Annotated in this window: 50 protein-coding genes and 2 pseudogenes (1 of these 52 running past the window's edge); 28 read left to right on the top strand and 24 right to left on the bottom strand. The window is 65.0% G+C overall.

Annotation, left to right across the window (positions count from 1 at the left end):
- Nucleotides 1-402, bottom strand: partial view of an FAD-binding oxidoreductase gene (locus OGL92_RS17825; protein WP_263146155.1) — the beginning only. 927 nt of this gene lie to the left of the window's left edge; only the first 402 of its 1329 coding nucleotides appear in the window; it begins with the start codon at nucleotides 400-402; the stop codon falls past the left edge of the window.
- Between the two features lie 101 nt (nucleotides 403-503).
- Here OGL92_RS17825 and OGL92_RS17820 point away from each other — a divergent pair, with 101 nt between their 5' ends.
- A complete protein-coding gene (locus OGL92_RS17820) occupies nucleotides 504-1424 on the top strand; it encodes a LysR substrate-binding domain-containing protein (RefSeq protein WP_263146152.1) in 921 nt (306 codons plus the stop codon).
- 68 nt (nucleotides 1425-1492) lie between these two features.
- Here OGL92_RS17820 and OGL92_RS17815 read toward each other — a convergent pair whose 3' ends face one another.
- Complete coding sequence (locus tag OGL92_RS17815) at nucleotides 1493-1951, bottom strand: hypothetical protein (protein WP_263146150.1); 459 nt, start codon at nucleotides 1949-1951, stop codon at nucleotides 1493-1495.
- A gap of 301 nt (nucleotides 1952-2252) precedes the next feature.
- On the opposite strand from OGL92_RS17815, the gene OGL92_RS17810 reads away from it, so the two are divergent.
- The 4 genes from OGL92_RS17810 (at nucleotide 2253) to cls (ending at nucleotide 7293) form a co-directional block, all read left to right on the top strand.
- Nucleotides 2253-3497: a 3-hydroxyacyl-CoA dehydrogenase gene (locus OGL92_RS17810; protein WP_263146147.1), complete on the top strand. Its 1245-nt coding sequence runs from the start codon at nucleotides 2253-2255 to the stop codon at nucleotides 3495-3497.
- On the top strand, nucleotides 3494-5284 hold the full coding sequence (locus OGL92_RS17805) for an acyl-CoA dehydrogenase C-terminal domain-containing protein (protein ID WP_263146145.1): 1791 nt from the start codon (nucleotides 3494-3496) through the stop codon (nucleotides 5282-5284). The genes OGL92_RS17810 and OGL92_RS17805 overlap by 4 nt, the downstream gene beginning before the upstream one ends.
- Nucleotides 5285-5354: 70 nt before the next feature.
- On the top strand, nucleotides 5355-5792 hold the full coding sequence (locus OGL92_RS17800; protein WP_263146143.1) for a thioesterase family protein: 438 nt from the start codon (nucleotides 5355-5357) through the stop codon (nucleotides 5790-5792).
- Nucleotides 5793-5847: 55 nt separating this feature from the next.
- Nucleotides 5848-7293 (top strand): cardiolipin synthase, encoded by a 1446-nt coding sequence (cls, locus tag OGL92_RS17795; protein ID WP_263146141.1) that lies wholly within the window; start codon nucleotides 5848-5850, stop codon nucleotides 7291-7293.
- 117 nt (nucleotides 7294-7410) lie between these two features.
- On the opposite strand, the gene OGL92_RS17790 is transcribed toward cls, so the two are convergent.
- Entirely contained in the window at nucleotides 7411-8931 is a 1521-nt protein-coding gene (locus OGL92_RS17790) for an MFS transporter (protein ID WP_263146140.1), read from the bottom strand.
- Between the two features lie 182 nt (nucleotides 8932-9113).
- On the opposite strand from OGL92_RS17790, the gene OGL92_RS17785 reads away from it, so the two are divergent.
- Nucleotides 9114-10322, top strand: a complete 1209-nt coding sequence (locus OGL92_RS17785; protein ID WP_263146136.1) for a carbohydrate porin — start codon at nucleotides 9114-9116, stop codon at nucleotides 10320-10322.
- Nucleotides 10323-10328: 6 nt separating this feature from the next.
- On the opposite strand, the gene OGL92_RS17780 is transcribed toward OGL92_RS17785, so the two are convergent.
- From OGL92_RS17780 to yrfG, 4 genes are all read right to left on the bottom strand, one after another.
- Nucleotides 10329-12650 carry an FdhF/YdeP family oxidoreductase gene (locus tag OGL92_RS17780; protein ID WP_263146131.1) on the bottom strand — a complete coding sequence of 774 codons (2322 nt, stop codon included), beginning with the start codon at nucleotides 12648-12650 and terminating at the stop codon, nucleotides 10329-10331.
- Nucleotides 12647-13489 carry a formate dehydrogenase accessory sulfurtransferase FdhD gene (gene fdhD / locus OGL92_RS17775; protein WP_263146128.1) on the bottom strand — a complete coding sequence of 281 codons (843 nt, stop codon included), beginning with the start codon at nucleotides 13487-13489 and terminating at the stop codon, nucleotides 12647-12649. Before fdhD ends, OGL92_RS17780 begins: the two co-directional genes overlap by 4 nt.
- A 145-nt stretch (nucleotides 13490-13634) precedes the next feature.
- On the bottom strand, nucleotides 13635-14525 hold the full coding sequence (locus OGL92_RS17770; RefSeq protein WP_263146126.1) for a LysR family transcriptional regulator: 891 nt from the start codon (nucleotides 14523-14525) through the stop codon (nucleotides 13635-13637).
- A 51-nt stretch (nucleotides 14526-14576) separates the two neighbouring features.
- A complete protein-coding gene (gene yrfG / locus OGL92_RS17765) occupies nucleotides 14577-15233 on the bottom strand; it encodes a GMP/IMP nucleotidase (protein ID WP_263146123.1) in 657 nt (218 codons plus the stop codon).
- 116 nt (nucleotides 15234-15349) lie between these two features.
- Here yrfG and nudE point away from each other — a divergent pair, with 116 nt between their 5' ends.
- Both nudE and cysQ read left to right on the top strand, forming a co-directional pair.
- Nucleotides 15350-15916 (top strand): ADP compounds hydrolase NudE, encoded by a 567-nt coding sequence (nudE, locus tag OGL92_RS17760; protein WP_263146121.1) that lies wholly within the window; start codon nucleotides 15350-15352, stop codon nucleotides 15914-15916.
- A complete protein-coding gene (gene cysQ, locus OGL92_RS17755; RefSeq protein ID WP_263146119.1) occupies nucleotides 15913-16737 on the top strand; it encodes a 3'(2'),5'-bisphosphate nucleotidase CysQ in 825 nt (274 codons plus the stop codon). The genes nudE and cysQ overlap by 4 nt, the downstream gene beginning before the upstream one ends.
- Nucleotides 16738-16750: 13 nt before the next feature.
- Here cysQ and OGL92_RS17750 read toward each other — a convergent pair whose 3' ends face one another.
- From OGL92_RS17750 to rfbB, 11 genes are all read right to left on the bottom strand, one after another.
- Nucleotides 16751-18655, bottom strand: a complete 1905-nt coding sequence (locus OGL92_RS17750; RefSeq protein WP_263146116.1) for a beta-ketoacyl synthase — start codon at nucleotides 18653-18655, stop codon at nucleotides 16751-16753.
- Nucleotides 18656-18917: 262 nt separating this feature from the next.
- Nucleotides 18918-19853 carry a carbamate kinase gene (arcC, locus tag OGL92_RS17745; protein WP_263146113.1) on the bottom strand — a complete coding sequence of 312 codons (936 nt, stop codon included), beginning with the start codon at nucleotides 19851-19853 and terminating at the stop codon, nucleotides 18918-18920.
- Between the two features lie 59 nt (nucleotides 19854-19912).
- Nucleotides 19913-20923 (bottom strand): ornithine carbamoyltransferase, encoded by a 1011-nt coding sequence (locus OGL92_RS17740; RefSeq protein ID WP_263146110.1) that lies wholly within the window; start codon nucleotides 20921-20923, stop codon nucleotides 19913-19915.
- A gap of 92 nt (nucleotides 20924-21015) precedes the next feature.
- On the bottom strand, nucleotides 21016-22272 hold the full coding sequence (arcA, locus tag OGL92_RS17735; RefSeq protein WP_263146108.1) for an arginine deiminase: 1257 nt from the start codon (nucleotides 22270-22272) through the stop codon (nucleotides 21016-21018).
- A 33-nt stretch (nucleotides 22273-22305) separates the two neighbouring features.
- Entirely contained in the window at nucleotides 22306-23736 is a 1431-nt protein-coding gene (gene arcD / locus OGL92_RS17730) for an arginine-ornithine antiporter (RefSeq protein ID WP_263146106.1), read from the bottom strand.
- A gap of 575 nt (nucleotides 23737-24311) precedes the next feature.
- On the bottom strand, nucleotides 24312-25691 hold the full coding sequence (locus OGL92_RS17725) for a sigma-54 dependent transcriptional regulator (RefSeq protein ID WP_263146104.1): 1380 nt from the start codon (nucleotides 25689-25691) through the stop codon (nucleotides 24312-24314).
- A complete protein-coding gene (locus OGL92_RS17720; RefSeq protein ID WP_263146101.1) occupies nucleotides 25678-27516 on the bottom strand; it encodes an ATP-binding protein in 1839 nt (612 codons plus the stop codon). The genes OGL92_RS17725 and OGL92_RS17720 overlap by 14 nt, the downstream gene beginning before the upstream one ends.
- Before the next feature lie 22 nt (nucleotides 27517-27538).
- Entirely contained in the window at nucleotides 27539-28405 is an 867-nt protein-coding gene (rfbD, locus tag OGL92_RS17715) for a dTDP-4-dehydrorhamnose reductase (protein WP_263146099.1), read from the bottom strand.
- On the bottom strand, nucleotides 28402-28947 hold the full coding sequence (rfbC, locus tag OGL92_RS17710; RefSeq protein WP_263146097.1) for a dTDP-4-dehydrorhamnose 3,5-epimerase: 546 nt from the start codon (nucleotides 28945-28947) through the stop codon (nucleotides 28402-28404). Before rfbC ends, rfbD begins: the two co-directional genes overlap by 4 nt.
- A complete protein-coding gene (gene rfbA, locus OGL92_RS17705) occupies nucleotides 28944-29816 on the bottom strand; it encodes a glucose-1-phosphate thymidylyltransferase RfbA (protein WP_263146096.1) in 873 nt (290 codons plus the stop codon). The genes rfbC and rfbA overlap by 4 nt, the downstream gene beginning before the upstream one ends.
- Nucleotides 29813-30895 carry a dTDP-glucose 4,6-dehydratase gene (rfbB, locus tag OGL92_RS17700; protein ID WP_263146094.1) on the bottom strand — a complete coding sequence of 361 codons (1083 nt, stop codon included), beginning with the start codon at nucleotides 30893-30895 and terminating at the stop codon, nucleotides 29813-29815. Before rfbB ends, rfbA begins: the two co-directional genes overlap by 4 nt.
- Before the next feature lie 448 nt (nucleotides 30896-31343).
- Here rfbB and OGL92_RS17695 point away from each other — a divergent pair, with 448 nt between their 5' ends.
- From OGL92_RS17695 to OGL92_RS17600, 20 genes are all read left to right on the top strand, one after another.
- On the top strand, nucleotides 31344-31574 hold the full coding sequence (locus tag OGL92_RS17695) for a hypothetical protein (RefSeq protein WP_263146092.1): 231 nt from the start codon (nucleotides 31344-31346) through the stop codon (nucleotides 31572-31574).
- On the top strand, nucleotides 31571-32206 hold the full coding sequence (locus OGL92_RS17690; protein WP_263146090.1) for a phage antirepressor KilAC domain-containing protein: 636 nt from the start codon (nucleotides 31571-31573) through the stop codon (nucleotides 32204-32206). The genes OGL92_RS17695 and OGL92_RS17690 overlap by 4 nt, the downstream gene beginning before the upstream one ends.
- A 288-nt stretch (nucleotides 32207-32494) precedes the next feature.
- On the top strand, nucleotides 32495-32866 hold the full coding sequence (locus tag OGL92_RS17685) for an antiterminator Q family protein (protein WP_263146087.1): 372 nt from the start codon (nucleotides 32495-32497) through the stop codon (nucleotides 32864-32866).
- A 378-nt stretch (nucleotides 32867-33244) separates the two neighbouring features.
- Entirely contained in the window at nucleotides 33245-33598 is a 354-nt protein-coding gene (locus OGL92_RS17680; protein ID WP_263146084.1) for a DUF3168 domain-containing protein, read from the top strand.
- 52 nt (nucleotides 33599-33650) lie between these two features.
- Nucleotides 33651-34310 carry a ubiquitin-activating E1 FCCH domain-containing protein gene (locus OGL92_RS17675; protein WP_263146082.1) on the top strand — a complete coding sequence of 220 codons (660 nt, stop codon included), beginning with the start codon at nucleotides 33651-33653 and terminating at the stop codon, nucleotides 34308-34310.
- A complete protein-coding gene (locus OGL92_RS17670) occupies nucleotides 34307-34675 on the top strand; it encodes a hypothetical protein (RefSeq protein WP_263146080.1) in 369 nt (122 codons plus the stop codon). The genes OGL92_RS17675 and OGL92_RS17670 overlap by 4 nt, the downstream gene beginning before the upstream one ends.
- Before the next feature lie 77 nt (nucleotides 34676-34752).
- Entirely contained in the window at nucleotides 34753-34884 is a 132-nt protein-coding gene (locus OGL92_RS17665; RefSeq protein ID WP_263146077.1) for a hypothetical protein, read from the top strand.
- A 9-nt stretch (nucleotides 34885-34893) separates the two neighbouring features.
- Nucleotides 34894-35931 (top strand): hypothetical protein, encoded by a 1038-nt coding sequence (locus tag OGL92_RS17660; protein WP_263146074.1) that lies wholly within the window; start codon nucleotides 34894-34896, stop codon nucleotides 35929-35931.
- Nucleotides 35921-36259, top strand: coding sequence for a phage tail protein (locus tag OGL92_RS17655; RefSeq protein WP_263146072.1), 339 nt, complete (start codon nucleotides 35921-35923; stop codon nucleotides 36257-36259). Before OGL92_RS17660 ends, OGL92_RS17655 begins: the two co-directional genes overlap by 11 nt.
- An 11-nt stretch (nucleotides 36260-36270) precedes the next feature.
- Nucleotides 36271-37020, top strand: a complete 750-nt coding sequence (locus OGL92_RS17650) for a phage minor tail protein L (protein WP_263146070.1) — start codon at nucleotides 36271-36273, stop codon at nucleotides 37018-37020.
- Nucleotides 37021-37022: 2 nt separating this feature from the next.
- On the top strand, nucleotides 37023-37751 hold the full coding sequence (locus tag OGL92_RS17645; RefSeq protein ID WP_263146068.1) for a C40 family peptidase: 729 nt from the start codon (nucleotides 37023-37025) through the stop codon (nucleotides 37749-37751).
- A gap of 162 nt (nucleotides 37752-37913) precedes the next feature.
- Entirely contained in the window at nucleotides 37914-38522 is a 609-nt protein-coding gene (locus tag OGL92_RS17640; RefSeq protein ID WP_263146067.1) for a tail assembly protein, read from the top strand.
- 31 nt (nucleotides 38523-38553) lie between these two features.
- Nucleotides 38554-39162: a tail assembly protein gene (locus tag OGL92_RS17635; RefSeq protein WP_263146066.1), complete on the top strand. Its 609-nt coding sequence runs from the start codon at nucleotides 38554-38556 to the stop codon at nucleotides 39160-39162.
- Between the two features lie 42 nt (nucleotides 39163-39204).
- On the top strand, nucleotides 39205-43002 hold the full coding sequence (locus tag OGL92_RS17630) for a phage tail protein (RefSeq protein ID WP_263146040.1): 3798 nt from the start codon (nucleotides 39205-39207) through the stop codon (nucleotides 43000-43002).
- The gene (locus tag OGL92_RS17625) at nucleotides 43002-43367 is read left to right on the top strand and encodes a hypothetical protein (RefSeq protein ID WP_263146038.1); all 366 of its coding nucleotides are present in this window, start codon (nucleotides 43002-43004) and stop codon (nucleotides 43365-43367) included. The genes OGL92_RS17630 and OGL92_RS17625 overlap by 1 nt, the downstream gene beginning before the upstream one ends.
- A complete protein-coding gene (locus OGL92_RS17620; protein WP_263146036.1) occupies nucleotides 43351-44967 on the top strand; it encodes a hypothetical protein in 1617 nt (538 codons plus the stop codon). The genes OGL92_RS17625 and OGL92_RS17620 overlap by 17 nt, the downstream gene beginning before the upstream one ends.
- Nucleotides 44967-45638, top strand: a complete 672-nt coding sequence (locus OGL92_RS17615; RefSeq protein ID WP_263146035.1) for a hypothetical protein — start codon at nucleotides 44967-44969, stop codon at nucleotides 45636-45638. Before OGL92_RS17620 ends, OGL92_RS17615 begins: the two co-directional genes overlap by 1 nt.
- A 659-nt stretch (nucleotides 45639-46297) precedes the next feature.
- The gene (locus OGL92_RS17610; RefSeq protein ID WP_263146034.1) at nucleotides 46298-46615 is read left to right on the top strand and encodes a phage holin, lambda family; all 318 of its coding nucleotides are present in this window, start codon (nucleotides 46298-46300) and stop codon (nucleotides 46613-46615) included.
- The gene (locus OGL92_RS17605; protein WP_263146032.1) at nucleotides 46612-47049 is read left to right on the top strand and encodes a lysozyme; all 438 of its coding nucleotides are present in this window, start codon (nucleotides 46612-46614) and stop codon (nucleotides 47047-47049) included. The genes OGL92_RS17610 and OGL92_RS17605 overlap by 4 nt, the downstream gene beginning before the upstream one ends.
- The gene (locus OGL92_RS17600) at nucleotides 47046-47510 is read left to right on the top strand and encodes a hypothetical protein (RefSeq protein WP_263146031.1); all 465 of its coding nucleotides are present in this window, start codon (nucleotides 47046-47048) and stop codon (nucleotides 47508-47510) included. The genes OGL92_RS17605 and OGL92_RS17600 overlap by 4 nt, the downstream gene beginning before the upstream one ends.
- A 501-nt stretch (nucleotides 47511-48011) precedes the next feature.
- Here OGL92_RS17600 and OGL92_RS17595 read toward each other — a convergent pair.
- The 6 genes and pseudogenes from OGL92_RS17595 to OGL92_RS17570 all read right to left on the bottom strand — a co-directional run.
- Entirely contained in the window at nucleotides 48012-48572 is a 561-nt protein-coding gene (locus OGL92_RS17595; RefSeq protein WP_263146029.1) for a nucleotidyltransferase family protein, read from the bottom strand.
- 921 nt (nucleotides 48573-49493) lie between these two features.
- Complete coding sequence (locus OGL92_RS17590) at nucleotides 49494-50000, bottom strand: ankyrin repeat domain-containing protein (protein ID WP_263146027.1); 507 nt, start codon at nucleotides 49998-50000, stop codon at nucleotides 49494-49496.
- 13 nt (nucleotides 50001-50013) lie between these two features.
- Nucleotides 50014-50526 carry an ankyrin repeat domain-containing protein gene (locus OGL92_RS17585; RefSeq protein WP_263146026.1) on the bottom strand — a complete coding sequence of 171 codons (513 nt, stop codon included), beginning with the start codon at nucleotides 50524-50526 and terminating at the stop codon, nucleotides 50014-50016.
- Between the two features lie 529 nt (nucleotides 50527-51055).
- Nucleotides 51056-51769 (bottom strand): annotated as a pseudogene (locus OGL92_RS17580) (IS5 family transposase); the annotation flags it as partial.
- Between the two features lie 453 nt (nucleotides 51770-52222).
- Entirely contained in the window at nucleotides 52223-56152 is a 3930-nt protein-coding gene (locus tag OGL92_RS17575; RefSeq protein WP_263146024.1) for an RHS repeat-associated core domain-containing protein, read from the bottom strand.
- Nucleotides 56153-56166: 14 nt separating this feature from the next.
- A pseudogene (locus OGL92_RS17570) lies at nucleotides 56167-56513 on the bottom strand (hypothetical protein); the annotation flags it as partial.

Here is a 56513-nt window from a genome sequence, read left to right as displayed (position 1 = left end):
CAGGCGGGTGTCGAGCCCATGGGCGGCGGCCACCTGCAGCCAGGCGTGGTAATCGGCCATCTGTTGGTCGGTCTCGGCGAGGTAGAGGCAGCCGCCCTGGCGCCACTCCAGCGGCGCCTGGAGCTCCGTCTCCAGGCCTTGCCAGAGGGGGATCGCGGCCTGCATCAACGGCACTTCCGCCGGGTCGCGGGCCTGCTGGCGGACGAACCCCCAGGCGCGGGTCGATTGTTGGCTGGCCAGCCCGGCCTTGTCGCAGACCAGCACGCTGAGCCCGCGTTGGCGCAGGTGGTAGGCGGTGGCGCAGCCCATGATGCCGGCGCCGGCGATCACCACGTCCACTTCCGCGGGCAAGGGCTCCGCGCTGGCGAGGGCGGGGTACAGGGGGTAGCAACCTTGGGGCATGGCGTGTTCCGGGCGGTTCGTGGGCGACGCCGCAGTATGGGAAACTGCCGAGGCCCCGACAAAAGGAAAAAAGCGATGTCCGGTATGAGTTTTAGTCATCCATGAGCCGAACCCTGCCTCCGCTTTACGCCCTGCGCGCCTTTGAGGCCGCGGCGCGGCACCTGTCCTTCACCCGTGCCGCGGAAGAACTGGCGATCACCCAGAGCGCGGTGAGCCGGCACATCCGCACCCTGGAAACCTATTTCGGCTGCCGGCTGTTCGAGCGCCGTGGCCGTACCCTGCAACTCACCGAGCCGGCGCGGCTGATCCTGCCGGGCCTGAGCGGCGGCTTCGACACCCTCGAACGCGCCTGCACGGTGTTGCGCACCGACGATGCCACGCTGCGCCTGAAGGCGCCGTCCACCCTGACCATGCGCTGGCTGCTGGCGCGGCTGTCGCGTTTCCGCCTGTTGAACGGCGACCTCGAAGTGCAACTGACCAGCGCCTGGATGGACGTGGACCGGGTGGATTTCGCCCGCGAACCCTTCGATTGCGCGGTGCTGCTCAGCGACGGAAATTTCCCGCCGGAATGGGAAAGCCGCCTGCTGTTCGACGAATGGTTGATACCGGTCTGCGCGCCGGAGGCACGGGGGGACCGGCCATGGGGCGTAGCCCAGTTACTGGCGGCCGAACGGGTGCATCCGACCCTGGACCGCCGCGACTGGCGGCAATGGCTGGAGGCGATGGGGCTCGAACACCAGGTGCCGCTCAAGGGCGGACCGGTCTTCGACACCCTGGAGGCGGGCATGGTAGCCGCCGCCCGAGGCTACGGCGTCTCCATCGGCGACTTGGTGATGATCGCCGAGGACGTCGATTCGGGGCGGCTGTCGCTACCCTGGCCCAGCGCGGTGCGCAGCGGCTGTGGCTACTACCTGGTATGGCCGCGGGGCACCCGCAACCAGCCGCGCTGCCAGCGGCTCTGGGGGTTTCTCGACGCCGAGGTGCAGGCGATGCACCTCCCTGAGGTGGAGCGAGTGGGCTGACGGGCCTCAGTCACTGACTGGCCCCGTCGTCACCCACGAGGGCTGCTCGTCTGAGTCGATCAAGCGGCTCAGACGACCAGCCCACGGCCGAAGGTGGCCGGTCCGGCCTGGGTCTCTTCATAGGCGCTCACCGCCGTACTGGCGAGACGGGCGGTAATCAGGTTGCCGCTGTTCAGGTAGGTGGACGCGTTGTCCTGCTGTTGAACGTTCTGCCGCGCCAGGCTTTCCCGGCTGAACGGGTCGTTCAGGTCGTTATCGGCTGCCTGGCTGGACTCGTAGAGACGCTCGGCATTCTCGCGACGCTCGGTCTCGAGGGCCTCGCGGGTTTCCTCCGCCTGACGCGCTTCCTCGTCCAAGCGTTCCTGCTCCAGCCGGCGTTCACGCGCCAGTTGCAGGTCTGCGGCGCGCTGCTCGGCGCGGGAGGCGTTCTGTTCGACCAGACTCCGATCGCCGGTGGAGTCCACGACGGGGCGCGTCGTGCCGCTAACGCTGTAGGGGCCGGTCAGGCCGCTGATGGAAATAGCCATGGGGTTCTCCCTGGTTTTTTTAGGTCCTGGGATACTTGAGTCTAGCCATCGGAAAAGGTGCGATTAGAGCGATGTGCAATAAGCCTGGTGACCACATCGTCTAGCACTCCGCGCCGATCCGGTTGTCGCAGCGCTAGGTCCGGCGCCGAAGCCGGGGGTGCGAAGCGCCGGAATCGGGCCGGGGAAATGACCCGGCGCACCCATTCACCGGCTGAATGGCGCGCATCACAGGACTAAATTTCAATTTCCCCCGCGCTTTCTCTAAGGTGGGGCGCCTTCCGTTGGTCATGGAGAGAACGACATGAGCGTCAAGGTTTCCCCTATCGAGCGGGTCGCGGTGATCGGCGCCGGCACCATGGGCCGCGGCATCGCCATGAGCCTGGCCAACGCCGGTCTCGCCGTGCGCTGGCTGGACAAGGACCCCCGGGCGGTGGACGCGGGACGCCAGGCGGTGGCCGAGACCTACGCCCACGGCGTGCGCCAGGGGCGCTTCGATACCGCCGAGGCCAACGCCCGCTACGCGCGCATCGAGCCGGCCGCTGACTACGCGGCCTTGCGGGACATGGACCTGGCCATCGAGGCGGTCTACGAGAACCTCGAACTCAAGCAGGCGATCTTCCGCGAACTGGACGCCCATCTGCGCCCCCAGGCGTTGCTCGCCAGCAACACCTCGGCCCTGGACATCGACGCCCTGGCCGCCGTCACCACGCGGCCGCAGCAGGTGCTCGGCCTGCACTTCTTCAGCCCGGCGCACATCATGAAGCTGCTGGAGATCGTCCGCGGCGCGCAGACCGCCGACGCGGTCCTGGACGCCGCCCGCGCCCTGGGCGAGCGAATCGGCAAGGTCTGCGTGGTCGCCGGCAACTGCGACGGCTTCATCGGCAACCGCATGCTCCACCCCTACGTCCGCGAGGCCCGGCGCCTGCTGCTGGAAGGCGCCTTGCCGCAGCAGGTCGACCAGGCGCTGCAAGGCTTCGGCTTCGCCATGGGGCCGTTCCGCATGTACGACGTGGTCGGCATCGACCTGGAGTGGCGCGCCCGGCAACTGGCCGGCACGGGCCAGGACGAACCCGAGGTGCAGGTGGACAACCGCCTGTGCGAACTCGGCCGCTTCGGCCAGAAGAGCGGCGCCGGCTATTACCGCTACGCGCCGGGCAGCCGGCAGGCGGAGCAGGACCCGGAGGTGGATGCCCTGGTGCTGGAGGTGTCCGCGCGCCTGGACTATCACCGCCGCGCCATCGGCGAGGAGGAAATCCTCGAGCGCTGCCTGCTGGCCCTGGTCAACGAAGGCGCGAAGATTCTCGAGGAAGGCATCGCCGCCAGCAGCGCCGACATCGACCAGGTGTACCGCTACGGCTACGGCTTCCCCGCCGCCAAGGGCGGCCCCATGGCCTGGGCCGACGCGCTCGGCCTGGCCGCCGTGCGCGATCGCCTGCACGGCCTGGCGGCGCGCTTCGGCGGGCACTGGCGACCGGCGCCGTTGATCGAGCGGCTGGCCGATCTCGACCGACATTTCAGCGATTTCCACCGGGAGACATGGGCATGAGCTATCGGGCGCCCTTGCGTGACATGCGATTCGTCCTCCACGAGCTCTTCGAGGCCGAGGCCCACTGCGCGCGGCTCGGCAACGGGCTCGACCGTGCGTTGATCGACGAGGTGCTGGAGGAAGGCGCGCGCTACGCCGGCGAAGTGATCGCCCCACTCAACCGCGAGAGCGACGAGCGGGGCGCACGCCTGGAGCACGGCGCGGTGAGCACGCCGCCGGGGTTCCGCGAGGCCTATCGGCAATACGTGGACAACGGCTGGGCGAGCATGACCGGCCCGGTCGAATACGCCGGCCAGGGCTTCCCGCAACTGGTGGCCTGCATGTTCCACGAGATGCTGATGGGCGCCAGCCTGTCGTTCCGCATCTATTCCGGGCTCACCGAAGGCGCGGTGCTGGCCCTGCATCGGCACGGCAGCGAGGCGCTCAAGGCGATCTACCTGGCCAGGCTGGTGAGCGGCGCCTGGACCGGCACCATGTGCCTGACCGAGGCCCAGGCGGGGACCGACCTGGCCCTGCTGCGGACCCGCGCCGAGCCCCAGGCCGACGGCAGCTACCGGGTCAGCGGCAGCAAGATCTTCATCAGCGGCGGCGAGCACGACCTCAGCGAGAACATCGTCCACCTGGTGCTGGCCCGCCTGCCCGACGCCCCGGCCGGGGTCAGGGGCATCAGCCTGCTGCTGGTGCCGAAGTTCATCGGCCTGCCCGACGGCGGCCTGGGCGAACGCAACGCCCTGAGCTGCGGCGCCCTGGAGCACAAGATGGGCATCAAGGGCGCGGCCACCTGCGTGATGAACTTCGACGGCGCCACCGGCTGGTTGCTCGGCGAACCCCACCAGGGCCTGGCCTGCATGTTCACCATGATGAACGATGCGCGCTTCCAGGTCGGCCTGCAGGGCCTGGGCATCGGCGAGGCAGCGTTCCAGGCGGCCCTCGGCTACGCCCGCGAGCGCCTGCAATCGCGCGCCCTCGGCGGTCCGGCGCAGCCGCAGCAGGCGGCCGACCCGATCATCGTCCACCCCGACGTGCGGCGCATGCTGCTGACCCAGAAGACCCTGGTGGAGGGCAGTCGCCTGCTCGCTGCCTACACCGCGCGCCAGCTCGACCTGGAGCACGGCCATCCCGAGCCGGAGGGCCGTCGCGCGGCGGCGCGGCGCGCGGCGCTGCTGATCCCGCTGGTCAAGGCGTTCCTCACCGACATGGGCCAGGAGGCCGCGAGCCTCGCCGTGCAGGTGTACGGCGGCCATGGCTACATCCGCGAATGGGGCGTGGAACAGTTGATGCGCGACAGCCGCATCACCCAGATCTACGAAGGCACCAACGGCATCCAGGCCCTCGACCTGATCCGCCGCAAGCTGATCGGCGACGGCGGCGCGGAACTGGTCGCCCTGCAGGACGAGCTGACCGCTCTCTGCGAGCGCCAGCGCCGGCGCGCCGATCTCAGCGAGCTGGCCACCCCGGTGCTGGCGCGCCTGCACGAATGGCGCGACCTGGGCGCCGCGGTGATCGCCGCGGCCCAGGACGACCCCGAGGAGATCGGCGCCTGTTCGGTGGACTTCCTGCAGTACTCGGCCTACGTGCTGCTGGCCGCGCTCTGGTTGCAGGCCGCCGCCCGCGCCCAGGACGCCCTGCACGCCGGCAGCGACGAAGCGGCCTTCTACGAGGCCAAGCTGCACAGTGCGCGTTTCTACCTGCGGCGCATCCTGCCCCGCGCCGGCAGCCACCGCGAGGCCCTGCTCGGCGGCGCCGACTGCCTGATGGCGATGCCGGAGACCAGCTTCGCCTTCTAATCCGGGCCCCGGCCGCGCGCGTTCCCGCGCGTGGCCGGCCGCCCGGCCGCATTTTCCCCGAGGACCCGCGATGACCCCACAGCACCCGCACCGCGCGGACTATTCCCACTACGAAACCCTCACCACTCGCTGGCACGACAACGACCTCTACGGGCACGTCAACAACGTCGTCTACTACAGCTACTTCGACAGCGCGGTGAACGCCTACCTGATCGCCCGCGGCGGCCTGGACATCCACGAGGGGCCGGTGGTCGGCTTCGTGGTCAGTTCCTCCTGCGACTATTTCGCCTCGGTGGCCTTCCCCGAGCGGCTCGACGTCGGCCTGCGGGTCGGCAAGCTGGGCAACAGCTCGGTGCAGTACGAACTGGCGATCTTCAAGCAGGGCACCGACGGCGCCTGCGCCGCCGGTCGCTTCGTCCACGTGTTCGTCGATCGCGCGTCGAACCGCCCGGTGCCGATCCCCGCCGAGCTGCGCGCGGCCCTGCAAGCGCTGCTGCCGCCCGGTTGAGCGCGCCGGCGGGCTTTCCGGCTATGCTGGGGCCTTCTCCCGGAATCGACCGCCCATGGTGTACGACGCGCTCCACCTGCTCGGCTATGTGTTCGCCGTGCTGCAAGTGTTCGGCCTGCTGGCGGCCCTGCACGCGATCCTCACCGTGCGCACCGCCCAGGGCGCCATCGCCTGGGGCATGGCGCTGGTGTTCATGCCGACCCTCACGCTGCTGCCCTATCTGATCCTCGGACGCAGCCGTTTCGACGGCTACATCCGCGCGCGGCGCCAGGCCGACCAGGAGATGCGCGTGGCCATGGCGGCCCTGGACTGGCGCCCCTGGCTCGAGGAAATGCTGGCCGCGCGCAGCGTCGCCGACCCGTCCGGGCACCTGCTGGCGATGGCGCGGCTGGCGGAGATGCCCAGCCTGGCGAGCAACCAAGTGCGCCTGCTGATCGACGGCAAGGCCACCTTCGCGGCGATCTTCGCCGCCATCGCCGGCGCCCGCGACGTGGTGCTGGTGCAGTTCTTCATCGTCCACGACGACGCCCTCGGGCGCCGCCTGCAAGCGCTGCTGCTGGACCGCGCGGCCGCCGGGGTGAAGGTCTACCTGCTCTACGACAGCGTCGGCAGCCACGCCCTGCCGCGCCGCTACATCGCCCGGCTGCGCGAGGGCGGGGTGCAGGTCCATGGCTTCTCCGCGCGCAGCGGCTTCATCAATCGCTTCCAGGTCAACTTCCGCAACCACCGCAAGATCGTGGTGGTGGACGGCAACCGCGGCTTCGTCGGCGGACACAACGTCGGCGACGAATACCTGGGCACCCGGCCGCCGCTGTCGCCCTGGCGCGACACCCACATCGAACTCAGCGGCCCGGTGCTCGCCTGCCTTCAGGAGTCCTTCGCCGAGGACTGGTACTGGGCGACCCGCACCCTGCCGCCGCTGCTGTTGCCGACCCACTACGCGGTGGAGGCGGAGATGCTCTGCCAGGTTATCTGCAGCGGCCCGGCCGACGAGGGCGAGACCGCCTCGCTGTTCTTCGTCCAGGCGATCAACGCCGCCACCCAGCGGGTCTGGCTGGCCAGCCCCTACTTCGTCCCCGACGAATCGGTGTTCGCCGCCCTGCGCCTGGCGGTGCTGCGCGGCGTCGACGTGCGCCTGCTGCTGCCCTCGCGCCCCGACCACCGCATGGTCTATGCCGCGTCCAGCCTCTACGCCCTGGAAATGGCGCGCCTGGGAGTGCGGGTGTTCCGCTACCAGCCGGGCTTCACCCACCAGAAGGTGGTGCTGATCGACGACGAGATGGCCGCGGTGGGCAGCGCCAACCTGGACAATCGCTCGTTCCGCCTGAATTTCGAAGTGATGGTGCTGACCGTGCACGCGGGTTTCGCCGCCGACGTGGAGCGCATGCTGGAGGCCGACTTCGCGCAGTCCCGCGAGCTGTCCCCCGACCAGGACCCGAAGCCGCGACGCCTGCAACAACTCGGCATGCGCGTCGCCCGGCTGATCGCGCCGATCCTGTGATCGGGGCTGCACGGGGCATCGGGTCGCCCTCGGCCTGACGTGATGCCCGGCGCGCCCGCCGGCGAGGCCGTGGGTGGATCCCGCCGCCCCGGAGCCTTCCGGGCGCGGCGGGGCGGTTCAGCCCGCCGACAACGCCGGGTGGCCGGGGTGTTCGTCGTCGTCCGCCTGGGACAGCGGGCGGGCGACGGACTCCAGGGACTTGCGCTCGGCGGCGACGCCCCAGATCGCCTGCACCACGCCTGCCAGCAGCATCAGCCCGGCGCCGATCAGGTAGCCGACGAACACGTATTCGCGCTGGTGGGTCTCGATCAACTCGCCGAACAGCAGCGGGCCGACGATGCCGCCCAGGCCGGTGCCGAAGGCGTAGAACACCGCGATGGCCAGGGCGCGGATTTCCAGGGGGAAGCTTTCGCTGACGGTGAGGTAGGCCGAGCTGGCGGCGGCGGAGGCGAAGAAGAAGATCACCATCCAGGCGATGGTCTGGGTGCGCGCATCCAGCAGGCCCTGCTGGAACAGGTAGCCGCTGCCGATCAGCAGCACGCCGGAGATCAAATAGGTGGAGCTGATCATGATCCGCCGGCCGACCACGTCGAACAGGCGGCCGAGCAGCAAGGGGCCGCAGAAGTTGCCCAGGGCGAAGGGCAGCACGTACCAGCCCACCTCGGCCGAGGGCACCTGGTAGAAATCCGCCAGCACCAGGGCGTAGGTGAAGAAGATCGCGTTGTAGAAGAACGCCTGGGCGGTGAGCAGGGTCATGCCCACCATGGCCCGCTGCCGATGCACCACGAACAGACTGTGGAAGACTTCCTTGAGCGGCGTGTGGTCGCGGGCGCGCAGGCGCAACCGCGGGGCATCGGGTAGCGGCGGCAGGTCGTGGCCTTCGGCGCGGAAGCGCGCCTCTATGCCTTCGACGATCCGCTCCGCCTCCTGCGGCTGCCCGTGGATCAACAGCCAGCGCGGGCTTTCCGGCAGCCACAGGCGCATCAGCAGGATGAACAGCCCGAGCAGCGCGCCGATGCCGAAGCACAGCCGCCAGCCGAGTTCGCCGCCCACCCACTGCGGGTCCAGCAGGACGATGGAGCCCGCCGCGCCCAGGGCCGCGCCGACCCAGAAGGTGCCGTTGATGCCCAGATCCACCCAGCCGCGGAAGCGCGCTGGGGTGAATTCCTGGATGGTGGAGTTGATCGCCGTGTATTCGCCGCCGATGCCGGCGCCGGTGAGGAAGCGGAACAGCATGAAGCTCGCCGGGCTCCAGGAGAAGGCCGTGGCGGCGGTGGCGGCCACGTAGAGGAACAGGGTGATGAAGAACAGCTTGCGCCGCCCCAGGCGGTCGGTGAGCCAGCCGAAGAACAGCGCACCGAGCACCGCTCCGGCGATGTAGACCCCGCCGGCCAGGCCGATGTCGGCATTGCTCAGGTGCAGCTTGGGACTGTCGCGCAGCGCGCCGGCCACCGAGCCGGCGAGGGTCACTTCCAGGCCGTCCAGCAGCCAGGTGATGCCCAGGGCGAACACCAGCAGGGTATGGAAGCGGCCCCAGGGCAGACGGTCGAGGCGTGCCGGCAGGTCGGTGGAGAACACGCCGGCGCCCTCGGCGGAGACCGGGGTGGAGGCGCGGGGCGGCAGGTCGGTAGGGGCCATGATTCGATCCTTGAGGTCAGGCCGGCGCCGAAGGGCGCCGCGGGCGAGCGGCGGCTCTATGCGCTATGGAGTTCGCGACGCGCGGCGGAGTTCAGGGAAATGCCGACCCCGGCAGGCGCCGGTTAGCACTCTTGGTGGGGATGCCGGTCTCAGAGCTGACCGCCCCATGGAAAGGAATCGTGATGAAGGGCAAAGCAGGGAGCATGGCGTCCGCCTGCCTGGCGCTCGGGGTCCTCGCGCCCGGGTGCGGCGCCTGGGAGTTCGAGGGCTACGGACGGGCGGGCATCGGCGGCGCCGACGTTGGCGGCCGACAAGGGTGTTTCCAGTTGCCGGGGGCTCCGGCCAAGTACCGCCTGGGCAACGAGTGCGAGGACTACTGGGAGCTGCAACTGGCGGACGACCTGTACCCGGGCGCCGACGGCACCCGGCTCAGGCTGGAGGGCATGGCCAGCCTGAGCCACCTCTACGGCCACTCGCTCTCCTTCGACGGCGACGACGGCCGGGCGCGCCTGCCCCAGCTCTGGGCCGCGCTGCAAGCGCCGGCGCTGAACGGCGGCTCGGTGTGGGCCGGGCGGCGCTACTACAAGCGCCACGACGTGAACCTCAACGACTTCTACTACTGGAACCCCAGTGGCAGCGGCTTCGGCCTGGAGGACCTGCCGCTGGGACCCTACGCCCTCAGCTACGCCTTCCTGCGCGAAGACAGCATCGACCAGCCGGACAAGGCCAACCGCCACGACCTGCACCTCGCCGGCCTGCATCCCAACCCCGGCGGCCAGGTGGAGCTGGGCCTGAGCCATGTGCAGAAGGCCGGGCAGGTGCGCGGCGCCCATGCCGGCTGGTCGTTTACCGCGGAGCACGTGCAGGCCGGCTTCCTCGGCGGCGAGAACCGCCTGGTGGGGCAGTACGGCGAGGGGCCGGGCATCGGCCTCGGCCAGACCGGCCCGCTCGCCCACGGCCGTCATGTGCAGCGCCTGCGGCTGCTGGATACGCTGATCTGGCAAGTCACCGAAAGGTTCGGCGGGCAACTGCTGGGGCTGGTGCAACGGGATCGTCTGGCGGAAGGCGAACGGATCTGGCGCTCGCTGGGCGTGCGGCCGTCCTACGCCTTCGGCGAGCATGTCAAGCTGGTGCTGGAGCTGGGGCACGACGCCATCGAGCCGGCCCATGGCGCCACCCGCCGCCTGAACAAGTTCACCCTGGCGCCGACCCTGAGCGCCGGCAAGGCCTTCATGGCCCGCCCCGAGCTGCGCCTCTACTACACCTACGCGCAGTGGAACCGCGCCGCCCAGGCCGCCGCCGAGCCGGGCGATGCGCTGTCGGCCAACGGCGCGTTCGGCGCCAGCCGCCACGGCTCGAACGTCGGCGTGCAACTGGAAACCTGGTGGTGAGCGCGGTCAGCGGATGCGCCCGTCGTCCTCGGCGGGCAGCAGGCGGATGGCGATGAATTTCGAGGTCGGCGTATGGCTGCCGACGCCATAGCTGTCCAGCGGCACCAGCGGGTTGGTCTCCGGGTAGTAGGCGGCCGCCTGCCCCGGGGGGATGTCGAAGGCCAGCAGGGTGAAGCCCTTCACCCGCCGCTCGATGCCGTCGTCCCACAGGGACATCAGGTCGACCTTCTGCCCCGGCGCATAGCCCAGGCGACGGATGTCCGCCTCGTTGGCGAAGATCACCTCGCGCTGCCCCTTCACCCCGCGGTAGCGGTCGTCGAGCCCGTAGATGGTGGTGTTGTACTGGTCGTGGGAGCGCAGCGTCTGCAGGATCAGGTCGGGCTCCAGGCCGGTGTTGCGCACCCGTGGCGAGACCAGGTCGTCCGGCAGCGGATTGGCGATGAAATTGGCGCGGCCGCTGGCGGTGCTCCAGCGCCGCTCACCGGCCGAGTTGCCCAGGTAGAAACCGCCGGGGTGGCGCACGCGGCGGTTGAAGTCCTGGAAGCCCGGGATGGTGTCGGCGATCAGGTCGCGGATCCGGTCGTAGTCGGCGATCAGCGCGTCCCAGTCCAGCGGATGCGTGCCGAGGGTGGCCTTGGCGATCCCGGCGACGATCGCCGGCTCCGAGCGCATCTGCCCGGACAGCGGGCGCAACTGGCCGAAGGAGGCGTGGATCATGCTGAAGGAGTCCTCCACCGTCACCGACTGCGGCCCGCCGGCCTGCAGGTCGATGTCGGTACGGCCCAGGCACGGCAGGATCAAGGCCTCGCGGCCGACGGTGAGGTGGCTGCGGTTGAGCTTGGTGCTGATCTGCACGGTCAGCGCGCAGCGTTGCAGGGCGGCGTGGGTGCGCGCGCTGTCCGGGGTGGCCTGGGCGAAATTGCCGCCGAGGCCGATGAACACCTGGGCGTGGCCCTCGAGCATGGCCTCGATCGCCTCGACGGTGTTGTGCCCGTCCTGGCGCGGCACCGGGAAGCCGAAGCGTTTTTCCAAGGCGTCGAGGAAGGCCGCCGGCGGCCGGTCGTTGATGCCCATGGTGCGGTCGCCCTGCACGTTGCTGTGGCCGCGCACCGGGCAGAGCCCGGCGCCGGGCCGGCCGAGGTTGCCGCGCAGCAGTTGCAGGTTGACGATTTCCTGGATGATCGCCACCGAATGCCGGTGCTGGGTGATGCCCATGGCCCAGCAGACGATGACCTTCTCGGCGCGCCGGTACATCCGCGCGGCATATTCGAGCTCCGCGAGGCTCAGGCCGGACTGGCTCACCAGGCTGTCCCAGTCAGTGGCATCGAGCTCGGCCAGGTAGCCGTCGATCCCCGCGGTGTGCGCGGCGATGAAGGCATGGTCGAACACCGCCGGCGCGCCGCTGGCCTGGGCCTCGCGTTCCCATTGCAGGAGGAACTTGGCCATCCCGCGCAGGGCCGCCATGTCGCCGCCCAGGGCCGGGCGGAAGAACGCCGTGTTCAGCGGCTCCGAACCGTTGGTGAGCATTTCCAGCGGGCTCTGCGGATGCTGGAAGCGTTCCAGGCCGCGCTCCTTGAGCGGGTTGAAACAGACCACCTGGGCGCCGCGCTTCACCGCGTCGCGCAGCGGCTCGAGCATGCGCGGGTGGTTGGTGCCGGGGTTCTGGCCGAGCACGAAGATGGCGTCGGCGTGCTCGAAGTCGGCGAAGGTCACGCTGCCCTTGCCGACTCCCACGCTCTGCCCGAGGGCCACGCCGCTGGCCTCGTGGCACATGTTCGAGCAGTCCGGGAAGTTGTTGCTGCCGTAGGCGCGGACGAACAATTGATAGAGGAACGCCGCCTCGTTGCTGGCGCGACCGGAGGTGTAGAACTCCGCCTGGTTCGGCGAGGGCAGCGCCTTCAGGTGACGGGCGATCAGGGCGAAGGCGTCGTCCCAGGCGATCGCGCGATAGTGGTCGGAGGCGGCGTCGTACACCAGCGGCTCGGTCAGCCGGCCCTGGTATTCGAGCCAGTAGTCGCTCTGCTCGCGCAACTGGGAAAGGCTGTAGCGGGCGAAGAAGGCGGCGTCGACGCGGCGCTTGGTGGCCTCCCAGTTGACCGCCTTGGCGCCGTTCTCGCAGAACTTGATCCGCCCGTCCTCGGGCGAGTCGCCCCAGGCGCAGCCGGGGCAGTCGAAGCCGCCGTTCTGGTTGGTCTTGAGCAGCGCACGGAGGTTCTTGAACGGCTGCTTACTGTCCAGCCAGAAGTGCGCCACGCTGCGCAGCGCGCCCCAGCCGGCGGCGGCGCCCCGGTAGGGTGTGTAGCGGGGGTCGAGGGGTTGCAGGCTCATGGCAGGTCTTCTTCGCGGGGCGCGGCTGGGCTGTAGACCCGCGGCGCGCTGTGATGGGGGAGATGGATCAGGTTGAGGCCGTGGCGGCGCGCCCAGCGCACGCTGAGGGCGGTGGGCGCGGACAGGCTCACCAGGGTGCCGAGGCCAGCGCGCACGGCCTTCTGGATCAGCTCCAGGCTGCAACGGCTGGTCACCACGGCGAAGCCCTCGCGGCGCCCGGGCAGCTCGCGGGCGAGGGCACCTATCAATTTGTCGAGGGCGTTGTGCCGGCCGATGTCCTCGCGGCACAGGCGGATGGCGCCGGTGCCGTCGACGTACAGCGCGGCGTGCAGGGCGCCGCTGCGGCTGGCGAGGCGCTGGGCCTGGCCGATGCGTTCGCGCAAGTCGTGCAGGTGGGCGGCCGGCGGCAGCGCCGTCTCCGCCAGGCGCGGCAGTGGCGGCAACGCCTGGTCCAGGGCTTCCACCCCGCACAGGCCGCAGCCGCTGGTACCGGCGAGCTGGCGCCGTTGCCGCTTGAGGGCCCAGAAGGCGCGGCTGGCGATTTCCACCTCGGCGCGCAGCGCCTCGCCGTCGCCGCCGAGGCGGATGTCATAGATGTCGTCGAGGGTCTCCACCAGGCCGGCGCTGAGGCTGAAGCCGGCGACGAAATCCTCCAGGGCGCTGGGCGAGACCATCATCACCGCGTGGGCGACGCCGTTGTAGATCAGCGCCAGGGCGGATTCCTCGGCGAGCACGGCTTCGCCGGCGGCGCCCGCCCGGCCGAGTTCCCCGTAGGCGTAGTCGCGGGGCGGGGGCGGCACCGAGAGGCCGTCTTCCAGGTGGGCAGGGGAAAGGGGCATGGACGAGCCCTCTGCGACGAAGTGACACGTCCAGCCTAGGCCCGCCGGCGCATCCGCGTCTAATCGGCGGCGCCGATCCGCCCATCGGCGGGCTCTATCGGGGCGCTGCGAGGCGGGTGGGGCGCGGGCGCCGGGCGCGGCACCGTCAGTCGGCGATGCCCAGCGCCCGCCGCGCCGCCTCGAAGCAGGCGTCCGCGAGGGCCGAGCGCGGGGCGCCGCGCCGCAGGATCAGCCCCAGCGGAGCGAGGGTGCGGGCGCCGTCGATGGGGACCAGCGCCAGGTGCTCGCTGGCCTCCGCGAAGCCGCCGTCGAGGGGCACGATGGTGCAGCAGAGGCCCGTGCTCACCGCTTGCAGCAGCGGATGCACGGCGTCGGTCTCCAGGTACGGCCGCGGGGTCAGCCCATGACGCCGGAAGCCGTGGTCGATCGACTGACGGAAATGCATGCCCGGGCACAGCAGGCCGAGGGGCAGGTCGATCAGCGCGTCCCAGCCCAGGTGCTGCGCCTCGAAGGCGAAGTGGCGGCGGTCGTAGAGCAGCCCCATGGGCGTCTCGGCCAGCGCCAGGCTCTGGTACTGGTCGCGGTCGAGGCGGTCCAGGTAGGAGAGGCCGAGATCCAGCTGATTGCGCCCGAGCTGGTCGAGGATGCCTTCGCTGCTGAGGACGAACACCTGGAAACGCAAGTCCGGATGCGCCCCGGCGAATAGCCTGAGCAGCCGCGTCGGGTCGAACCCGGCGAGGGGCACCACGCCCAGGCGCAGGGTGCCGACCAACTGTCCGCGACAGGCCGCCGCCTCCGCGTACAGGCCTTCCTGGGCGGCCAGCAGGCTGCGCGCCCAGGCGAGGATGCGCTCGCCCTCGACGCTGAATCCCTCGAAGCGCTGGCCGCGGCGCACCAGCTCCAGGCCGAGCTCCTCCTCCAGGCTGCGTAGGCGCATCGACAGGGTCGGCTGGGTCACGTGGCAGCGCGCAGCGGCCTGGCCGAAATGGCGGGTTTCGTCGAGGGCGACGAGGAACCTCAGTTGCTTGATGTCCATGGGGCTCCGCAGGGTGCGAGGGGGCGGGCAGGGCGCCCCGAGAGAACGGGGTCAGGGCAACAGGTCGCGGTAATCCTCCACCGCGGCGAATTCCTCGGTGTCCTTCGCCGGCTTGCGGCTGTCCGGGCGGCGCACCGCCAGCAGGTGGCCGATGCCGAAGCGACGCGCGCTGCGCAGGATCGGCAGGCTGTCGTCGATGAACAGGCTGCGCGCCGGGTCGAAGCCGAAATCCGCCTGCAGCGCCTGCCAGAACTGCGGGTCTTCCTTGGGGAAGCCGTAGTCGTGGGAACTGATCAGGCGGTCGAACCAGGGCGCCAGCTCGATGCGCTCCAGCTTCAGGGTCAGCGAGTCGCGGTGGGCGTTGGTGATCAGCGCGACCCGCTTGCCGGCCGCGCGCAGGGCGGCGAGGAAGGTGTCGGCGTCCGGGCGCAGGGCGATCAGGTGCGCCACTTCGCGCTTGATCTCGCGGATCGGCAGGTCCAGCTCGCGGGTCCAGAAGTCCGTGCAGTACCAGTTCAGGGTGCCGGCGTGCTCGCGGAACAGCGGCAGCAGCTCCAGCTCGGCCATCGCCCGGCTGATGCCGTGGCGCTCGGCGTAGCGCTGCGGCACGTGCTCCATCCAGAAATGGTTGTCGAAATGCAGGTCCAGCAGGGTGCCGTCCATGTCCAGCAGGACGGTATCGATTTCGGGCCAGTCGAGGGCATGCATGGGAGGGGGACCGTCCTGCGCGGGGTCGGCGGACGCGCCGTCGCGGCGATCGCCGACAGGGATAATCGGAAAAGCCGCGGTATGATACCTGCCGCCCGCTCGCCAAGGAGACACCCATGCGCCAGAAACCCACCGTGCTCGCCCGCGAGATCGTCGCGAGCAGCCGCCTGTTCCGTATCGAGGCGTTGCAGCTGCGGTTCGCCAACGGCGTCGAGCGCACCTACGAACGCCTGGCGGGGCACGGCGCGGGCCATGGCGCGGTGATGATCGTGGCCATGGCCGACGCCGAGCACGCGTTGCTGGTGGAGGAATACTGCGCGGGCACCGACGACTACCAGCTGTCGTTGCCCAAGGGGCTGATCGAGCCCGGCGAGGACGTGCTGGAAGCGGCCAACCGCGAGCTCAAGGAAGAAGCCGGCTTCGGCGCCCGCCAGCTGGAATGGCTCACCGAGCTGAGCCTTTCGCCGGGCTACATGAGCCAGACCATCCAGGTGGTCCTGGCGCGGGATCTCTACCCCGAGCGCCTGCCGGGGGACGAGCCCGAACCCATGCGGGTCGAGCGCGTCGCGCTCGGCGAGCTGTCCAGCCTGGTGCAACACGTGCAATTCAGCGAGGGCCGCGCCCTGGCCGCGCTCTACCTGACCCGCGACCTGCTGACCCGGCGCGGGGAGTTCCACCCATGAATACGCCGACCCACTTGCATGCGGTGATCGACCTGGTGCGCCAGGCCGGCGAAGCGATCCTGCCCTACTGGCGCACCGGCCTGGCGGTCACCGAGAAGGCCGACGCCTCGCCGGTGACCGCCGCCGACCTGGCCGCTCACCGCTTGCTGGCGGCCGGGCTGGAGGCGCTGGACGCGGACATCCCGGTGCTGTCCGAGGAGGCCGCCGAGATTCCCCTGGAGACCCGCGCGGCCTGGCGTCGCTGGTGGCTGGTGGACCCGCTGGACGGCACCAAGGAATTCATCGCCGGCTCCGAGGAATACACCGTCAACGTCGCGTTGATCGAGGCCGGGCGGGTGGTGTTCGGGGTGGTCGGGATTCCGGCCGATGGCCGCTGCTATTACGGCGGCGTCGGGCTGGGCAGCTGGCGCCGCGAGCGGCAGGGCGCGACGAAGCGCATCGGCGTGCGCGCCACTCCGGTCGAAGGGTTCACTCTGATCGCCAGCCGGCGCCATGGCAGTCCGGCCCAGGAGCGCCTGCTCGCCGGGTTGGGCGAGCGCTTCGGCGAGCTGCGGCTGGCGAACGTGGGCAGTTCGTTGAAATTCTGCCTGCTCGCCGAAGGCCGGGCGGATTGCTACCCGCGCCTGGCGCCCACCTCGCAGTGGGACACCGCCGCCGCCCAGGGCGTGCTGGAAGGCGCCGGCGGCGAGGTGCTGGATTGCCGCGGCGAACCCCTGACCTACGAGGCGCGCGCGTCCTACCTCAACCCCTCGTTCCTGGCCCTGCCGCGCGACGCGGCCTGGCGGGGCGACCTGCTGGAGCTGGCCGGCCCGCTGGCCTGACGACCGCGCGGTTTCACTCCAGCATGTCGCGGTAGCGCGTGTCCTGCTTGAACACCAGCGGCTGGGCGAAGCCCGGTACCCGCACCTGTTCGCTGGACAGCTCGATGGCGCGGTCGTCGATCAGGTCCTGGCCGAAGTTGTAAATGATGTCGAAACGGCCCTTGAGGGCCTCTTCCTCGTAGCGCAGCGCAGCGGCGCGGGTGAGCTCGCGGCGTGCCCGGTAGTCGTCGAACGCCGCCTGGCCGTAGCGCCGGCGCAGCATGTCGTCCACCAGCCGCGGCGACAGCACCACGCCGCTGGCGTTGTTGCCGCCGAAACCCTTGGAGTTGACGAAGCAGACGTCCAGGGTTCGGCCGTCCAGGTGGCGGTCCTGGCCGGCGACGATGTCCAGGCGTTGCTGGTGCACGTCGTCGGCGATCCGGTCGATGGTCTTGATCCCCGGGAGGATGCCGTACTTGAAGGTCCCCAGGGCAGAGATCACCTGGTCGGCGCTGGCGGTGGCCAGGGAGTGGCCGACGAACGCCTTGACCGCGGTCACCGGCCAGTCCTCGATGGCGAACGCGGCGGCGACGCGGTCCAGCAGTTCCGACTCGGTGACGCGGTTGGCCGGCGTGCTGGAGCCGTGGGCATGCACGAAGCTGCGCTGGCGCACGCCCTCCAGGCCGACCAGTTGCACGGCGCTGGCCACGGCCTTGGCCATGGTCAGGTAATTGCCCGGCCCGGGGGCGGAAATGGATTTCTTGAAACCGTCGGCGTTGATGAACACGTCGGGCAGGGCGCCGTGCACGTCGGCGCCCAGCTCCAGGGCCAGCGCGTCGTCCATCAGCACGATGAACTGGCTGGACTCCGCCAGGGTGAAGCCGCAGTTCTCGCCGAAGGGCCGGCTGGCGCGGCGGAAGTCCACGTCGTCGCGGCCTTCGATCAGGCGCAGGTTTTCCTCGGTGGCCAGGGCGCCCATGGCGCCGTAGCCCTCGATGCACTCGGCGGTGATCGGGGCTTCGCTGTTGCCGACCAGGGCCACCCGGGTGCGCCCGGCGGCGATCGAGTCGATGGCCTTCTGCAGGTTGTAGAGGAAGGTGGCGCAGGCGCCGGTGACGCTGCCGGTGCTGCCGACGCTGCCGAGCACGTAGGCGTTGACGAAGTCGGCGGGCATGCTGTTGAGGCCCAGGGCCAGTTGCTTGGCCGACACCCGGTTGCCCTTGAGGCGCGATTGCAGCAGGCCGCCGAAGCCGTTCTCGTCCAGCTGGCTCATGATGCTGCCAGCGAATACCGCGACCTCGTCGGGCTCGACGCGGTCGACGATGCGCTGCCAGGGCAGGCCGATGGAGCGCAGCGCGTCGGTGGCGGCGAGCACCGCCAGTTGCAGGCCGCGCGGGTGGAAGTGGGCGTTGTACAGCTCGCCGGGCTCGAAGCCGGTCGGCAATTGCCCGGCGGATTTCACCGGCAGCGGGCGGTAGCTGTCGACCTTGAACTCGCAATGGCCATGCAGGGTGACGCGCACCTGCGAACCGTCCAGGGGTTCCACCGACCAGTTGGCCGGCAACGGCTCGGGCAGTTGCTTGCGCGAGGTGGTGAAGGTCAGCGGCGCCTCGCAGTCCACCGAGAGGTTCTTGTGCCAGTGGCTGGCGTCGACGTCCAGGTAGCGCTTCTCGATGCGGCGGACCAGGGTGGAACCGAGGATCTGCTTGGCGAAGCGGCTCTCGATGTCGGCCGGGCTCAGGGCGAGGCCGTCGCTGTCCAGGTAGCGGTCGTCGACCACCTTGACCAGCTTCATCATCACCGCCAGGCCGGCGAGGGTTTCCTGCCTGGCCGGAGCGTCCAGGCTTTCCAGCACGGTGCGGCGAAAGCCATGGTGGAAAGAGCTGCGGCCCGCGGCGTTGTAGCCGCCGAACCCCACAATGACCGGCAATCGGGACATCTGTCAGAAACTCCTGCAAATAGGCGGTGGCGGCCAGGCGTGAGCGGACGATGGAGCGAAAGCGGCGGGTGGGCCGGAGGCGTCGGCATCACGAGCATCGGCACCGGCTGGGCGGCTCGAATGATTCGGATGCGTAGCTGACGAGGAAGGTGACTGTCGAGTCACGCTTTGTGCCGAAGGGTCTATTCGCGAAGGCGGGGCGGCGGCGGGGGCGGATACGGGGAAAGCCTGGTCGCGCGCGGGGCGCGACCGGGCGCTCGGATCAGGCTTCGCGGTAAGCGAGGCCCGGGCTGGCGGTGGCGATGCGGGTGCCCGCTTCGCCACGGACGATGGCCTCGATGTCGGCGAGGGCGCCGACCACCGCGGTCTTGCCGGTGTTGCGGGCGAATTCGCAGGCGGCCTGGACCTTCGGCCCCATGGAGCCGGCGGCGAAGCCCAGGCGTTCCAGTTCGTCCGGGTGGGCCTGGGCGATGGCGCGCTGGGTCGGCTTGCCCCAATCGACGTAGGTGGCGGCCACGTCGGTGGCGATCACCAGCAGGTCGGCGTCCAACTGCTCGGCGAGCAGGGCGGAGCACAGGTCCTTGTCGATCACCGCTTCCACGCCTTCCAGCTTGCCGTTGGCGTCGTAGCGGGTGGGAATGCCGCCGCCGCCGGCGCAGATGACCACGCTGCCGTGTTCCAGCAGCCACTTGATCGGACGGATTTCGAAAATCCGCTTCGGACGCGGGCTGGCGACCACGCGGCGGAACTTGTCGCCGTCCGGGGCGATGTTCCAGCCCTTCTCCGCGGCCAGGCGTTCGGCTTCCTCCTTCGAGTAGACCGGGCCGATGGGCTTGGTGGGGTTCTGGAACGCGGGATCGCGGGCATCCACTTCCACCTGGGTGAGCAGGGTGGCGAAGGGCACCTCGAACGGCAGCAGGTTGCCCAGCTCCTGTTCGATCATGTAGCCGATCATGCCTTCGGTTTCCGCGCCCAGCACGTCCAGCGGGTAGGGGCTGACGTTGGCGTAGGCGGCGCCCTGCAGGGCCAGCAGGCCCACTTGCGGGCCGTTGCCGTGGGCGATCACCAGTTCGTTGCCGGCGGTGACCTTGGCGATCTGTTCGGCGGCGACCCGCACGTTTTCACGCTGGTTTTCCGCGGTCATGGGTTCCCCGCGGCGGAGCAAGGCGTTGCCGCCAAGAGCGATGACGATACGCATGGGTTCTCCTTACATCCTGTGGCCCGGCGCGCCTCGGAAGGCGCGCCGGGAATGGCCGATCAGACGTCGGCGAGGGTCGAGACGAGCACGGCCTTGATGGTGTGCATGCGGTTTTCCGCCTGCTCGAAGGCGATGCAGGCCGGCGACTCGAAGACGTCGTCGGTCACTTCGATGCCGTTGGCCAGGTTCGGGTACTTCTCGGCGATCTGCTTGCCGACCTTGGTCTCGCTGTTGTGGAACGCCGGCAGGCAGTGCATGAACTTGACCCGCGGGTTCTCGGCGGCCTGCATGATGGCCTTGTTGACCTGGTAGGGCAGCAGTTCCTTGATGCGCTCGGCCCAGGCTTCCACCGGCTCGCCCATGGAGACCCAGACGTCGGTGTGGATGAAGTCGACGCCCTTGACCGCTGCCTTGGCGTCCTCGGTGAGGGTCAGGCGCGCGCCGCTCTCCGCGGCGAACTGTTCGCACTGTTTGACGAAGTCGGCGTGGGGCCACAGCGCCTTGGGCGCGGCGATGCGCACGTCCATGCCCAGCTTGGCGCCGATCAGCAGCAGGGAGTTACCCATGTTGTTGCGGGCATCGCCCAGGTAGGCGTAGCTGATGTCGTGCAGCGGCTTGTCGCTCTGCTCGCGCATGGTCAGCACGTCGGCGAGCATTTGCGTCGGGTGGTACTCGTCGGTCAGGCCGTTGAACACCGGCACCCCGGCGAACGTCGCCAGTTCCTCGACGATTTCCTGCTTGAAGCCGCGGTACTCGATGGCGTCGTACATGCGCCCGAGCACCCGCGCGGTGTCCTTCATGCTTTCCTTGTGGCCGATCTGCGAGGAGTTCGGGTCGATGTAGGTCACGTTGGCGCCCTGGTCATAGGCGGCCACTTCGAAGGCGCAGCGGGTGCGGGTCGAGGTCTTCTCGAAGATCAGCGCGATGTTCTTGCGTTTCAGGTGCTGCTGCTCGGTGCCGGTGTACTTGGCGCGTTTCAGGTCGCGCGCCAGGTCGAGCAGGTAGCGCAGCTCGCGGGTGTTGTGGTGCATCAGGCTGAGCAGGTTACGGTTGTGCAGATTGAAAGCCATGATTCGATTCCTCGTGGGCAGTGGCTGAACTGAGCCCCGCCGGGCCCGATGGGGCCGCGGGGCGGGCGGCCCGGGTAGGGCCGCCGTGCCGGTCAATAATCGATGGGGTCGCGTACGATCGGGCAGGTCATGCAATGGCCGCCGCCGCGTCCGCGTCCCAGTTCGCTGGCGCTGATGGTGATCACCTCGACGCCGGCCTTGCGCAGTTGGGTATTGGTGTAGGTGTTGCGGTCGTAACCGACCACCACGCCCGGCTCCAGGGCCACCACGTTGTTGCCGTCGTCCCATTGCTCGCGTTCGGCTTCATAGCTGTCGCCGCCGGTCTGCACCACGCGCAGGGCCTTCAGGTTGAGGGCCTCGGCAACGGTGTCGAGGAAGGATTTGTCCTCGCGGCGCACGTCGATCCCGGTGGGTTTGCTTTCGTCCGGACGCAGGCTGAAGGGCACGATCTGCTCCACCACTTCCGGGAAGATGGTCACCAGGTCGCGGTCGCAGAAGCTGAACACGGTGTCCAGGTGCATCGCCGCGCGGGACTTCGGCAGCCCGGCGACGATCACCCGCTGCACGGCGTTGTGCTGGAACAGGGATTGCGCCAGCTGGCCGATGGCCTGGCGCGAAGTGCGCTCGCCCATGCCGATCAAGACCACGCCGTTGCCGATCGGCATGACGTCGCCGCCTTCCAGGGTGGCCAGGCCATGGTCCTTGTCCGGGTCGCCGTACCAGACCTGGAAGTCCGCGTTGGCGAATTCCGGGTGGAACTTGTAGATGGCGCTGGCGAGCAGGGTTTCCTGGCGTCGCGCCGGCCAGAACATCGGGTTGAGGGTCACCCCGCCGTAGATCCAGCAGGTTGTGTCGCGGGTGAACTGGGTGTTCGGCAGCGGCGGCAGCAGGAAGCTGGAGTGGCCGAGGTAGTCGCGGAACATCTTGACGATTTCCGCGCTCTGGGTGCCCGGCAGGTCATCGCCGGATACGCCGCCGATCAGGTACTCGGCCAGCTTGCGCGGTTCCTGGCCTTCGAGCCAGGAGCGCACTTCGCTGATCAGGCCGACGCCCACTTGGTTGGCGGTGATCTTGCGGTCGAGGATCCACTTCAGCGCGTCCGGATTCTTCACGGTCTCGGTCAGCAGGTTGTGCATTTCCAGCACTTCCACGCCGCGCTCGCGCAGTTTGGTGACGAAGTCGAAATGGTCGCGCTTCGCCTGGTTCACCCAGATCACGTCATCGAACAGCAGGTCGTCGCAATTGCTCGGGGTCAGCCGCTGGTGGGCGAGCCCGGGCGAGCAGACCATCACCTTGCGCAACTTGCCGGCTTCGGAATGGACGCCGAGTTTGGGGGTGGATTGGGTCATGGCAGTTCTCCTTGTAAAACCGAGAAACAAGAATCAGAGGGTCAGGAAGCCGCTGTAGAGGCCGTAGGCCGCGATCACCGCGCCAACCGCTACGGCGGCGAAGATCAGCTTCTCGGGGGTGGTGAAGACGGGCAGGCCCTGCTCATGCTTGGCCTTGGCGAACAGGATCACCCCGGGTGCGTACAGCAGCGCCGAGAGCAGCAGGTATTTCAGGCCACCGGCGTACAGCAGCCAGATGGCGTAGATCAGCGCGATGGCGCCGATGATCAGGTCCTTGCGGCGCTCGCGCGGGGCGTTCTCGTAGGTCTCCCCGCGCACGCAGATCAGCACCGCGTAGGCCGCCGACCACAGGTAGGGCACCAGGATCATCGAGGTCGCCAGGTAGATCAGGCTGGTGTAGGTGCTGGCGGCGAACAGGGTGACCACCAGGAAGATCTGCACCATCGCGTTGGTCAGCCAGAGCGCGTTGACCGGCACGTGGTTGAGGTTTTCCTTCTTCAGGAAGTTGGGCATGGTGTGGTCGCGGGCACCGGCGAACATGATCTCTGCGCACAGCAGCACCCAGGACAGCAGGGCACCCAGCAGGGAGATCACCAGGCCGACGCTGATCAGCACCGCGCCCCAGTGGCCCACCACGTGCTCCAGCACGCCGGCCATGGACGGATTGGGCAGCTTGGCCAGTTCCGGTTGGCTCATCACGCCCATCGACAGCACGTTGACCATCACCAGGATGGCGAGCACGCCGAGGAAGCCGATGATGGTGGCCTTGCCCACGTCCGAGCGTTTTTCCGCCCGCGCCGAGTAGATGCTCGCGCCTTCGATGCCGATGAACACCCAGACGGTGACCAGCATCATGTTGCGCACCTGATCCATCACGCTGCCCAGGTCAGGATTCATCTCGCCCCAGACGTCGCGGGTGAAGATGTCCGCCTTGAACGCCACGCCGGCGAGCACGATGAACATCAGCAGCGGCACGACCTTGGCGACCGTGGTCACCAGGTTGATGAACGCGGCTTCCTTGATCCCGCGCATGACCAGGAAATGCACCGCCCAGAGCAGCACCGAGGCACCGGCGATGGCCGCCGGGGTGTTGCCTTCGCCGAAGATCGGGAAGAAGAACCCCAGGGTGCTGAACAGCAGGACGAAGTAGCCGACGTTGCCCAGCCAGGCGCTGATCCAGTAGCCCCAGGCCGAGGAAAAGCCCATGTAGTCGCCGAACCCGGCCTTGGCGTAGGCGTAGACGCCGGCGTCCAGTTCGGGCTTGCGGTTGGCCAGGGTCTGGAACACGAAGGCCAGGGTCAGCATGCCCACGGCGGTGATGGCCCAGCCGATCAAAACCGCGCCGACGTCGGCGCTGGCCGCCATGTTCTGCGGCAGGGAAAAGATCCCGCCGCCGATCATCGAACCCACGACGAGCGCCACCAGCGCGCCAAGTCGTAGTTTGTGATTAAGGGTGTCTGACATGACGTGCCTCCGGACTGCGGGGAGAAGTTACGGTCATTAGGCGCGAGGGCCGGGGAGAGGGTATTGATGTGCATCAAGGGCGGCTCCGGCATGGCTGCCGAAGGCTGTTAAAAAACCTGTCCGCTTTGGCAAAACCCTGATTCCGTGTGGCTTCTGGGCCTTTGCGGCCGGGCCCCGAACCCCGCCGCTCCGATTGACCCTAGATGAATATCCCGGGTCCGCAAGCAAGGGTTTTCCAAAACGCTGGGCAGTCGGCAAAACGTTCCTCCTCGGAATGGCGACACCTTTTCACTGAGTCCCGGGGTCGATGAAAGTGCCCGCGCAGGACCCGAATCGGTACCGGCAAAAAGCCATGCGGCGAGCCGTTCCGACCGATCGGGAATGCTGTCCGCGCGCTCTGGAAAGCAGCCTGCACACCCGATGTGAAGGCCAGGTTACGGGGCTTTGCGCAATTTCTCGGGCAGGTCGCGACCGGCCTTTTTCGCGCGCCGCGACGACTCGCCGCGCTGACGAAAAAAGTGCTGCCTCGGAGGACGTTTTTTGGCGGGCGCGGACGGTCCGCTACCCGGCGAGCGTCAGTCGAGCTCGTCCGGCGAGCCGGTGCCGGCGCCGCTGAAGTGCAGGCCGTGCTTGCGCAGCTTGTCGTGCAGGGTCTTGCGCGGGATGCCCAGCGCTTCGGCGAGGCTGCGCACCGAGCCGTGGGGGCGGGTCAGCTCGGCGGCGATCAGGGCGCGCTCGAAGGCTTCCACCTGTTCGCTGAGGCCGCCTTGCACGCTGGGCGCGACCACGGCGAGTTCGTCGTCCAGGGCCAGGTCGAGGCCGAGGGCGAAACGCTCGGCGGCATTCTGCAGCTCGCGCACGTTGCCCGGCCAGCTATGGGTCAGCAGGCGCGCGCGCTGCTGGCTGTCGAGGCTGCGCGGCGCGACGCCGTGGCGCTGGGCGGCGTTGTCGGCGAACTGGTGGAACAGCCGCAGGGCGTCCTCGCCACGTTCGCGCAATGGCGGGATGCGCAGACTGGCGACGTTCAACCGGTAGTACAGGTCGGCGCGGAAGCGATTCTGGTCGGCGGCCTGGCGGAGGTCTTCCTTGGTCGCGGCGATCACCCGGATATCCAGCGGGATCAACTGGTTGGAACCCATCCGCTCCACCGTGCGCTCCTGCAACAGGCGCAGCAGCTTGACCTGCACGTCGAGGCTCATGCTCTCGATTTCATCGAGGAACAGGGTGCCGCCGTTGGCGTATTCGAACTTGCCGATGCGGCGTTTCTGCGCGCCGGTGAAGGCGCCCTGCTCGTGGCCGAAGAGCTCGCTCTCCACCACCGATTCGGCGAGGGCGCCGGCGTTGATCGCGACGAAGGGGCCCTCGCGACGGTTCGACAGGTCGTGCAGCGCGCGGGCCACCACCTCCTTGCCGGAACCGGTCTCGCCGAGGATCAGCACGTCGGCCTGGGTCGCCGCCAGGGCGCCGATCTGCTCGCGCAGGCGCACCACCGCCGGCGACTGCCCGAGCAGGCGGCCGCTGAGCTCCTGGTGGTCGGAGAGCGCCAGGCGCAGGCTGCGGTTGTCCAGCACCAGCCGGCGCAGGGCCAGGGCGCGGCGCACGCTGTCCAGCAGGTTGCCGCTGGCGAAGGGCTTCTCGAGGAAGTCGTAGGCGCCGGCGCGCATCGCCTGCACCGCCAGCGGCACGTCGCCGTGGCCGGTGATCAGCAGCACCGGCAGGTCGGCGTCGCGCTCGTGCAGGTGCGCGAGCAGGGCCAGGCCGTCCATGCCGGGCATGCGGATATCGCTGACCACCACGCCCGCCCAGTCGCGCGACAGGCTCGCCGCCACGCCCTCGGCCTGGGCCAGGGTTTGCACCTTGAGCCCGGCGAGGTCGAGGGTCTGGCTGAGGGCCTTGCGCAGGTGCGGATCGTCGTCGATCAGCAGGACCTGGGTGTGCGGGTCAATGACGGTCATGGGGGAAATCCTCGGGCGGCTGTGGGGTGACGCCGGGTATGGCGGGACGCATGCGCAGCGTGATCAGCGCGCCGCCCTGGGGATGGTTGGCGAGGATCAACTCGCCGCCCAGGGCGCGCATCAGGCTGTCGCAGATGGCCAGGCCGAGGCCGAGGCCCTGGGCGCTGGTCTTGGTGGTGAAGAAGGGCTCGCGGGCGCGGGCCAGGGCCTCGCGGGTGAAGCCCGGCCCGTTGTCGCGCAGGGTCAGGGCGATGCCCTCGGCGGTGCGCTGCGCGCTGAGCCAGAGGCGCCGCGGCTGGGGCTTCTCGCCGAGGGCGTCGAGGGCGTTGGCCAGCAGGTTGCCGAGCACCTGGCGCAGGCGCGTCTCGCCGGCCTGGACCCACAGCGGCGCGTCCGGCAGGTCGCGCACCAGTTCCACGTCCATCGCCCGTCGGCGCTTGGCCAGCAACGCCAGGGCATCGTCCAGCGCCGGTTGCAGGGCGACGCTTTCCGGGGCGTGGCGGTCGCGGCGGGCGAAGGCGCGCAGGTGGGTGATGATCGAGGCCATGCGCCCGGTGAGTTCGCTGATCAGGTGGAGGTTTTCCCGCGCGTCCTCGATGCGCCCGTGATCGAGCAGCACGCCGGCGTTGTCGGCATAGCTGCGGATCGCGCCGAGCGGTTGGTTGAGTTCGTGGCTGATGCTCGCCGACATGGTGCCGAGCACCGACAGCTTGCCGGCCTGCAGCAACTCGTCCTGGGCCCGCACCAGTTCCTGCTGGGCCTGCTCGCGCTCGAGGACTTCGCCCTTGAGCCGGCTGTTCAGCGACTCCAGGTCGCGGGTGCGTTCGAGCACGCGCAATTCCAACTGGTGGCGCGCGCGGGCGTCGAGGGCGATGCGCTCCAGGTAATGCCGGCGGCGCAGCATCATCAGGCCGAGCAGCAGGATCAGCACCAGCAGGGCGCCGCCGCCGATGGCCATGGCGGTGCGCACCGGGCGGTCGACCAGCTCCCGCGGCGCGAGGATGCTCACCGTCCAGCCGGTTTCCGGCAGCTGGCGGGCCAGCGGCAGCCATTCGCCGGGGCGCAGGCGCAGGGGCGGCGGGATCTGGTTCGGGTAGGGCTGGGTGTCGACGATGGAGGCGCGCTCGGCGCTGTCCAGCGGGCGGCTGGCGCGGAAGCGCCATTCCGGGCGCGAGGTGAGGATCACCACGCCATTGGCGTCGGTGACCAGCAGTTGTTCCGGGGTGGTGCCCCAGAGGGTCTCGGCGTAGTCCAGGTCGACCTTCACCACCAGGGCACCGAGGATGCGGTCGCCGTCGCGCACCGCGCTGGCAAAGTAGTAACCGCGCTTGCCGGAGGTGGTGCCGAGGCCGAAGAAACGTGCCCGCCGGCCGCGCATGGCCTCGCGGTAATAGGGGCGGAAGGCGAAGTTGCGGCCGACGAAGCTGTCCGGTTGTCGCCAGTTGGAGGCGACCAGGGCGAGCCCTTCGGGATTCATCAGGTAGATCACGTCGGCACCGGTCTGCTGGCGGATTTCCTCCAGCAGGCGGTTGGCCCGGTCCAGCCCGGCGGCATCGTCGGGCCGTTGCAGGGTGGCGCGCAGCAGCGGCAGGTCGCCGAGCAGCGGCGGCATCACTTCGAAGCGGCGCAGGGTGCCGAGCAGGTTGGCGGTGTACAGGTCCAGGGTCTGGCGATTCTGCTCCAGCAGTTCCTGCCGGTAGTGGCGTTCGACGAACAGGTGCAGCGGCCACAGCAGCGGCGCCAGCAGCAGGGCGAGCAACGCCAGGCTGCGCCAGCGGGGGCGGCGCGCTCGGGTCAAGGGGGGCTCGGTCTGGCTGCGATTCATGCGCGCATTATGCACGCGTGTTTCAGCGCGGCGCGTCCAGGCAGGCGCGCAGGCCGTCGCGCCAATCGGGCAGGGCGAGGTTCCAGTCGCGGCGCAGCTTGTCGCCGGCCAGCCGCGAGTTCGACGGCCGGCGCGCCGGCGTCGGGTAGGCGCTGGCGGGGATCGCTTCCAGCTCGGCGCAGGGCAGGCCCCGTTCGCGCAGGTCTGCGGCGATGGCGCAGGCGAAGCCGTACCAGGAGGTCTCCCCGCCGGCGCTGAAGTGATAGAGGCCCCAGCGGGCGTTGCCCGCCTGCCAGCCGGCGACCAGCGCGGCGGTGGCGGCGGCGATGTCGCCGGCCCAGGTCGGCGCGCCGACCTGGTCGACCACCACGCGCAGGTGCGGGCGCTCCTGCAGCAGGCGCTGCATGGTCAGCAGGAAGTTGCGCCCGTGCTTCGAGTACACCCAGCTGGTGCGCAGGATCAGGTGCGCGCCGCCGACCGCCTGGATCGCCCGCTCGCCGGCCAGCTTGCTGGCGCCGTAGACCCCCAGGGGATTGGGCGTGTCGTCTTCGCCGTAGGGCGTGGGTTTCTCGCCGTCGAACACGTAGTCGGTGGAATAGTGGATCAGCGGCGCGCCCAGGGCCGCGGCTTCCTCGGCGAGGACGCCGGGCGCGGTGGCGTTGAGCGCGTAGGCCGCTTCCGGCTCGCTTTCCGCCTGGTCCACCGCGGTGTGCGCGGCGGCGTTGACGATCAGCGTCGGGCGCAGCTCACGCACGCGCTGGCGGATCTGCGCGCTATCGGCGAGGTCGAGCCGGTCGCGGCCGAGGCCGATCACCTCGCCGAGGCCGGCGAGGCTCAGGCGCAGTTCGCGGGCGACCTGGCCGCTGTGGCCGGTGACGAGGATTCTCATGGGAAGGTCTCGGCCTGGCTCAGGGAGGTGCCGGCCCGGTCCTTGGCGGACAGTTGCGGCGTGCCCTCCAGCGGCCAGTCGATGGCCAGCGCCGGGTCGTCCCAGCGGATGCAGCGCTCGTGGACCGGCGCGTAATAGTCGGTGGTCTTGTAGAGGAATTCGGCGTAGTCGCTGAGCACCAGGAAGCCGTGGGCGAAGCCCTCCGGCACCCAGAGCTGGCGCTTGTTCTCCGCCGACAGCCGCACCCCGACCCAGCGGCCGAAGTTCGCCGAGCCGCGGCGCAGGTCGACGGCGACGTCGAAAACCTCGCCCTGGGTGACCCGCACCAGTTTTCCCTGGGCCTGTTCGATCTGGTAGTGCAGGCCGCGCAGCACGCCGCGCTGCGAGCGCGAATGGTTGTCTTGGACGAATTCGCGCCGCACCCCGGTGGCCTCGGCGAAGGCGCGCGCGTTGAAGCTCTCGAAGAAGAACCCGCGCTCGTCGCCGAACACCCGCGGTTCGAGGATCAGCACGCCGGGCAAGGCGGTGGCGATGGCGTTCATGGGCGTTCCCCCGCCAACTGGAACAGGTATTGGCCGTAGCCGGTCTTGCCGAATGCCTGGGCCTGGCTGAGCAACTGGGCGCGGTCTATCCAGCCGCGCTGGTAGGCGATCTCCTCCAGGCAGGCGACCTTCAGCCCCTGGCGGTGCTCGATGGTCTGCACGTACTGCGAGGCTTCCAGCAGGCTGTCGTGGGTGCCGGTGTCGAGCCAGGCGAAGCCGCGGCCGAAGCGCTCGACGCGCAGGTCGCCGCGCTGCAGGTAGGCGTTGTTGACGTCGGTGATCTCCAGCTCGCCGCGGGCCGAGGGCTGCACCGCCTTGGCGATCTGCACCACGTCGTTGTCGTAGAAATACAGGCCGGTCACCGCGTAGCTGGACTTGGGCTGCCGGGGCTTCTCCTCGATGGACAGCGCGCGGCCGTCGGCGTCGAAGTCCACCACGCCGAAGCGTTCCGGGTCCTTCACCCAATAGCCGAACACGGTGGCGCCGCGGGGATGGCCGGCGGCATGTTCCAACTGCTCGGTGAAATGCTGGCCGTGGAAGATGTTGTCGCCGAGGATCAGGCACACCGAATCGTCGCCGATGAAGGTCTCGCCGATCAGGAACGCCTGGGCCAGGCCGTCCGGCGAGGGCTGCACGGCGTAGCTGAAGTTCACCCCGAACTGGCTGCCGTCGCCCAGCAGGCTGCGGTACTGCGGCAGGTCCTGGGGCGTGGAAATGATCAGGATCTCGCGGATGCCGGCGAGCATCAGCACCGAGATCGGGTAATAGACCATGGGTTTGTCGTAGATCGGCAGCAACTGCTTGGAAACCCCGAGGGTGATGGGGTGCAACCGGGTGCCGGAGCCACCGGCGAGGACGATGCCTTTCATGGGCGTTGCTCCTGCGCGGCGAGGGTGCCGAGGCGTTCGCCCTGGTAGCTGCCGTCCTGCACGCGGCGGCACCAGTCGAGGTTGTCGAGGTACCAGCGCACGGTCTTGCGCAGGCCGCTCTCGAAGGTTTCCTCGGGCACCCAGCCCAGCTCGCGCTGGATCTTGCCGGCGTCGATGGCATAGCGCTGGTCGTGGCCGGGACGGTCGGCGACGAAGCGGATCAGGTCGGCGAAGCGCGCCACGCCGGCGGGCTTGGCCGGGGCCAGCTCCTCCAGCAGGGCGCAGATGCCCTGCACCACGTCGAGGTTGCGCTGCTCGTTGTGCCCGCCGATGTTGTAGGTCTCGCCGACCTGGCCACTGGTCACCACTTCGAGCAGGGCGCGCGCGTGGTCCTCGACGAACAGCCAGTCGCGGATCTGCCGGCCATCGCCATACACCGGCAGCGGCTTGCCATCCAGGGCATTGAGGATCATCAGCGGGATCAGCTTCTCGGGAAAATGGTAAGGCCCATAATTGTTCGAGCAATTGCTCAGCAGGACCGGCAACCCATAGGTCCGGTGCCAGGCGCGGACCAGGTGGTCGGATGCCGCCTTGCTCGCCGAATAGGGCGAGCTGGGCGCGTAGGGCGTGGTTTCGCGGAACAGGTCGTCGGCGCCGTGGAGGTCGCCGTAGACCTCGTCGGTGGAAATATGGTGGAAACGGAACGCCGCCTTGCGCTCGGCGTCCAGGCCCAGCCAATACGCGCGGGTGGCTTCCAGCAGGGCGTAGGTGCCGACGATATTGGTCTGAATGAAGGCGGCCGGGCCGTCGATCGAGCGATCGACGTGGGACTCCGCCGCCAGGTGCATCACCGCGTCGGGCTGGAAACGCTGCAGCGCCGCGGCCACCGCCGGCTGGTCGCCGATGTCCGCCTGGAGGAAGGTATAGCGGGGGTCGCCGGCCACGCTTTCCAGGGATTCCAGGTTGCCGGCGTAGGTCAGCTTGTCCAGGTTGAGCACGCTGTGCCCGGTGTGCCGCAACAGATGGCGGATCAGCGCCGAACCAATAAACCCGGCGCCGCCGGTCACCAAAATGCGCATAAAAATCCTGCTCTCTTCACATAGGCCTGTGTGTGGCGGCGTATAGCTTGTCGGCAGGGCTGGACGGAAGCAAGCGCAACCGCCATTCCCTCGGTCGTCGAGGCGCCGTATCGGCGTTTTTATGGGCGTACCTTTTTACGGCTGATGCGCAGCACCCCCAGGCCTTATCTGAGGGGCTGCTGCCAAACTCCGCATTTGAATAAAGGCAGACCTTTATTTAGGCAGGCCTTATGGCTTGATTATGGTCTTTAAGAGGCATAAAATACGGGTATACCTATTTTATGGGTGTTCCCGCTGTCGTGGGGCAAGACCAATAGTGACTGTGCCGGCACACGGAAGGACCACCGACCCGCCCTCGCGAAGGACGGACCCGCATAAAAAAGCCCGCCTGGCAGCGGGCTTTCCGGCGCTGTGGCAGCAGCGCTTCACGCTCGTAACGGAGAAAAGCATGGCACAGACAATCACCAAGGGGCAAACAGGCGCTCCGCTCTATCGCATGTTCAAAGGCTTCACCCTGGATTACGACGAGGACGAGCAACTGTACGTCATCGGCCAGGAAGACGGCCTGGAGGAGGCGCCCGTCGAGGTCCTGCTCTACGCCGAACAGATCGACCATTTCATCGCGACGCTGAAGAAGTTCAAGGCCGACATCGCCGGCCCGAACGGGGAGGGCGCATGAGCCAGCCTTCCACTCTGGCGGCGCCGGTGATCGGCAGCCGCGAGATCGCGGTGCTGACCGGCCGGCGCCATGGGCTGGTCTGCCGGGACATCCGAGCGTTGTACGCCCTGGAAAAACGGGCGCCGCTGCTCGGGCGTCTGTACCGCGACGGCATGCGCCACCGGCGCACCGAATACCTGCTTGACCGCGCGACTTTGCGGCTGCTCCTCGAGCGGTTCGACGACGAGAAGCGCATACGGGTCCTCGGCCATTGCACGGCCCGGGCCGAAGCGGGCTGGCCCGCGCCGGCGTTGCGCAAGGCGGTGCCGGCGACCCCCGCCTCGCCGCGCGCTGACGAGTTCGCCGATGCCTACATGAGGCTCAAGGGGTGCCTCGGCATTCGCCAGCTCTGCGCCACGCTCGCCGCGGACGAGGCGGATTTCCGGCGGTTCCTGTTGGGCGAGGGCGTGATGCATCGCGTCGGCGACCTGCTGATGCCGCACCCCGTGCAACTGCGCAACGGCCGCATGGTGATCCGCACCGGCCTCGGCCCGACGGGGCGGGCGGTCTTCACCCAGGCCTGCTTCACGCCCAAGGGACGACTTTGGGTCGACGGCCTATGGCGCTCCCGGCAACGCGCCCTCGCGGCCTGAGTGTCGCGCCCGTGCGCCCCGCGCGGCGCACTTTTTCATCCGTGAACCCCGCCCGGTCGCTGCGACCGACCGCGAGCGGCTGCGCGTGGCAAGGCCACGCAGGAGTGAACCCATGACATTCGAAACCCTCTCGCCGCACCCGGCGTACCTCCCGGCATGCGCGCCCGGGGCTACCCCGACGGAACCGGGCGTCGCCTCCTCGTCTATAGCGGTGGCCGGCGCGGATGCGCCCGCGATCCCACTGGGCCAGGCCTCATGGGCAGCCGCTGCGCTGCCGAGCGGTGCCGCATGAACGGCCTTTTCGACACGGTCTATCTGTTGCAGGAATGGGGCATCTGGCTGCGCTACGAGGACGGCGTTCCCCGCTACGTGTCCGCTCACGCGGTACTCACCCGCGGCCAGCTCGAAGAAACCGACCGGCGTCCCACCGCCTCCATCAGCGAAGACCTGTGCATGCTGGTGGACCGGGTCGTCGCCCGCCTGTGCCACCGCGACCAGCAGATGGGCAACGCGCTCTTCATGTATTACCGCTACCGCGGGATGTCCTACCGGACCCTCGGACGCGAGCTCGGCGTGACCCATATGAAGGCCCAGGAACTGGTACGCAGCGCGGAAGCCTGGGTGGATTCCCGCCTGTGCCAATTGAACGAGGCCGCGTGAAAAAGCGCTTGACCCTGGATTACAACTACTGTATAAATATACATAAGTTGCCGCCCTTGCAGATGAAGCCCACTCGAACGAGTGGGCTTTTTTGTGGCCGGGAGAAAACTCGCTGGCGTCGTCTGCCGGACGCCGTGCCAGCTTTATAGAAGGAGGTCTTCGAGACCTTACAGACATGCCGTCAAAGCCCGCTCGAGCGGGCTTTTGTGTTTCAGGCACGCAGATCAGAATCACCGGGCTCGAGTGCTATCGAAGTCGCGCCGAGGCGCGCGCGTTCCTTTGCATGTGCTCGCTGCCTCGGTTGCCCCGATTTGAACTGCGACGGTTCCATTCCCTTCGCTGACCGGCTCGCCGGCTGGCTCCATGGAGTGCTACTTCATGATCGAATCGGATATCGAGGAATTGCTGACTGGCGCCGCGCCCGTCGTCGCCCAAGTCGGACCTCGTATTCATGCGTTTCCCGCTCCGGCGGGCACCGTACTGCCCTATATCACGTACCAAATCGTGTCGAGTACTCGCCCGGCCACTTTGGCCGCCAACGGATCCCTGCGCAATCTGCGCCTTCAGGTCAGTTGCTGGGCGGACAGCCACCCGGCGGCGCGCGAAGTTGGCGAAGCCGTGCTGAGCGCACTAGACGGTGAACGTGGCCTGTTGTTTAAGGCAGAAGAAGCCGTCTACGACAAAGACACACAAACCAGCCGTATGGCGCTGGAATTCTCGGTCTGGCAGTAAGCCGGGCCCTTTTCAAAGACCTCTTCGGAGGTCTTTTTTTTGGAGTTGATACATGAGCCAAACCAAAAGCCGTGCCGTTTCGTCCCAAGGCACTCGTCTGTTCATTCAACAACGCGGCGCCCCGTTGCCTGCGGGCGTGGCCATCACCGCCGTCACCCGGGCGAATCCGGCCGTGGTGACCGCTGCGGGCCATGGCCTGAGCGCCGGTCAGGTGGTGCGGGTCGCCGATGTGCTGGGGATGACCCAGTTGAACGACAAGACCTATGTAGTCGCCAATCCACAAACCGATACGTTCGAATTGCAGGGCGTGGATGCCAGCGCCTACAACCTGTACGCCAGCGGTGGCAAGGCAAGCGCGCTGAGCATGCTGGAAACCGTCGAGCACAAGAGCTACAGCGGCTTCGATGGCCAGGCTTCGGAAGTCGACACGACCACCTTGGTGAGCAAGGCCAAGGAAAAGACCCTCGGCCTGCGGGATTTCGGTGGCATGTCCATCGAGATCAATCGGGTGGATGACGAGGCGTTCCAGGTCGAGGCTAATCTGGCGGCGAAAGATGGTGAGCCCCGCTGGTTCAGCCTGATCAAACGCAACGGTTTCACCAAGGTATGGCAAGGCTACGTGCGCAGCTTTAGCGATACCGGCGCGGTGGATGGCGTCAACGGCGGCACCCTGTCCGTGACCATCAGTGGCGAGGTCGTCGACGTCAAATGAACCTGACCCGTGAACAGATTCTGGCGGCCAAGCGCCGCCAGGAGGTGGTGGCGGTCCCTGAGTGGAGCGGGGAGGTCATCCTCAGCGCGCTTTCGCTCCGGGAACGCGGAGAGCAGTTGGCCGAGTTGTTCGCTTTGGCGAAGCTGGAAAGTGGTAACGCCGAATATGCGGAAGCCAACCGCCAATGGCAGTTGCGCCTCCTGGCCCGCTCGATCACGGATGCCGAAGGTCAGGCGCTTTTCTCGATCGAGGATGTGGACACCTTGGCGAAGGCCGATCCGCTCCCCCTGGGCCGCATCGCCGACGCAGCGGTAGCGCTGAACGGCTTCGTTCCCAACGCCGCAGAGGAACACGCAAAAAAATAAGGAGCCAGCCGGAGCGCTATTTTACGTTCCGGCTGGCGCGCGAACTCGGCATGACGGTCGCGGAGCTCGAAAGCCGGATGGACGCTGCCGAATTCCTCGAATGGAAGGCCTTCTATCAGGTGGAGTACGAAATCCGCACCGACACTTCGCCGCCTCTCGAATACGACGACCCCGAGCAGCAATCGGCGGCCATCGATTCGCTTTTCTGAGTGAAACCTATGTCACAAGGCACGCTGAAAATCGATGTCACAGCGAACCTGACGCGGCTGGATGCCGATCTGAACAAGGCCTCGAGCCTGATCAAAAACAGTATCGACGCGTTCGGTAAACGCATGCGCAACTCCGCTACGCCGCTTCAGCTACCGGTGGAGATCGCGCCACAAATCAACGAAACCATTACCCAGGAGATGAGAGCGCGCTGGCGGGCTTCCGACCAGAAATACTGGAAGCCCGAGGATGAATACAAGGACCGGATAAGGACTCTCCAGGAAGAGGCCAATGCCGGGGAACTGACGGTACAGCAACATCGCGAAGGTATCGAACGGGCCCAGGTGCGGCTCAATACCAACGCCCCCGAGCCCCTTTCCGATTGGGAAAAGCTGGGCCAGGACGCGTCGAAAAAACTGCAGGAAACCTTCACGACCTTTTTGTTCGATCCGTTCAACGCGAAGGTGGACGACCTGTTGCTGAACTTCCTCAAGGCACTGCAGCAGATGGCTGCCGAGGCGGCCGCCAAGAAAATCGTCGACAGCGTGAGCGATTCCGATCTCTGGAAGCAGGGCGCCCAGTGGGTGAGTTCCAACTGGCAGCAAGGCGTGAGTTGGGTCAGTTCGATGATGGCCAGCTACTTCGCCGAAGGCGGTGTGTTCGACCAGGGCAAGCATATCGCTTTCGCTCGCGGAGGCGCCTTTTCCAACAGCATCGTCAGCCAGCCGACCCTGTTTCCTTTCGCCAAGGGTACCGGCTTGATGGGCGAGGCCGGCCCGGAAGCGATCATGCCGCTCACCCGGGCCTCGAACGGGTCGCTCGGCGTGCGGGCGATGCTCGACGGCGGCGCCTTCACTGGCGGTAACGTCATCCAGATCAACACCCATATCACCATCGAAGAAGGCAAGGCGAAAAGCGAGCAGCAGACTGGCGATTCGGATGCCGCGGGCAAGCAACTGAGCGCCCTGATCGCCGATGGCGCGAGAACGGTGGTGTTCAAGGAACAGCAACCTGGCGGCAGTATTTGGAGGCTCGTAAATGGCCGTTGAAACTTTCACCTGGCCGGTCGCGGCGGGTGTGCAGGGCGAGATCGAGTACGCCGTGCGCGAAACGAAATATGGCGATGGATACGCTCAGGTCGTAGGCGACGGGCTGAACGACAGAAGCGAGAGCTGGGCCGTCAGCAAGACCGGTAACCGGTCGACGATGCAGCCGCTCTGGCAGTTTCTCGACCGGCATGCCGGCCGTAAGGCGTTCCGCTGGGTCACCCCGACGGGTACCAGCGGGTTCTTCCGCGCCAAGGGGTACCGGCTGACGCCTCTGGGCAACGAGCTGTTCACGCTCTCCGCCACTTTCGAACAACACTTCCACCCCTGAGGGGTTCTCCCATGTCATTGCAAACCGACGTCCAGCTGCTGGAGCCGGGCAGCGAAATTCGCCTGTTCGAATTGGACTGCACCGACTTCGACGGCGATATCGTGCGCTTCCACGGTCATGCGGTCGCGCATACGCCGGAGGAAATAGAGCAGGCAGGTGCGGCGGCCGATCGCCTGCCGGCCAAGTCCATCTGGTGGCAGGGCAACGAGTACCATGCCTGGCCGGTAAAGATCGAGGGGCTGGAGGCGACCGGCGACGGTACCTCGCCCCGTCCGACCCTGTCGGTGGGCAACGTCGACGGCTCCATCAGCGCGCTGTGCCTGCACTTCGACGATCTGGCCCAGGCGCGGGTAATCGTTCACGAAACTCTGGCGCACTATCTCGACGCACGTAATTTCGTCAATGGAAACGCTTCGGCCGATCCCACCGCGGAGGCCACCGAGACCTGGTTCATTTTCCAGAAAACCCTGGAAAATGCCGATCAGGTGCAATTCGCCCTGTCCTCTCCCGCAGACGTATCCGGGCAGTTCCTGCCGGGGCGGCAGATCGCTTCGAGCTGTCACTGGTGCATGACCGGCGGCTATCGCGGGCCCGATTGCGGCTATACGGGAACCCGTTATTTCGATGGCGACGACAAGCCGGTCGATGACCCGAGCCGGGATGAGTGCAGCGGTACCGTAAGGGCCTGCAAGCTGCGCTTCGGCGCGGATTCACCGCTCCCGCACGGCGGATTCCCCGGTGCCGCCCTGCTGCGGAGGTGAACATGCGCAAGCACATCGTCAATGCGATACGCGAGCACGCAGCTGCCGACTATCCGCGAGAAGCATGCGGGATCATCGTCGCCAATGGACGTCGACAGGAATATGTACGCTGCCGGAACGTCGCGGTCGAGGCCAGCGAGGAATTCAGGCTGGCGCCAGAAGACTACGCCGAGGCGGAGGAGCGTGGGCGGGTGATCGGCATCGTGCACACCCACCCCGATGCGAGCAGCAAACCTTCGGCCGCCGACCGGGCCCATTGCGAGGCCTCGGGGCTGCCCTGGCACATCCTGAGTTGGCCCGAAGGCGATTTGCGTACCCTGGTGCCCAGCGGCGAGATCCCTCCCCTGGAGGGGCGCACCTTCGTCCATGGCGTGTGGGACTGCTACGCCATCGTGCGGGATTGGTATCGGCTGGAACGCGGCATCACCCTGCCCGACTATCCCCGAGAAGATGGCTGGTGGGAGCGGGGTGAAAACCTGTACATGCGCTTCTACGAGGATGCCGGGTTCCATCCGGTCGAGGGTAGGCCGCAAGTGGGTGACGTGATCATCATGCAGATTCGCGCCGCCGAGCCGAACCATGCGGCGATCTATCTCGGCGATGGACAGATCCTGCACCACCTCCACGGACGGCTGTCGCAGCGGGACATCTATGGTGGCTACTGGGCCGAGCGTACGCGACTGATTTTGCGGCACGGCTCGACCGAAGATGTGGCCAGCGACCCTTTCTGAACGGCTCGATCCCTCTTCCGCTATCGAGGACGCCCCATGCAAGTGCTTTCAACTCGACCTGCTACTCAGCAGCGCCGGGAACTAAAACCTCGGTTTCCCACGGTAGTTTGAATGCGGGAAACCGGAGCCGCTTTCGGGCGGCTTTGCTATCCGGAGTAAACCGTGGCAGCGACCGTCATACATTATCAGCCACTCAAAGTCATACGCTTGTACGGGGTACTCGGCAGTAAGTTCGGGCGAGAATTCCGACTTGCCGTTTCCTCGCCTGCCGAAGCGATCCGCGCATTGTGTACCTTGTTGCCCGACTTCGAGCGTTTTCTCGCGACCAGTAGGGCGCGGGGCCTGCAATACGCCGTGTTCAACGGCAAGCGCAACCTGTCCGCAAAAGAGCTGACCTTCCAGGGTGCCTGCGAAACCATTCGAATCGCCCCTGTGTTGATGGGCAGCAAGAGAGCGGGTGCATTCCAAACCATCGTCGGCATCGTCTTGATCGTCGTCGGAGCCGTGATTTCCGTATACGGATATGAGTCCGTAGGGGAGGTATTCATCCGCGCGGGTTTCGCGATGACGATGGGCGGAGTGGTGCAGATGCTTTCCCCGCAGGCGGGCGGTTTGAATGCGCGTGAGTCGGAAGAAAACGCCCCGTCCTACGCGTTTGGAGGCCCCGTCAATACCATCGCGCAAGGGCACCCGGTGGGATTGCTCTATGGGCGACGCCGAATCGGTGGGGCCATCATTTCCGCGGGTATCCATGCCGAGGAACAGATGTAGCGGTCATGGCCCCTGAACATGTGAGAACAGCATGACATCACCCATCGAATACAACCGGCTTCGAACCATTCGCCTCTATGGCGTGCTCGGCGCCAGGTTCGGACGCCTGTTCCGCTTGGCGGTGAGTTCGCCAGCCGAGGCGATCCAGGCGCTGAGAAGCCAATTACCCGGGTTCACTGAGTTCCTCGCCAGCAGCGAGCAACGCGGGCTTCGCTATGCGGTTTTTTATGGCAAGCGCAATCTGGCCGAGCAGGAGTTGAGTCACCGCGGAGAACGGGAGGATATTCGTATCGCCCCGATCCTCCTCGGCAGCAAGCGAGCCGGCACCGTGCAGACGATCATCGGCGCTGTTCTGATCCTGGTGGCCTGGATCAACCCTGCGGGTTTCCTCACCGGACCCATGGTCTCCGCCATGATGTTCGCAGGCGCCTCGCAGATGGTAGGTGGGGTCATGCAAATGATGTCACCGCAACCCAAGGGGCTGGAGACGCGCGAAGCGCAAGCGAACACGCCCTCCTATTCCTTCGGTGGACCGGTCAACACCATTGCCCAAGGCCACCCCGTCGCGTTGCTTTATGGCCGACGTCTCGTCGGCGGCGCAATCATTTCCGCCGGCATCTATGCCGAAGACAAAATGTAATTTTCCACTCCATGAAGAAGCCGGCCGCGTGCCGGTTTTTTTATGCTTGAAGGTATCCATATGGCCCAAGCATCACAGATTGCCGGTCGCAAGGGCGGTAGCAGCACGCCCAAGACGCCTATAGAGGCGCCCGATAGCCTGCGCTCCGTCGCGACGGCTAAGGTTCTGCTCGCGCTCGGGGAGGGCGAATTCGAGGGGCGCCTGACCGGGCAGAACATTTTCCTGGACGGCACGCCGTTGGTCGCTGCGGACGGTTCACAGAATTTCCCCGGAGTGAAGTGGGAGTTTCGCAGCGGGAGTCAGTACCAGGACTACATCCCTGGCATTCCCGACGTGGAAAACGAACTGGGCGTGGGCGTCGAGCTGAAGAGCGATACGCCCTGGGTGCGCAGCGTGATCAACCCTCAGTTGTCCGCCGTGCGGGTGCGACTGTCCTGGCCCGGTCTGCAACAGCAGAAGGAAAACGGCGATATCGTCGGTTATCGCATCGAATACGTCATCGAGGTTTCCACCGATGGCGGTCCTTATGCGGTCATCCATAACGGCGCCGTCGATGGCAAGAGTTCGTCGAAATACGAACGTACCCATCGCGTGGACTTGCCCGAAGCCTCGACGGGCTGGCAGGTACGCGTCCGCCGCCTGACGCCGAACCGAAACACCAACAAGATAGCGGACGGCATGCGCGTCGAGGCGATCACCGAAGTGATCGACGTGAAGATGCGTTATCCGAATACCGCGCTGCTCTACATCGAATATGACGCCAGCCAGTTTTCCAGCATTCCGCAGACCTCGTGCGAACTGTATGGCCGGGTCATCCAGGTACCGAGCAATTACGACCCACTGACCCGCACCTACAGCGGTATCTGGGACGGCACCTTCAAGCCGGCCTGGAGCGACAACCCGGCCTGGATCAACTACGACATCATCCTGCACAAGCGTTTTGGCCTGGGTAAACGGATTGCCCCCTGGCAGGTGGATAAATGGGAGCTCTACCGGATCGCCCAGTACTGCGATCAGTTGGTGCCGGATGGCCGGGGCGGGATGGAGCCACGGCACAAATGCGACATCTACATCCAGAGCCGCGCGGAAGCCTGGAACGTCCTGCGCGACCTGGCGGCCATTTATCGCGGCATGACCTATTGGGCGCGCAGCCAGATGACGGTGATGGCCGACATGCCACGCCCGGTGGATTTCAGCTACACCCGGGCGAACGTCGTCGACGGACGCTTCGTATACGGCTCGACCTCGGAGCGCGCACGTTTCAGTCGAGTTCTGGTGGGCTTCGACAATCCTGATAAGGCCTACGACAGTGACCTCACGGTGGTGGCGGATCAGAAGTTGTTACGCCGCTATGGCGACCACCCCACCGAAGTCACCGCGATCGGGTGTACCCGGGAGTCCGAGGCGCAACGCCGTGGTAAGTGGATTCTGCTGACCAACGCCAAGGACCGCACGGTCTCGTTCCGGGTAGGGCTCGACGGCAGCATTCCATTGCCCGGGCACATCATCGGTATTGCCGATGAATTGCTGGCGGGGGCAAAAATCGGTGGGCGTATCAGCCAGGTTTCAGAGCGGGCCATCACCCTGGACCGGGATGCCCGCGTCAAGGTGGGCGACCGTCTGGTGCTCAACCTGCCGAGTGGAAAATCCGAAGCGCGAACCATCCAGAGTATCGCTGGACGCGTAGTGACGGTGACCACCGCCTATTCCGAAACGCCGCGCGCCGAACTGGTGTGGTCGGTGGATGCGGATGATCTGGCGGGGCAGCAATACCGTGTCATGGGCATCGCTCGTCCTGAGTCGGGCGTGTTCGAAATCAGCGCGGTGCAGCACGATCCGGACAAATACCAGGCCATCGACACCGGTGTACGGCTGGAGGATCGGCCGATTTCGGTGTTACCGGCCAGCTCGCAGGCCGCTCCGACGAACGTCAAGGTCCAGTCGTTCACCCAGGTGGACCAAGGTATCGCGATCAACACCATGACTATCGCCTGGGATGCTGCGGCCAACGCCGTGGCCTACGAGATGGAATGGCGCAAGGATGCCGGCAACTGGATACGCCTGCCGCGCACCGGTGCCTTGAGCGTCGACGTGACAGGTATCTATTCCGGCCAATACATCGCGCGGGTGCGTGCATTCAACGTAATGGATGCGGGCTCTCTGTGGGCCAACAGTGCGTTGACTCCCCTGGAGGGCAAGACCGGCGAGCCGCCGGCAGTGGCCTTTTTGCAGGCGCGGGGAGAGATTTTCTCCATCGTGCTCGATTGGGGGTTTCCGGCGGGTGCCGAAGATACGCAGCGTACCGAGATCTGGTACAGCCGGAGCCCGACGCTCGATTCCGCGATCAAGCTGGGCGATTTCGCCTATCCGCAAAACACCCACACCCTCATGGGGCTCGGTGCGGGCGAAACCCTGTACTTCTGGGCACGCCTGGTCGATCGGTCGGGCAACGTCGGAGGGTGGTCCGCGATGGCCGCAGGCCAGTCCAGCTCGGATGCGAACGCTATTTTGGACTACCTGGGCGGGCAGATCGGCCGGACCGAGCTGGCCGGAGAGTTGCTGAAGCCCATCGAAGACGCTGAACGGGTCGTCGATATCGCGGTAGGGCGCATCAATACCTTGCTCGAAGATATCGAGGTGGCGCAGTTGATGGTCAGCGCGGAACGTTATCTGCGCGACGACGCCGACGCCGAAGTGAAAGGCGAGGTTCATGAGGTCAAGCTGGATCTGGGCCAGACGAAGGCGCGAGTGATTTCCGTCGAAGAAAACGCCGCAACCGAAACCGAAGCCGTCGCCCGTCGTTTCGAGGCGGTGATCGCCACGGTCGACCAGAACAAGGCCGCCATCGTTCAAGAGTCGGTGGCCCGAGTCTCTGCGGATGAAGCGCAGGCCACTCGGATCAATGGCCTGGCGTCTCGCGTAACGGGTGCGGAAGCCAATATCGTGACGGTCAGCGAGACAGTGGCCCGAAACGACCAGGCGACGGCGACGCAGTTGTCCACGTTGAACGCCAAGTTAGGGCAGACCAGCGCGGCACTCACCGCGGAAACCCAGGCCCGGGTCAATAACGATGGTGCCTTGTCGTCCCAGATCACGACGGCCCAGGCGACCGCCAACAACGCCTCCGCTGCGGTTCAGCAGACATCCACGGCACTGGCCAATACCAACGGCAAGCTGGCTTCGATGTATACCGTCAGGACGGAGTTGACGACCAATGGTAGGCGCATCGCCGCTGGCATTGCCTTGGGCGTCGAGTCGAATGGTACGGAGGTGGAATCCCAGTTCCTGGTCAGTGCCAATCGATTTGCGGTGGTCAATGAAACCAACGGCCAGGTCAATGCACCATTCGTGGTCCAGAACGGACAGACCTTCATCCGCGATGCCTTCATTGCCGATGCTTCGATCGGTACGGCGAAGATCAAGGATCTTGCTGTAGATACGTTAAAGCTCGCCGGATATGCGGTAACGCTTCCTGAGTTCGTGATCGGTACCGAAGGAGTGATTCCTGCGGGTGGCAGTGGAACCATACTCAGTCGCTACATGGTTATGCCGGCCAATTCCGCTGGGGTGACGGTAATGGTTACCTTATCCATTCTGCCGGTCAATGATAATGCCAGCGCTATAGTTCAAGTTCGCCTCAACGGTACGGTATATGGGTCGTGGGGTTATTCGCTTCCCAGCAACTACTTCACCAGTGTTTCTACCTTTTGCCACTTGCCTACCATCGAAGGGAGAAATTTGATCGAGATTGTATTGACCAGTCCCACGTCCGGGCCAGGTTCTAATGTAAGGTTGAATTACCAAGCGCCTACAGCCGTTTTAATTGGAGCAAAGCGCTAATGAATTACGCTATATACGATGCCGCAACGGGGAAAATCAGGCTTTCCGGTATTACCAGTCAACCAGAAACACTAGACCTGGAACTCCAGGATAATGAGTCCATTTTCCTCCATCCCATTCCACACGGGGCTACCCATATCCGAAATGAAACTCCCGTTAGGATAGAACCCGATAAGACCTATACCGATTCGCGGATCGCAGAATACCCCTCTACGGGGGAACAGCTCGATGCGCTGGTAGCTCTGGCCATGAGTTTGCGCGAACAAGGTGTCGCCATACCTGAGAAAACAGCGGCCTGGCTCGAAAACATCGCCGAAGTCAAAGCCGCATATCCCAAGGAGACGAACAATGCCGTTATATCGTGAGGGCTCTCTCGCGCTGACGAAAGGCCAAAAGAAAGCCATCGGAAACGGGACCACCTGGGGCCTCGACACTGCCCCTGGCGATCTATTGATCGTCGATGGTCTGTACTATGAGGTCGCGTCGGTTGAAAGCGATACGGAGTTGACGCTCGATGCTCCCGCTGAAACCTCCTACAGCGGTGCTTACCTGATCGTTCGAAGCATCTCTACAGCAAACAATCTGTACCTGATGCGCAAGATCGAACAGTTCCTACAGGATCGGCAGGCGACCCTGGGGCAGTTGGAAGCGCTAGTCCCCGAACTCGAGCAGGTGCTGGCCGATGCCCAAGCCAAGCTCGCCCAAATGGGCAATCTCTCCAGCTACGTAAGCCAGGCGCTATCCGCCCGCGACGTCACGGTCGCGGCTCGCGAAGTGACACTGGAAGCCAAGGGCGCTGCGCTCGCCGCGCGGGACACTGCCCTGACGGCCAAGAACGATGCAGCTGCCAGTGCTTCGGCAGCCAGCGCGGCGCAGGCGTCCGCGCTGGCCAGCAAAGACGCGGCAAGCACCAGCGCAACGGCTGCCGCTTCCAGCAAAACCGCAGCGGAAAGCGCGAAATCCGCGGCCACCGTCTCCGAGACCAACGCGGCCAGCAGTGCTGCGGCTGCGCTGGCCAGCAAAAGTGCGGCGTCCGCCAGTGAGGTGGCGGCTGCCGCGAGCAAGGTCTCTGCTTCGGCAAGCGAAGCGGCGGCACTGAACTCGAAAAATGCAGCCGTTGCCTCCGAGTCGGTCGCTCAGGCGGCGAAAACTGCCGCCGCCGCCAGCGCCACGAAGGCTGCCGAAGCCGAGACCAATGCCGCCAACCATGCGACAGCCGCACTCGCCTCGAAAACCGCGGCTGCGGCCAGCGAAGCCAAGGCGCTGTCCGCTGGAAACGCTGCTGCCGAAAGCGCAACGGCGGCCGCCAGGAGTGCTGCAGAGGCGGCGTCAGTGGCCGCTGGCGAGATCATCAATGACTCCTCCACAGGGACCAATCGAACCTGGTCGGCGCAGAAGATCGCCCAGCAGGTGGGCGAAAAACTGGATAAAACGGCGACCGCCGTGAACAGCACCCGTTTCGCAGGGCTGCCCTTGGAGCGCTTCGCTCTTTTCGAGACTGTCAACCCGAAAACGCTGAGTTTGCACGCGCCGACGCCGGGCAGTGGCTATCAGCATGCGGCGCTGGAGCTGCGCGAGGTTCAGGGCGTTCTGGCAACGCAATCCAGCGACGACTATGCGCCGCGGATCGCTTTCCATTGGGGCAATCGCGTCGCCAGCGTGTTGACGATGCACGCCGACGGCAACCTCTTTTGGGATGAGAAACCGCTCTATCACTCAGGAAATGCTCGGGTCGGGCTGCTGGAAAAGCCCACCGCAACGGTAATTGGCTATGACGGCGCCGGCCGACTCGCCAGCGTCAGCGAAACCGTCGGCGGCGTCTCCAAGACGATCGCTTTGACCTACAACCCCGACGGTACCTTGCTGCGCAGTGTGGAAACCCTTGGCAGCCGCGTCCGTACCGAAACTTTCACTTATGCGAGCGGCCGCCTGGCCGGCTCTTCGATCACAGAGGTCAACGCCTGATGGAAATCGTTCACGATCCGATCACCTACGCCGAAGCGCGCAAACAGGTGGTCAAACGCATGCTACTCGTCACCTCGGACACGGTCTGGCAGCGGCCAGAGCGGATGGCGGGCTCCATCGTAAAAGTCTGGATGATCGGCGGCGGCAGTGGGGGGAGCGGCGGTTATACGAGTTCTACCAATAACCGCAGCGGCGCGGGGGGAGTCACCTCATTTGGTGAGTTCGAAGCGGTGTCTGGAGGCGCATTTGTTCAAGATGGAGCGGCCGTTGGATTTGCGGGAACCCTGCTTAGTACTGGGGTTTATGGCAGCGGGTTAGGGGCATCTGGCCTGCCAGGTGCGCTAAATCGTAACGGTGGGGGAGGGGGCCAGGCTGGCTTGAAACTAATTGGACCCAATCCAGAGGGAGTCGCCAATGAATCTCGAAGTGCTACGGGTTACGGGGCAGGTGGACCGGCGGGGAATAAAGCAATAAACGGTTATAACGGTCGTGGTGGAATAGCAGGGGACTTCATGCTTGACCACCCTATTGATATCGGTAGTGCCACGAATGTGTCGATCACCATCGGAAAAGGAGGGGCAGGCGGGGTCGACTCGAGTATCGGAGCAACATACGCCGGTAAAAAAGGCCTGGATGGCGCCCTATTGATAGCGTGGGAGGAAATCGTATGAGCCTATATGCGCAAATCGTGCAAGGCCGTGTCCATGGAATATTCGAATACGATCCGCTTCCCGTGTTTCCTTCTTATATCGTGATGATCGAATTACCCATCGACTCTCCGGTAGAGCCTGGCTGGCTCTACGAGGATGACACCTTCATGGCACCGATAGATCTGGATAGTTCTACCGTGACTTTATAGCCACCCTGTTATTCTCGATTGAACTTGAGTGTTCCTTTCGTCCTTTTCCTTACTCCTTGAAGGGGGGCTTTTTCGATATAGCGGACAAGCCGAGTTGGCACATCTCCAGGGGAATGTGGATAACAGCACTCGCGTTGGCTGGAAAGATGCCCGGCTTTTGCCGGGCATCACTTAATAGTGGCCAGAGGTAATAACCACTGTCGTTGAGCCTCAAGGAAAACTGCAAATATTCCCGAATAGTGCGTATTTCAGTTTCAAGCCTATGAGAAGTGCGTTTATTTGACTAAGCGACCTTTCATAAAAAATAGAGGAGTCGATCCCTATAACTAGCGCAAAGCAAAAAGCATAAAACCCCCTTTCAAAACCGTTGCAGGCTGCTCCTGAATCAGGGGTACAGCCATAAAGGCATGAGGTTCGCGCACATGCCTGCCCGTCCTTCGGGCCCTTTCAAAACCCTATCGAGTACGAACGATGCCAGGAAAAGATCCTGCGTTTTGGGCATCCGTTTGGCTCGCCTTTACCACCAGCGCCACTTGGCAGGGAGCAGTCATGGCCAGTGCCATCGCCATCCTGCGCGTTCTCTACGACGGGCAGGAAAAACGCTGGACTCGCATCGTCCTGGAGTCGTTGATCTGCGGCGGGCTGTCGCTCACCGCGTCGAGCCTGATCGAGTGGCTGAACTGGCCGTCGTCGATGGCCGTGGTGCTGGGCGGGTCCATCGGATTCCTCGGCGTGACCACCATCCGTGACTTCCTGCTGAAGTGGGCGGGCCGGAGAGCTGACCAATGAAACAAATCGTAAACGGCGCGGGTATCGCGCTGATCAAGCAGGCCGAAGGCTTGCGACTGGAGGCCTATCGCGACACCGCGGGCATCTGGACCATCGGTTATGGCCACACGGCCAGCGCCCGGGCCGGCCTGCGGATCGCCGCGGTGACGGCCGAGGAGTTGCTGAGGCGCGACCTGGCGGAGGCCGAGCGTGCCATCAACCAACTGGTGAGGGTGCCGCTCAATCCCAACCAGTTTTCCGCGCTGGTCTGCTTCGTCTTCAACCTGGGCCGCCGTGCGTTCGCCACCAGCACCCTGCTGCGTCGCTTGAACGCCGGCGATTATCCGGGCGCCGCCGAGGAGTTCGGCCGCTGGAACAAGGCCGGCGGGCGGATCCTCGAGGGCCTGGTGGCACGCCGCGCCGCCGAGCGCCGGCTGTTCGAGGCGGCAGCATGATCCCCCTGGGCTGGTCGGCCGCCGGTGTGCTGGGCCTGGCCGTGGTGCTCACCCTTTGGCGCGCCGATCACCTGGACAGCGAGCGGGCCTTCGAGCAGCGCCGCGCCGAGCTGGCGGAACACCAGCGGGACGAGAAGCAAGGGCTGATCGACCTGCAAGGCGGTGTGCTCGCCGAACAGCAGCGCCAGCTCGGCATGCTCACCGACATCGATATGACCACCCGGCAATTGAGCATGACCCTGACCCGCCAGGGTGCGGACCATGCACGCGCCATCGAGGAGTTGAAACGCAATGACCAGGTTGTCGCCGATTACCTGCGCGGTGTTGTGCCTGCCGCTCTCGGCGTGCGTTACGCCCGCCGCGAAACCACCGACCCTGCCATCTACCGTGGCGGTCCAGCCGGGCCAGTGCCCGCTGACCCCTTGCCGCCTGCCGGGCCGGCCGGCGATCGCCACCACTGACGACTGGCGCCTGGCGCTGGACGCCACCGAGGACGCGTTGCTGGCCTGCGCCGCCCAGGTGCTGGATTGTATGGAGCGGCAGCGGGTGGGCCACTGAGCCGTCGGGATCCTTGCACCTCTGCATGGAGCCCCCAGGCTGCGGCTTACTTCGCCGAAATGGGCCTTGGTGGAGTTGCTCCTAGTAAGGAGTAGCCGATTTCCTACACGTGCTGGCGCTCATCGGCCCTATCGGTCCATGGGGCACCCCCGTATTCTTCACTCACGGACTGCAGCACAGCGCTTCAGACCAGGACAACGTGATCGAGCCAGGATGGCGGCCTGATAAGGATATCGGGACGATCAGTAGAAACCCGCTTCGGCGGGTTTTTGCTTTTCAGGGTTTGAAATTTCAGGGCGGCATTGAAGAGCAGCTACCGCTTGTGGCGTCGATTTGTAAATATTTGTGGTTGCAAGCCGATCACGACCGCTAGAGACCATGGTGCAGAGCCAACAGCGTCTGCGTCACTCACTCGACTCGTGCCGAAGCAATGGCCACCTCGCCACCCAGTCCTTGGAGGCGAGCCTTGCCTGGTAAATCGCCCTTTTTCCTCCAACGAATCCCTCCGTGGGCCTGACGATCAAGCCGAACAGGTCATCGAGCCCCAGCGGCGCGGACACCTCGCACAGATTCCCTTCCCCCAGCCTGACGGCAACCGCCGTCGCTGTCTCAGGCCAGTGTCGCATCGCATCGGCGCTCGACACGTAAGGCCGATCGCCATTCCGGCTGTGCATCCTCGCTTGATTCTTCACGGACCACGCAACGCTCGAGTCCAGCGTCCGCAGGACCGCTTCCGCGTCCCGGTCGTAGTCGGGGGTGCTGCGTCCGGGGTCGAACCAGATCACGTCCACGTCGCTGGAGAGCGGCGACGACTCCCTGCCATGTAGATGATCCCAAACGGCATTCCTGACGAACCCCGCGCCTATCCTGCAGTCCGCCAAGCCCAGGGTACGGACGAGCTGGAGCAGACGCCATCGGGCGGGATCGTTCGCGATGATCGCCTGAACCCTTGAATGCTTATCCATCGACGGCTCCATGGATTTCGGGGACTCCTTATGGAGCTGCGCACTGTAGCCGCGATGCTCATGGGGAGCATCATCTGGCACTCCGCCTAGCGCGCTCACGCAGTCCGACAGATCGACGATGCCGGTGGCCTATCAAGGCACCAGGGTTTTTCAGGCTTGAACATTCGGTAGAGAGCTCGAGTTTGTCATGGGCAGAGAGCGTGTGACTCCGCCCCAGAGCGTACCCGGTGGCCACAGTTGCTGCCGAAGGCTGGGTGGCCGCCAGGTTAATCGCGTGCTATCAGCGGGGCCTAGTCCTGTACGAAAGAAGTCGTCGAGCGAAGGTCGGGCGCGGCATCGAAGCGCTGAGGACGCGCCGTAACCGGCACTCCGAATCGATTTTTCACTGAGACCGCCGAGGCACTGGCATTTTTTCGAACAGAACCTAAAAACCGTGACTCCGAGGATTCCCCGCATCACCGACGCTTCAGTATCGGTAGCGCAAGGTCATGGCGAAGCTGCGGGATGAGCCTGGCAAGCCGCCCCCTCACAACTTCGCCCAGCTGCTTTTCTGGGACATGCCGTTCGGCACGACGAATCTCAGTCGCGACCGATACCCAGAACGATACGGCATCCGAATGATCCTGGTGACCCATGGGCGCCCAGTTGGGGTGGCCCTTCCGCAGGTTACGGAAAACGGGTAGTGATACAGGTAGCGTCGCGAGGAGCGGAGTGCAGTCGAGGGAGAAGGCCGCGGCGCTCGACCGGTACCGACTGCAAGACGCTGGAGGCGAGAATCGACGCGGATCACCACGGCCCAGCCGAGGATGGGTGAGGGCTGGCGCTGGTGGGCTCACGGCCAGGTGGGGGACATCGACCTGGCCGAGGTAAGGAGCGGGGTATGGGCGAAGCTTAACAGCCCATGAGAGAACCTGGCCAAGCCTACCGCAGGAGCTTGATCACCTGGGAGAAATCAGACTTCGGCTCGCGGTCCTGCTGCTGTTCCGCCCCCTGCAGCGGCGTGCGTCCCTCGCTGTCCCGCTTGGACTTGTCCGCCCCGTGTTCCAGCAGGAAGGCGACAACGGAGGGCTCGTTGAAGGTGGCGAACATGTGCAACGCGGTGAAGGTGCTGACGTTGAGGGTGGTGTGAATCTCGGCGTTCACGTCAAGCCCCTTTTCCAGGTAGCGCTCGGCGATCTCGAACTTTCCCTCGGCGGGCGGGGCCAGGATATAGGCCACGCCGTTGAGGCCGCGGATGCGCTCGATGTCTTCGGGGCCCGTTCGCATCAGCAGGGTGTATTGCCGGCAGATCGAGGACGGGATGACCATCGGGCTGTCTTCCTGGCTGCAGCTGATCAGGTCCTCGGTGCTAAGCTGGCTCAACCCGATGAACGCGGCGCCACTCACGGTGAAGGCCGTCGCCGCCAACAATATCCACAGGCGGCTCATGCACTAACCCTGCTCATCGCAGCGCATTGATGACCGCCGACCTGTCTTCAGCGGGTCGCTGATTCTGGAGCTGTTCAGCGACTTGGAGCGGGGTCTCTCCCTCGCTGTTTGGCTTAGATTTGTCGGCGCCATGCCGAAGGAGAAACCCTATATTTTCGGGCTGGTTGAGGATGACGGCGCTGTGCAAGGCGGTGTAGGTGCGCTCCTCCTGAGCGGCCCGAATGTCGGCATTCACATCGAGGCCGCTGGCCAGGAATCGCGCAGCCAATTCAAACCGCCGAGGATGCTCGGATTGAAGCACGAAGGCGACTCCACCATCGGCCTGCAATTGCTGAATATCGTCTGGCTCCATGCGGAAATGGACCAGGTACTGGTGACAGATCGGGGCCGGTATGACGAACCCGTTGCCCGGCTCGCTGCACAAGATGAGCTGCTGCACCCGGTACTGCCGCATCGAGTTCAACGCCAATACTGATACCGGGACCAGAACCAGGACGAATAACCCAAGAAGCAGCCGCCTGATCATGAGTGCCGACCCGTAGTGAAAGAGGGGTAAACAGCGATGGCGCTGCGCACTTCATGGCGTCCGCCACGAGCGCGCATCGCGAAGAAATCGGTGCGGAAACGGCGACTGATTTCGACTCTCACCGCCTCATAGATTTCGGCATCCATTAGATCGGTGCCCTTTGCTTGAACCAATGCTTGGCGGCTTTCTTGCCGAACCCTTTGATCAATTTGCCAGCATTGGGACCGATACGAAAAATCGTGGAAACGAGGGCATCCACATAACCCATCGTATAAGAGGCGTCGATACCAGCGACAAGTAGGCCCTGCGCGAAGTTGCGGGTACTGTCGGTTACAACCATCGCGTCAATATTTGTGCTTTCGATCGGGAAGAAGAATTTGAGCGCTTGCCGAGTTTCGCTCTCATCAAGGACAAGTTCGTCCGTGGTGAATGACCGTAGGTATATCGCGCCTTCCATGGTGTAACTCTCAGGTGGTGCTGTTGAGGCTCCCGAGTGTACCGGCCCCGGGGCCATCCACGTGGCTGACCGGCCGCACATTTTTGCGATTAATGTACGGAGTAATGTACGGGGCCGAGGCTTGCGCGGCATAGTCCGGAGCGGGATCACCGGCTGCATTTGGTACCGGTCGCAGTAGTGGCGCAGGTGTTCTGCGTCATAGCCTTTGTCAGCCAGTAACCAGCGGCTGCGTTTGCGTGGTCGTCCCGGTTTACCGGGAATTCGCACCTGATCCAGCAGCGGTTGGGCATGGGCGATATCGCTGGCTTGGCCTGGTGAAAGCATGAAGCGTAACGGAACGCCATTGGCGTCACAGATCATGTGAATCTTGGTAGTAAGGCCGCCTCGGCTGCGCCCCAGAGCATGATCTAGCGGTTCTTCAGGCCCCCTTTTTTCCCGGCACCTGAAGAGGCTCGGGTTGCACGTATCGCGGTGGAGTCGATCATCCAGGTGTCCAGGTCGATAAGCCCTTCCCGGTTCAATTGGATGTGCAAGCGCTCCAGTATCCGGTCGAACGTACCGTCGTCGCGCCAGTCACGAAAGCGCTGATATACCGTCGACCAGGGCCCAAAGCGTTCCGGCAGATCACGCCAAGCAGCGCCCGAGCAGAGGATCCACAGGATCCACAGGATTCCATGGAGCACCAAGCGATCATCGCTGCGCGGGCGCCCCATTTTCTGCTCTGGAGAAACCAAGATCCTTGATCAATTCCCACGATGCGTCGCAGAGTTCGTAGCGCCTTGCCATGAGGCCTCCAGCCAATCATGGAGGTAATTTTACCCATACCGACTTTTCGTACAAAACCTAGTGCCCGTTCGGATTCTTACAGAACTAGAGGTGCCGATGTGAGAATACGATAATTGCTTTCAGTTAATTATTTATTAATGTTTATTTTTATTCTCCTTAAATATGCCAGTAGAGTGGGAAGCAATTTAAACCACTGCACGTAACCCAAAATCCAATATCCAAGCCATACCAATATAAAACACAAAGCGGCATTGCTCTTATCTACAAGACTCACTGCATTCATGTTTGAGAGAAGAAATGTAAAAATTGACCCTAACGGAAAGCTTATTATGTGCATTATCCAGACCAAGACGTCCCACACCCCTAAATCACCAACTTCAAAATAAGCGGCCAAAACGATAGAGATTACTATTAAGTTCAGAAAAAACCATAGCAATTTAACTATTTTCATTATTACTCCCACCAAGATTTTTCTTTTACATTGCACTGCTTTTTGCACTTGTCATTTACTGCTGCATCGTATTCCTGGCAATCCGTTCCAATGGGAATCCCATAATCTGGTCTCGGCTTACCCCATTCATTTATCAAACAAGCCTCAAAGCAAGCATTGTCACCCAGCGCATCCTTACAGTTACCGCCTGGAGGATCTATTATATCAACACTTGGTTTACCCTTGCCTGTGGGCTTTCCGTTAGCATCCATGTCACGATCCTGACCACCGCAAACAGCTTTACCGTCGTTGCCAACCACACAAGAATATTGATGATAAAGATATGGGCCATATTTATAGCCCAGTGGGCCCCACTTATCTCCTAGAGCATGCAATGGCTTTGTGCACTGCACAGTCTTAAGACCTTTAGGGTCTACAACATTTGTTGGAGAAATATCTGAATAAAGGTAGCTATTAACACCTCCAGCCAATCCTATCGGATCCTGATTCACATATCGACCTAACTCTGGGTCATAGTACCTATGGCGGTTATAATATAGGCCACTCTCCTTATCCACATATTGCCCTTGGAAACGAATGGGCTGATCAGTGATCCCCTCTTCATCACGTACCGCAGCCCAGTCGTCAGGCATTGCTCGCCATATGATTTGACCTTGATCGTCGCTTAAACGTAACGGAGTGCCTAAATGGTCGGTATGGAAGAAGGCGATGCGCAAATCGCGAGGCGCTGGACGATAGAGCTCAGGCAAGGATTGACCTTGACTCGCAAGTAAGCGTCGAATTTGAGTTAATTCGCTCCCATCCGGTGTATGGCTCTGTTCTATACGCAGTAGAGGTACGAAGGTATCAGGCTCGTACACTATAGTACGTAGATATTCTGGCGTAGCTTCAGCACATTGGCGATCTCCGTCCCAGCCATACCATGTAATGCTTAGTACGCCTTGATGGAGAACGTCCTTACGTAGTCTTCTCGACAATCCATCATACTGGTATAAAGCTTCGGTCTCATCGCCATCTGGGTTTGTCTGGCGCAAGCGGGTTAGTCGATGAGCACCGTCATAAGCTAACTCCAAAAATGTCCCGTCAGGACTACGACGTTCAACCATATTACCTGCTGCGTCGTATTTATAGCGGCTGCCTTTAATATCAGCTACACGGTTATCGTGCCATTTTTGGCCTTTATTTAAATTAACACTCTGCCCTTTACCGAGAAAATCGAAGCCAGGATTATCAAGGTTTTCCTTAACTAATTGCGCCCAATCGGCTTCCGGGCACTGCGTATGCGATTCCAATCCAAGGCGGTTGCCAGCCGCATCAAATCGATATCGATCCACATATTCATCATGGCGGCTTAGTATCAGACGGCCGCTGGCGTCGTAGCTGTAATGAATATTTCTATATTGATTATCTGAAACAAAGATCAACTGACCTTGCTCATCATACTGATAGCCGCGTGCCCAGGGAGTGCCTACCAAGGGTCTTAGATAACTTTCAGTTATTCTTCCTAAACTATCGTAGCGATAAGCTTGGTCAAATAGCATTTCGCTCGTATTACCATTCTCTGGCATTTTGCGCCGTACATTACGATGGATTTCTCGATGCAACGCATCCCGCTCGAAACCCAGTTCAAGGTGCTCCACTATCACGCCATGCAAATGCCCTGGACCATAAGTTAACCACTTCACTGTTGGTGAATCACCATAGCGGGTATTTACACGAATCCCTCGCTCGTCATATTGATGAGCCACGCTGTAAGTCCATCCATCCGCGCGAGCTTGTGTCTCTAAGATTAAGCGTCCCGCATCATCATAGGAGAACACTACCTCGCTACCTGAACCTAAAACTCCCGCTAAGCGGCCGTCACGGGTCCATCTATATTGCTCAATTATTCCCTTCACCTCCGCAGTGGCTGGGATATAACGTGTTAGCAGATGCCCGTCCGCGTCATATTCGTACCGAGTAATGCTGCCATCGCCCTCTTCACGCTCACTTAGCTCATCAGCTAAGTTATATCGATAATGCTGGGTACGCCCATCGAATCCGGTCTCGGAAATCAACCGGTCCAGAGTGTCGTAGGCAAATGTGGTAATGGCGCCGTTCTCGTTGACCAGAGTGATCAGCCGTCCTGCCGCGTCATAGCGGTAGGCCTGCTCGCGCCCGGCCGGATCGACAAGCAGAGTGGGCCGGCCGAAACGGTCCCAGCCTAAGCGGGTGATGCGCCCCTCGGGACCTTCCACCGCGACCCGCCGGCCCAGCGTGTCGTAGCGGTGGTACAGGACTGTACCATCGGCCAGGCGTACCTCCTGCATGCGGCCCGCACGATCATATTTAAAATTCGTACTTTGGCCTAAGGCATTGCGTTGGCAGATCAGTTGCCCTTCAGCGTCGTAGATATAGCTAGTTGTATGCCCAGAGCAATCGGCATAACGCTCCAGTAAACCTAATCGATTCCATGCAAGATTTTTGCTCCCACCTTGACTCTCGGCAATCTGTGTTGGCCGATCGGGCAGACTTTCGTCGCCATATACATAATAAATTTTCTCACCAAGGGGATTGGTGACACTAGTTAGGTTACCGCGTGCATTACGCTCAAATTTCCACTCCCGGCCTTCGGGGTCGATGAGGCCCAGGGTATCCCCGCTTTCTGGATCCAACACATAACGTTGTGAGGCGCCACCTGGGCTACGCGTCTCATACAGCCGGCCCTTGCCGTCCAGGTAGCGCCGGCTGACCCGACCCAGGGGATCCTTCACCGCCACCAGACGGCCGAACAGGTCGTGCTCGTATTCCACGCGGCTGCCGTCGGCGCGCACGTGGGCGCTCCAGCGCTGGGCACCGGCCTCGCCGGTGAATTCGTAGCGCTCGACCCGCCCCAGGCTGTCGGTCACCTCGGTGTGCTCGGCGTGGTAGGCGAAGGTGCGGGTCAGGCCGTCGGTCTCGATTTGGCGCAGCACCTTGCCCGTCGGCTCCAGGCGGTCCCACTCGTAGCGCACCTCGAGTCCGCCGGGCTGGCCGTGACCCACCAGCAAGTGATTGCGCCAGGCGAAGGTGCGTACCACCTCGCCATCGCGGTTGCGCACCGCCACCAGGTCGCCGGCGGCGTCGAAGTCGTAGCGCACCAGCCAGTCCAACCCCGGACGGCGGGGATCGAAGTCCGCCGGGATCGGCCCGGCCGGGTTGGCCAGGATCACCCCGGACAGGCGCAAGCCGTTGTCATCCTGTGTGGCAGTAAGCAGCCGGAAATAGACCAGGGCGTAGCTGCGTCCGGCGCTGTCGCGGATCGAGGCCAGCACCCCCGGCTCGCCCCAATGGAATTCAGTGCGATACCCATTGCGGTCGAACACTGCATAAAGGTGCCAGCCTCCATCCGCCCCACGGCAAAAATGCAAAAAACTCTGGCCGGTCAAAATCAGCACCGAGCCTTCATGGTCCCGTATGGTTTCAGGAACGTTGGCCCAGCGCCCCGTCCAAGGCTCGGCAGAACCGGTCTCAGGGCTTCCTCCCCGCCGGATCCACAGCAATTCGCTGCCTGAGTAGTAGGCTATTCCCGGCCCCAGCGCCGGAAAGGCGATGCGCCGGCCCTGGGAGTCGATCAGGGTGGTGGCGTCGGCCCCCAGTTCCAGGCCCAGTCCTTCCCCGGGCAGGAACCAGCCCTGGCCGAGGCTGCCAATGCGCGCATCCCGGGACAGGTAACTGCGGCTGAAGGCAAAAGGCGCGGGCGCCGGCAGGGCGAAGTCGGTCTCTGCCGGCAGCAGCTTGGCCCCCAGGATCGGGTTCACCGGGTTGCCCACCGCCGGGGCACAAGTGGGACAACGGTCTGCTTGGCCGATGGCCGTGCTGCCGACGAATACCGTGGGCGATCCCGTGACTACGTTCTTACCCGCCACTTCGCTGCCGATGTGAGCAACTGGAAGACCTGCCGAAGGTGCCATGATGCGTCCTTTCTTTAACAGTTAATGCGCACTTGCGGCGAGAGGATCTCGATCTCCGTCGCAGTGATCTTGATGGTGCTCTGGCCACAGCGCAGGACGATCTCCTGGTCGGCGTCCAGGTTGATGGTCTTGCTGCGCAGTTTCAGGCTGGCGCCATCGAGGGTGACCGAGCTCTGTCCGTCGTTGCCGCCACCTGCCTGGGTTTCGGAGGGTGCGACGATGTTCTTCTTCATTCCCGGCAGGCTGGGACTGTCGCCTCCCCCGCCGAGGCCGCCCGCGGTGAGCTCGGTGTTGCGGCTGACAAAACCGCTGCCGCCCATCAGGGGCGGCGTCGCGCCCTGGGCCAGGCCCGGCGTTCCGC

It is taken from the genome of Pseudomonas sp. RIT-PI-AD (assembly GCF_025642785.1).
Classification (GTDB): Bacteria; Pseudomonadota; Gammaproteobacteria; order Pseudomonadales; family Pseudomonadaceae; genus Pseudomonas_T.
The sequence above is the reverse complement of the archived record's forward strand: the minus strand, read 5'-3'. Positions and strand labels throughout refer to the sequence as shown.

Bases quoted from the DNA above. Each gene is read 5' to 3' on its own strand.
- OGL92_RS17770 (WP_263146126.1), bottom strand. From the start codon at position 14,525: ATGGACATCAAGCAACTGAGGTTCCTCGTCGCCCTCGACGAAACCCGC.
- OGL92_RS17630 (WP_263146040.1), top strand. From the start codon at position 39,205: ATGCTTGAAGGTATCCATATGGCCCAAGCATCACAGATTGCCGGTCGC.
- OGL92_RS17620 (WP_263146036.1), top strand. From the start codon at position 43,351: ATGCCGTTATATCGTGAGGGCTCTCTCGCGCTGACGAAAGGCCAAAAG.
- rfbB (WP_263146094.1), bottom strand. From the start codon at position 30,895: ATGCGCATTTTGGTGACCGGCGGCGCCGGGTTTATTGGTTCGGCGCTG.
- cls (WP_263146141.1), top strand. From the start codon at position 5,848: ATGGTGTACGACGCGCTCCACCTGCTCGGCTATGTGTTCGCCGTGCTG.
- OGL92_RS17800 (WP_263146143.1), top strand. From the start codon at position 5,355: ATGACCCCACAGCACCCGCACCGCGCGGACTATTCCCACTACGAAACC.
- OGL92_RS17740 (WP_263146110.1), bottom strand. From the start codon at position 20,923: ATGGCTTTCAATCTGCACAACCGTAACCTGCTCAGCCTGATGCACCAC.
- OGL92_RS17610 (WP_263146034.1), top strand. From the start codon at position 46,298: ATGCCAGGAAAAGATCCTGCGTTTTGGGCATCCGTTTGGCTCGCCTTT.
- OGL92_RS17590 (WP_263146027.1), bottom strand. From the start codon at position 50,000: ATGAGCCGCCTGTGGATATTGTTGGCGGCGACGGCCTTCACCGTGAGT.
- OGL92_RS17820 (WP_263146152.1), top strand. From the start codon at position 504: ATGAGCCGAACCCTGCCTCCGCTTTACGCCCTGCGCGCCTTTGAGGCC.
- OGL92_RS17600 (WP_263146031.1), top strand. From the start codon at position 47,046: ATGATCCCCCTGGGCTGGTCGGCCGCCGGTGTGCTGGGCCTGGCCGTG.
- OGL92_RS17635 (WP_263146066.1), top strand. From the start codon at position 38,554: ATGACATCACCCATCGAATACAACCGGCTTCGAACCATTCGCCTCTAT.
- OGL92_RS17615 (WP_263146035.1), top strand. From the start codon at position 44,967: ATGGAAATCGTTCACGATCCGATCACCTACGCCGAAGCGCGCAAACAG.
- OGL92_RS17675 (WP_263146082.1), top strand. From the start codon at position 33,651: ATGAGCCAAACCAAAAGCCGTGCCGTTTCGTCCCAAGGCACTCGTCTG.
- OGL92_RS17720 (WP_263146101.1), bottom strand. From the start codon at position 27,516: ATGAATCGCAGCCAGACCGAGCCCCCCTTGACCCGAGCGCGCCGCCCC.
- OGL92_RS17685 (WP_263146087.1), top strand. From the start codon at position 32,495: ATGAACGGCCTTTTCGACACGGTCTATCTGTTGCAGGAATGGGGCATC.
- OGL92_RS17670 (WP_263146080.1), top strand. From the start codon at position 34,307: ATGAACCTGACCCGTGAACAGATTCTGGCGGCCAAGCGCCGCCAGGAG.
- rfbC (WP_263146097.1), bottom strand. From the start codon at position 28,947: ATGAACGCCATCGCCACCGCCTTGCCCGGCGTGCTGATCCTCGAACCG.
- OGL92_RS17805 (WP_263146145.1), top strand. From the start codon at position 3,494: ATGAGCTATCGGGCGCCCTTGCGTGACATGCGATTCGTCCTCCACGAG.
- arcA (WP_263146108.1), bottom strand. From the start codon at position 22,272: ATGACCCAATCCACCCCCAAACTCGGCGTCCATTCCGAAGCCGGCAAG.
- arcD (WP_263146106.1), bottom strand. From the start codon at position 23,736: ATGTCAGACACCCTTAATCACAAACTACGACTTGGCGCGCTGGTGGCG.
- OGL92_RS17725 (WP_263146104.1), bottom strand. From the start codon at position 25,691: ATGACCGTCATTGACCCGCACACCCAGGTCCTGCTGATCGACGACGAT.
- cysQ (WP_263146119.1), top strand. From the start codon at position 15,913: ATGAATACGCCGACCCACTTGCATGCGGTGATCGACCTGGTGCGCCAG.
- OGL92_RS17665 (WP_263146077.1), top strand. From the start codon at position 34,753: ATGGACGCTGCCGAATTCCTCGAATGGAAGGCCTTCTATCAGGTGGAG.
- OGL92_RS17785 (WP_263146136.1), top strand. From the start codon at position 9,114: ATGAAGGGCAAAGCAGGGAGCATGGCGTCCGCCTGCCTGGCGCTCGGG.
- OGL92_RS17575 (WP_263146024.1), bottom strand. From the start codon at position 56,152: ATGGCACCTTCGGCAGGTCTTCCAGTTGCTCACATCGGCAGCGAAGTG.
- OGL92_RS17660 (WP_263146074.1), top strand. From the start codon at position 34,894: ATGTCACAAGGCACGCTGAAAATCGATGTCACAGCGAACCTGACGCGG.
- fdhD (WP_263146128.1), bottom strand. From the start codon at position 13,489: ATGCCCCTTTCCCCTGCCCACCTGGAAGACGGCCTCTCGGTGCCGCCC.
- OGL92_RS17605 (WP_263146032.1), top strand. From the start codon at position 46,612: ATGAAACAAATCGTAAACGGCGCGGGTATCGCGCTGATCAAGCAGGCC.
- yrfG (WP_263146123.1), bottom strand. From the start codon at position 15,233: ATGCATGCCCTCGACTGGCCCGAAATCGATACCGTCCTGCTGGACATG.
- OGL92_RS17750 (WP_263146116.1), bottom strand. From the start codon at position 18,655: ATGTCCCGATTGCCGGTCATTGTGGGGTTCGGCGGCTACAACGCCGCG.
- arcC (WP_263146113.1), bottom strand. From the start codon at position 19,853: ATGCGTATCGTCATCGCTCTTGGCGGCAACGCCTTGCTCCGCCGCGGG.
- OGL92_RS17625 (WP_263146038.1), top strand. From the start codon at position 43,002: ATGAATTACGCTATATACGATGCCGCAACGGGGAAAATCAGGCTTTCC.
- rfbD (WP_263146099.1), bottom strand. From the start codon at position 28,405: ATGAGAATCCTCGTCACCGGCCACAGCGGCCAGGTCGCCCGCGAACTG.
- OGL92_RS17645 (WP_263146068.1), top strand. From the start codon at position 37,023: ATGCGCAAGCACATCGTCAATGCGATACGCGAGCACGCAGCTGCCGAC.
- nudE (WP_263146121.1), top strand. From the start codon at position 15,350: ATGCGCCAGAAACCCACCGTGCTCGCCCGCGAGATCGTCGCGAGCAGC.
- OGL92_RS17695 (WP_263146092.1), top strand. From the start codon at position 31,344: ATGGCACAGACAATCACCAAGGGGCAAACAGGCGCTCCGCTCTATCGC.
- OGL92_RS17585 (WP_263146026.1), bottom strand. From the start codon at position 50,526: ATGATCAGGCGGCTGCTTCTTGGGTTATTCGTCCTGGTTCTGGTCCCG.
- OGL92_RS17790 (WP_263146140.1), bottom strand. From the start codon at position 8,931: ATGGCCCCTACCGACCTGCCGCCCCGCGCCTCCACCCCGGTCTCCGCC.
- OGL92_RS17690 (WP_263146090.1), top strand. From the start codon at position 31,571: ATGAGCCAGCCTTCCACTCTGGCGGCGCCGGTGATCGGCAGCCGCGAG.
- OGL92_RS17810 (WP_263146147.1), top strand. From the start codon at position 2,253: ATGAGCGTCAAGGTTTCCCCTATCGAGCGGGTCGCGGTGATCGGCGCC.
- OGL92_RS17655 (WP_263146072.1), top strand. From the start codon at position 35,921: ATGGCCGTTGAAACTTTCACCTGGCCGGTCGCGGCGGGTGTGCAGGGC.
- OGL92_RS17680 (WP_263146084.1), top strand. From the start codon at position 33,245: ATGATCGAATCGGATATCGAGGAATTGCTGACTGGCGCCGCGCCCGTC.
- OGL92_RS17595 (WP_263146029.1), bottom strand. From the start codon at position 48,572: ATGGATAAGCATTCAAGGGTTCAGGCGATCATCGCGAACGATCCCGCC.
- OGL92_RS17815 (WP_263146150.1), bottom strand. From the start codon at position 1,951: ATGGCTATTTCCATCAGCGGCCTGACCGGCCCCTACAGCGTTAGCGGC.
- rfbA (WP_263146096.1), bottom strand. From the start codon at position 29,816: ATGAAAGGCATCGTCCTCGCCGGTGGCTCCGGCACCCGGTTGCACCCC.
- OGL92_RS17650 (WP_263146070.1), top strand. From the start codon at position 36,271: ATGTCATTGCAAACCGACGTCCAGCTGCTGGAGCCGGGCAGCGAAATT.
- OGL92_RS17780 (WP_263146131.1), bottom strand. From the start codon at position 12,650: ATGAGCCTGCAACCCCTCGACCCCCGCTACACACCCTACCGGGGCGCC.